The 52,766-nt window shown below is 75.5% G+C and carries 51 protein-coding genes and 1 tRNA gene (1 of these 52 only partly in view); 25 read left to right on the top strand and 27 right to left on the bottom strand.

Annotated elements, in window-relative coordinates:
* A protein-coding gene (locus tag E9565_RS04735) for a multidrug effflux MFS transporter (protein WP_236834217.1) crosses the window boundary here: on the top strand, positions 1-125 show its end. Its footprint begins 1,129 nt before the window's first position; 125 of the gene's 1,254 nt are visible here — the last part of the coding sequence; the start codon falls outside the window, past its left edge; its stop codon occupies positions 123-125.
* Between the two features lie 34 nt (positions 126-159).
* On the opposite strand, the gene E9565_RS04740 is transcribed toward E9565_RS04735, so the two are convergent.
* From E9565_RS04740 to E9565_RS04760, 5 genes are all read right to left on the bottom strand, one after another.
* Positions 160-1,005, bottom strand: coding sequence for an ABC transporter permease subunit (locus E9565_RS04740; protein ID WP_236834218.1), 846 nt, complete (start codon positions 1,003-1,005; stop codon positions 160-162).
* Positions 1,002-1,973 (bottom strand): ABC transporter ATP-binding protein, encoded by a 972-nt coding sequence (locus tag E9565_RS04745; RefSeq protein ID WP_236825235.1) that lies wholly within the window; start codon positions 1,971-1,973, stop codon positions 1,002-1,004. Before E9565_RS04745 ends, E9565_RS04740 begins: the two co-directional genes overlap by 4 nt.
* Positions 1,974-1,992: 19 nt before the next feature.
* A complete protein-coding gene (locus E9565_RS04750; protein WP_236834219.1) occupies positions 1,993-3,075 on the bottom strand; it encodes a hypothetical protein in 1,083 nt (360 codons plus the stop codon).
* A complete protein-coding gene (locus E9565_RS04755) occupies positions 3,059-3,580 on the bottom strand; it encodes a sigma-70 family RNA polymerase sigma factor (protein WP_236834220.1) in 522 nt (173 codons plus the stop codon). Before E9565_RS04755 ends, E9565_RS04750 begins: the two co-directional genes overlap by 17 nt.
* A 143-nt stretch (positions 3,581-3,723) precedes the next feature.
* A complete protein-coding gene (locus E9565_RS04760; protein ID WP_236825232.1) occupies positions 3,724-4,236 on the bottom strand; it encodes a flavin reductase family protein in 513 nt (170 codons plus the stop codon).
* A gap of 35 nt (positions 4,237-4,271) precedes the next feature.
* Here E9565_RS04760 and E9565_RS04765 point away from each other — a divergent pair, with 35 nt between their 5' ends.
* Positions 4,272-5,771 (top strand): NAD(P)/FAD-dependent oxidoreductase, encoded by a 1,500-nt coding sequence (locus tag E9565_RS04765; protein WP_236834221.1) that lies wholly within the window; start codon positions 4,272-4,274, stop codon positions 5,769-5,771.
* A gap of 53 nt (positions 5,772-5,824) precedes the next feature.
* Positions 5,825-6,631, top strand: coding sequence for an SGNH/GDSL hydrolase family protein (locus E9565_RS04770; RefSeq protein WP_236825230.1), 807 nt, complete (start codon positions 5,825-5,827; stop codon positions 6,629-6,631).
* Positions 6,632-6,759: 128 nt separating this feature from the next.
* Here E9565_RS04770 and E9565_RS04775 read toward each other — a convergent pair whose 3' ends face one another.
* Positions 6,760-8,694: a bifunctional diguanylate cyclase/phosphodiesterase gene (locus tag E9565_RS04775; RefSeq protein WP_236825229.1), complete on the bottom strand. Its 1,935-nt coding sequence runs from the start codon at positions 8,692-8,694 to the stop codon at positions 6,760-6,762.
* A gap of 197 nt (positions 8,695-8,891) precedes the next feature.
* Here E9565_RS04775 and E9565_RS04780 point away from each other — a divergent pair, with 197 nt between their 5' ends.
* Both E9565_RS04780 and E9565_RS04785 read left to right on the top strand, forming a co-directional pair.
* The gene (locus E9565_RS04780) at positions 8,892-9,932 is read left to right on the top strand and encodes an LLM class flavin-dependent oxidoreductase (protein ID WP_236834222.1); all 1,041 of its coding nucleotides are present in this window, start codon (positions 8,892-8,894) and stop codon (positions 9,930-9,932) included.
* Positions 9,933-10,037: 105 nt separating this feature from the next.
* Positions 10,038-10,349, top strand: a complete 312-nt coding sequence (locus tag E9565_RS04785; RefSeq protein ID WP_236825227.1) for a hypothetical protein — start codon at positions 10,038-10,040, stop codon at positions 10,347-10,349.
* Here the strand turns inward: E9565_RS04785 and nadC are convergent.
* Genes nadC through nadA form a run of 3 tightly spaced genes read right to left on the bottom strand, consistent with a single transcriptional unit; the run spans position 10,338 to position 13,932 of the window.
* Positions 10,338-11,234, bottom strand: a complete 897-nt coding sequence (gene nadC, locus E9565_RS04790; protein WP_236825226.1) for a carboxylating nicotinate-nucleotide diphosphorylase — start codon at positions 11,232-11,234, stop codon at positions 10,338-10,340. The genes E9565_RS04785 and nadC overlap by 12 nt on opposite strands.
* On the bottom strand, positions 11,231-12,922 hold the full coding sequence (locus tag E9565_RS04795) for an L-aspartate oxidase (RefSeq protein WP_236834223.1): 1,692 nt from the start codon (positions 12,920-12,922) through the stop codon (positions 11,231-11,233). Before E9565_RS04795 ends, nadC begins: the two co-directional genes overlap by 4 nt.
* Positions 12,919-13,932 carry a quinolinate synthase NadA gene (gene nadA / locus E9565_RS04800; protein ID WP_236825224.1) on the bottom strand — a complete coding sequence of 338 codons (1,014 nt, stop codon included), beginning with the start codon at positions 13,930-13,932 and terminating at the stop codon, positions 12,919-12,921. The genes E9565_RS04795 and nadA overlap by 4 nt, the downstream gene beginning before the upstream one ends.
* A gap of 72 nt (positions 13,933-14,004) precedes the next feature.
* Between nadA and E9565_RS04805 the strand changes: the two genes are divergently transcribed.
* Positions 14,005-14,709: an NUDIX domain-containing protein gene (locus E9565_RS04805; protein WP_308113065.1), complete on the top strand. Its 705-nt coding sequence runs from the start codon at positions 14,005-14,007 to the stop codon at positions 14,707-14,709.
* A gap of 206 nt (positions 14,710-14,915) precedes the next feature.
* On the opposite strand, the gene E9565_RS04810 is transcribed toward E9565_RS04805, so the two are convergent.
* From E9565_RS04810 to E9565_RS04825, 4 genes are all read right to left on the bottom strand, one after another.
* Complete coding sequence (locus E9565_RS04810) at positions 14,916-15,587, bottom strand: DinB family protein (protein ID WP_236834224.1); 672 nt, start codon at positions 15,585-15,587, stop codon at positions 14,916-14,918.
* A 106-nt stretch (positions 15,588-15,693) separates the two neighbouring features.
* Positions 15,694-15,894, bottom strand: coding sequence for a hypothetical protein (locus E9565_RS04815; protein ID WP_236825222.1), 201 nt, complete (start codon positions 15,892-15,894; stop codon positions 15,694-15,696).
* Positions 15,895-15,959: 65 nt separating this feature from the next.
* Positions 15,960-16,235 (bottom strand): hypothetical protein, encoded by a 276-nt coding sequence (locus E9565_RS04820; RefSeq protein ID WP_236825221.1) that lies wholly within the window; start codon positions 16,233-16,235, stop codon positions 15,960-15,962.
* Positions 16,236-16,303: 68 nt separating this feature from the next.
* Positions 16,304-16,376: transfer RNA gene (locus E9565_RS04825), tRNA-Arg, on the bottom strand.
* Between the two features lie 188 nt (positions 16,377-16,564).
* Here E9565_RS04825 and E9565_RS04830 point away from each other — a divergent pair.
* Together E9565_RS04830 and ettA are read left to right on the top strand one after the other, a co-directional pair.
* Positions 16,565-17,083, top strand: coding sequence for a single-stranded DNA-binding protein (locus E9565_RS04830; RefSeq protein ID WP_236834225.1), 519 nt, complete (start codon positions 16,565-16,567; stop codon positions 17,081-17,083).
* A gap of 100 nt (positions 17,084-17,183) precedes the next feature.
* Positions 17,184-18,854, top strand: a complete 1,671-nt coding sequence (gene ettA / locus E9565_RS04835; protein WP_236825219.1) for an energy-dependent translational throttle protein EttA — start codon at positions 17,184-17,186, stop codon at positions 18,852-18,854.
* 147 nt (positions 18,855-19,001) lie between these two features.
* On the opposite strand, the gene E9565_RS04840 is transcribed toward ettA, so the two are convergent.
* The gene (locus E9565_RS04840) at positions 19,002-19,433 is read right to left on the bottom strand and encodes a protein-tyrosine phosphatase family protein (RefSeq protein ID WP_236825218.1); all 432 of its coding nucleotides are present in this window, start codon (positions 19,431-19,433) and stop codon (positions 19,002-19,004) included.
* An 81-nt stretch (positions 19,434-19,514) separates the two neighbouring features.
* Between E9565_RS04840 and E9565_RS04845 the strand changes: the two genes are divergently transcribed.
* Both E9565_RS04845 and E9565_RS04850 read left to right on the top strand, forming a co-directional pair.
* The gene (locus E9565_RS04845; RefSeq protein ID WP_236825217.1) at positions 19,515-19,928 is read left to right on the top strand and encodes a thioesterase family protein; all 414 of its coding nucleotides are present in this window, start codon (positions 19,515-19,517) and stop codon (positions 19,926-19,928) included.
* Positions 19,929-20,196: 268 nt separating this feature from the next.
* Positions 20,197-21,330 (top strand): bifunctional 2-polyprenyl-6-hydroxyphenol methylase/3-demethylubiquinol 3-O-methyltransferase UbiG, encoded by a 1,134-nt coding sequence (locus E9565_RS04850; protein ID WP_236834226.1) that lies wholly within the window; start codon positions 20,197-20,199, stop codon positions 21,328-21,330.
* An 86-nt stretch (positions 21,331-21,416) separates the two neighbouring features.
* Here E9565_RS04850 and E9565_RS04855 read toward each other — a convergent pair whose 3' ends face one another.
* From E9565_RS04855 to E9565_RS04875, 5 genes are all read right to left on the bottom strand, one after another.
* Complete coding sequence (locus E9565_RS04855; RefSeq protein WP_236825215.1) at positions 21,417-22,013, bottom strand: biotin transporter BioY; 597 nt, start codon at positions 22,011-22,013, stop codon at positions 21,417-21,419.
* Between the two features lie 119 nt (positions 22,014-22,132).
* On the bottom strand, positions 22,133-23,719 hold the full coding sequence (locus E9565_RS04860) for a glycoside hydrolase family 13 protein (RefSeq protein WP_236825214.1): 1,587 nt from the start codon (positions 23,717-23,719) through the stop codon (positions 22,133-22,135).
* 127 nt (positions 23,720-23,846) lie between these two features.
* The gene (locus tag E9565_RS04865; protein ID WP_236834227.1) at positions 23,847-24,245 is read right to left on the bottom strand and encodes a globin; all 399 of its coding nucleotides are present in this window, start codon (positions 24,243-24,245) and stop codon (positions 23,847-23,849) included.
* Positions 24,242-25,552: an MFS transporter gene (locus tag E9565_RS04870; protein WP_236834228.1), complete on the bottom strand. Its 1,311-nt coding sequence runs from the start codon at positions 25,550-25,552 to the stop codon at positions 24,242-24,244. Before E9565_RS04870 ends, E9565_RS04865 begins: the two co-directional genes overlap by 4 nt.
* Positions 25,553-25,705: 153 nt before the next feature.
* On the bottom strand, positions 25,706-27,775 hold the full coding sequence (locus E9565_RS04875) for a prolyl oligopeptidase family protein (protein WP_236834229.1): 2,070 nt from the start codon (positions 27,773-27,775) through the stop codon (positions 25,706-25,708).
* 220 nt (positions 27,776-27,995) lie between these two features.
* Here E9565_RS04875 and E9565_RS04880 point away from each other — a divergent pair, with 220 nt between their 5' ends.
* From E9565_RS04880 to E9565_RS04895, 4 genes are all read left to right on the top strand, one after another.
* Positions 27,996-28,523 carry an HNH endonuclease gene (locus E9565_RS04880; protein ID WP_236825210.1) on the top strand — a complete coding sequence of 176 codons (528 nt, stop codon included), beginning with the start codon at positions 27,996-27,998 and terminating at the stop codon, positions 28,521-28,523.
* Between the two features lie 61 nt (positions 28,524-28,584).
* The gene (locus E9565_RS04885; protein ID WP_236825209.1) at positions 28,585-30,018 is read left to right on the top strand and encodes an amidase; all 1,434 of its coding nucleotides are present in this window, start codon (positions 28,585-28,587) and stop codon (positions 30,016-30,018) included.
* Between the two features lie 30 nt (positions 30,019-30,048).
* Positions 30,049-30,450, top strand: a complete 402-nt coding sequence (locus tag E9565_RS04890) for a hypothetical protein (protein ID WP_236825208.1) — start codon at positions 30,049-30,051, stop codon at positions 30,448-30,450.
* Between the two features lie 54 nt (positions 30,451-30,504).
* Positions 30,505-30,969, top strand: coding sequence for a DUF5130 family protein (locus E9565_RS04895; RefSeq protein ID WP_236825207.1), 465 nt, complete (start codon positions 30,505-30,507; stop codon positions 30,967-30,969).
* A gap of 65 nt (positions 30,970-31,034) precedes the next feature.
* Here E9565_RS04895 and pepN read toward each other — a convergent pair whose 3' ends face one another.
* Complete coding sequence (pepN, locus tag E9565_RS04900; RefSeq protein ID WP_236834230.1) at positions 31,035-33,584, bottom strand: aminopeptidase N; 2,550 nt, start codon at positions 33,582-33,584, stop codon at positions 31,035-31,037.
* Positions 33,585-33,716: 132 nt separating this feature from the next.
* Here pepN and E9565_RS04905 point away from each other — a divergent pair, with 132 nt between their 5' ends.
* Both E9565_RS04905 and E9565_RS04910 read left to right on the top strand, forming a co-directional pair.
* Entirely contained in the window at positions 33,717-34,382 is a 666-nt protein-coding gene (locus E9565_RS04905) for a DsbA family protein (RefSeq protein ID WP_236834231.1), read from the top strand.
* A 126-nt stretch (positions 34,383-34,508) separates the two neighbouring features.
* Positions 34,509-35,270, top strand: coding sequence for an SDR family oxidoreductase (locus E9565_RS04910; RefSeq protein ID WP_236834232.1), 762 nt, complete (start codon positions 34,509-34,511; stop codon positions 35,268-35,270).
* Here E9565_RS04910 and E9565_RS04915 read toward each other — a convergent pair.
* Complete coding sequence (locus E9565_RS04915; protein ID WP_236825203.1) at positions 35,257-36,027, bottom strand: MBL fold metallo-hydrolase; 771 nt, start codon at positions 36,025-36,027, stop codon at positions 35,257-35,259. The genes E9565_RS04910 and E9565_RS04915 overlap by 14 nt on opposite strands.
* Positions 36,024-36,170 carry a hypothetical protein gene (locus E9565_RS04920; protein ID WP_236825202.1) on the bottom strand — a complete coding sequence of 49 codons (147 nt, stop codon included), beginning with the start codon at positions 36,168-36,170 and terminating at the stop codon, positions 36,024-36,026. Before E9565_RS04920 ends, E9565_RS04915 begins: the two co-directional genes overlap by 4 nt.
* A 26-nt stretch (positions 36,171-36,196) precedes the next feature.
* Between E9565_RS04920 and E9565_RS04925 the strand changes: the two genes are divergently transcribed.
* From E9565_RS04925 to argG, 3 genes are read left to right on the top strand one after another with little or no spacing between them, the layout of a single operon-like run.
* Entirely contained in the window at positions 36,197-36,688 is a 492-nt protein-coding gene (locus E9565_RS04925; RefSeq protein ID WP_236825201.1) for a ribose-5-phosphate isomerase, read from the top strand.
* The gene (locus tag E9565_RS04930) at positions 36,685-37,263 is read left to right on the top strand and encodes a hypothetical protein (protein WP_236825200.1); all 579 of its coding nucleotides are present in this window, start codon (positions 36,685-36,687) and stop codon (positions 37,261-37,263) included. The genes E9565_RS04925 and E9565_RS04930 overlap by 4 nt, the downstream gene beginning before the upstream one ends.
* Before the next feature lie 54 nt (positions 37,264-37,317).
* Complete coding sequence (argG, locus tag E9565_RS04935) at positions 37,318-38,769, top strand: argininosuccinate synthase (RefSeq protein WP_236825199.1); 1,452 nt, start codon at positions 37,318-37,320, stop codon at positions 38,767-38,769.
* An 84-nt stretch (positions 38,770-38,853) separates the two neighbouring features.
* Here argG and E9565_RS04940 read toward each other — a convergent pair whose 3' ends face one another.
* The 3 genes from E9565_RS04940 to E9565_RS04950 form a co-directional block, all read right to left on the bottom strand.
* Complete coding sequence (locus E9565_RS04940; protein ID WP_236834233.1) at positions 38,854-40,095, bottom strand: GNAT family N-acetyltransferase; 1,242 nt, start codon at positions 40,093-40,095, stop codon at positions 38,854-38,856.
* Positions 40,096-40,161: 66 nt separating this feature from the next.
* On the bottom strand, positions 40,162-40,806 hold the full coding sequence (locus E9565_RS04945) for a response regulator transcription factor (RefSeq protein WP_236825197.1): 645 nt from the start codon (positions 40,804-40,806) through the stop codon (positions 40,162-40,164).
* Complete coding sequence (locus tag E9565_RS04950; RefSeq protein ID WP_236834234.1) at positions 40,797-42,104, bottom strand: sensor domain-containing protein; 1,308 nt, start codon at positions 42,102-42,104, stop codon at positions 40,797-40,799. The genes E9565_RS04945 and E9565_RS04950 overlap by 10 nt, the downstream gene beginning before the upstream one ends.
* 232 nt (positions 42,105-42,336) lie before the next feature.
* Between E9565_RS04950 and E9565_RS04955 the strand changes: the two genes are divergently transcribed.
* The 4 genes from E9565_RS04955 (at position 42,337) to E9565_RS04970 (ending at position 47,426) form a co-directional block, all read left to right on the top strand.
* On the top strand, positions 42,337-43,986 hold the full coding sequence (locus E9565_RS04955) for a hypothetical protein (protein ID WP_236834235.1): 1,650 nt from the start codon (positions 42,337-42,339) through the stop codon (positions 43,984-43,986).
* A gap of 109 nt (positions 43,987-44,095) precedes the next feature.
* The gene (locus tag E9565_RS04960) at positions 44,096-45,862 is read left to right on the top strand and encodes a bifunctional UDP-sugar hydrolase/5'-nucleotidase (protein WP_236834236.1); all 1,767 of its coding nucleotides are present in this window, start codon (positions 44,096-44,098) and stop codon (positions 45,860-45,862) included.
* Between the two features lie 133 nt (positions 45,863-45,995).
* Positions 45,996-46,979, top strand: a complete 984-nt coding sequence (locus tag E9565_RS04965) for a sigma-70 family RNA polymerase sigma factor (RefSeq protein ID WP_236834237.1) — start codon at positions 45,996-45,998, stop codon at positions 46,977-46,979.
* 81 nt (positions 46,980-47,060) lie between these two features.
* Positions 47,061-47,426: a hypothetical protein gene (locus E9565_RS04970; protein WP_236834238.1), complete on the top strand. Its 366-nt coding sequence runs from the start codon at positions 47,061-47,063 to the stop codon at positions 47,424-47,426.
* A gap of 236 nt (positions 47,427-47,662) precedes the next feature.
* Here E9565_RS04970 and E9565_RS04975 read toward each other — a convergent pair whose 3' ends face one another.
* Positions 47,663-49,210, bottom strand: coding sequence for an MFS transporter (locus E9565_RS04975; RefSeq protein ID WP_236825191.1), 1,548 nt, complete (start codon positions 49,208-49,210; stop codon positions 47,663-47,665).
* Between the two features lie 177 nt (positions 49,211-49,387).
* On the opposite strand from E9565_RS04975, the gene E9565_RS04980 reads away from it, so the two are divergent.
* Positions 49,388-49,711 (top strand): cation:proton antiporter, encoded by a 324-nt coding sequence (locus tag E9565_RS04980; protein ID WP_374201722.1) that lies wholly within the window; start codon positions 49,388-49,390, stop codon positions 49,709-49,711.
* 111 nt (positions 49,712-49,822) lie between these two features.
* Positions 49,823-51,964, top strand: coding sequence for an RNA polymerase recycling motor ATPase HelR (gene helR / locus E9565_RS04985; RefSeq protein ID WP_236834240.1), 2,142 nt, complete (start codon positions 49,823-49,825; stop codon positions 51,962-51,964).
* 65 nt (positions 51,965-52,029) lie between these two features.
* On the opposite strand, the gene E9565_RS04990 is transcribed toward helR, so the two are convergent.
* On the bottom strand, positions 52,030-52,766 hold a 737-nt coding region (locus E9565_RS04990; RefSeq protein ID WP_236834241.1), incomplete at its 5' end, for a DUF4349 domain-containing protein.

Here is a 52,766-nt window from a genome sequence, read left to right on the forward strand (position 1 = left end):
CGATGGCCTGCGCCGCGGCGTGCGCGCTGCTCATCGAGCTGCTGCTCGCCCGGACCGGGGTCCGCCGCGGGGCAGAGCGGACCGGGGAGCGGCTCCGAGCGGTGGCCCCGGACGGTGTCGCCTGACCGGTCTCGTCGAGCGAGCGACCGGGAACCGCGGTCACACGTCCCGGCGCTGGAAGGAGAGCGCGGTCAGGCCGAGGACGACGGCGACCCACAGCACGGCCCAGGCCAGGTACACCGGGCTCAGCGGGGCGTCGGCGAGGAAGGGGAAACCGCCCTCCGGGCCCATCTGGATCGGCGCGACCGGGTCCTGGAACGCGTTCATGGCGCCGCGCCACAGCCCGTCGGTGGGCAGCAGCACCCGCGACACGCTGCCCACCCGCTCGACGCCATCGTTGCCCAGCGCCCCGCCGATGCCGCCGACCACGCCGGCGACCCAGGTGGCGCCGAACAGGCCGACCGCGACGATCCCCGACGCCATCGGCGAGATGACGCTGGACAGCAGCAGGGCCAGCGTGAGGAGCACGACGGTCTCCGCGCCCAGCAGCGCCAGGCCCGCGGCCGGCGACGGCGGCCAGTAACCCACCACCCCGCGGACGACGAGCAGCTGCGCCAGCCCGGCCAGCACCACGTAACCGCACCCGAAGGTGAGCAGGCCGAGCCACTTGCCGAGCAGCACCGACGACCGGCGCACCGGCCGGGCGAGCACCGCCAGCGCCTGGCCCGACTCGACCTCGCCGGCGAGGGTGGGCCCCGCGAGGAAGGCGGTGCCGATCGCCGCGATCAGGCTGAAGCCGAACATGATCAGGTTGGTCAGCAGGGACGCCACCAGGCGCGCCTCGCCGCTGGTCAGCGTGCCGAGCTCGGTGTCCAGGCCGATGAGCCGGGAGAAGCCCCACCCGCTGAGGGCGAGCAGCACCACGGTCAGCGCCAGCAGCGCCCACACGACCTTGCGCCGGGCGGCCTCCCGCAGGGTCAGCCCCGCGATCGTCACGACGATCACGGCGCGGCCTCCTCGTGGCGCAGCACGGCGAGCAGCCGCTCCTCCAAGCTGATCCGCACGGGCTCCACGGCGTGCACGCGCACCCCCAGGCCGACCAGGTCGCGCACCAGGTCCGGCACGGTGACGCCGTCGTCCTCGGCGGCCAGCGCGACGGTGAACCAGTCGCCGCTGCGGGTGAGCGTGCCGGTCGCGCGCAGCCGCTCGTCGGCCCGCGGGCCCACGTCGCCCAGCCGCAGCCGGACCTCGTGCTGGCCGAGCAGCTCGGTGAGCGTGCCCGAGGCCGCCACCCGACCCCGGTCGAGGATGACCACCCGGTCGCAGACCCGCTCGACCTCGCCGATCAGGTGCGAGTTCAGCAGGACGGCGACGCCCCTGGAGCGCAGCGAGAGCACGATGTCGCGGACGTCCACCCGGCCCAGCGGGTCCAGCGCGCTGGTCGGCTCGTCGAGGACCACCAGCTCGGGCCGGGCGACCAGCGCGACGGCGAGCCCGAGCCGCTGCTGCATGCCCTTGGAGAACCCGCCGACCCGGTCACCGGTCCGCTCGGAGAGGCCCACCAGCGCCAGGCACTCCCGGCGCTCCGCGGCGGGCACGTCGGCCCGGGCGAGCTTCACGTGCAGGTCGAGCACCTCGGCGGCGGTCAGCCACGGCTGGTAGCGGAACAGCTCGGGCAGGTACCCGACGGCGCCCCGCGAGCGCGGGTCCGTCGACGGCCGGCCGAGCAGCAGCACCTCGCCGGCGTCGGGGCGCACGAGGCCGAGCAGCATCTTGATGACGCTGGTCTTCCCGGCGCCGTTGGGTCCGAGCAGGCCGACGACCTCGCCCCGGCCGACGCTGAAGGAGACGTCGTCGACGGCGGTCCGGCGTCCGTACCGCTTGCGCAGCCCGGAGCACCAGACCGCCGGTGACGGCGGCAGGTCGTCGAGCGCACCGCCCGACGTCCCCGCCGCCGTCGACCCGGTTGCCATGCCCCGGACCGTAGCGGCGTCAGCCGAGCCCACGGGCGACCGACAGCAGCTCGTCGGCGCTGAGCGAGCCGGCGACCCCGGTCATCACGCCGTCCTCGACCCAGACCACGCCGGCGAAGAGCCCGTTGCGGGAGGTGAGCACGGTCGCCTCCGACCCGTCGACGTCGGCCGTGGAGCTGGTGACCAGCTCCGCGGGAACCGGCAGCGGCAGGGTCGCGGCGTCGGTGGAGAGGTCGCGCAGCTGGCCGGCGAGGCCGTCGGGGATGCCGGGCAGCGACAGGAGGTGGTCGCGCACCGTCTCGAACGGCACGCCCGAGGAGAAGACCTGCGGCGCCCCCACCCGGGCGACGACGAGGGTCGGCACGCCGGTGGGCTGCGACCACACCGCGGCCACCCCCGGTCCGGCCTCGAACCGGAGGGTGCTGCCGTCGATCCCCGGCGGCGGGGGCGGCAGGACCTCGCCCTCGGCCGCGGCGGCCTGCGCGGCCTTGTCCGCGGAGAAGGTGAAGGTGGCGTCCACGACGCCGGCGACCTGGTAGGCCGGCTCGCCGGTCACGCCCTCGGGCAGCTCCGCGACCTCGGGAACCGCCAGCCCGGTGCGCTCCTCGGCGGTGGCGGCATCGGGCACCTGCTCGGGGTCGGGTTGCCGGGTGATCTCCACGTCGCCGTAGGCCGAGAGGTCGGGCACCTGCACCAGGTCGGTCGCGGTGACCTCGACCGGGTCGACCCGCTCGGTCTGGAAGATCGGCAACCAGTCGTTGGCGGCCGCGACCCCGGCGCCGGTCAGCAGCACGACCGCGCCGAGCGCGGCGACCGCGGGCCGGCGGGCGGCGGCGCCCCAGCGGCTGCGCGTGGCAGCGCGCGCCGGGCGGGCGGCGGGGACGGCCGAGGCCCCGGCGGCGGAGAACCGGGCCCAGGCCGCGTCGGTGTCGACGGCACCCGACCGGCCGAGCGCCGCGCCGACGAGCTGCGCATCGGCGCGGACGTCGTCGAGCGCGCGCAGGCAGGCGGGGCAGCCGGCGACGTGGCCGCGGTCGGCGTCGGAGACCCCGGCCGGCTCGTCGACCAGGCGGCGCAGGACGCCCTCATCCGTGTGACGCATGACGGTTCAGCTCCTCGCGAAGTGCGGATTCGGCGCGGCGGACGGTGGTGCCGACGCTGCCGGGGGACAGATCGAGCGCGGTCGCGACCTCGGCGTAGCTCATGCCGCTGTGGCGCAGCACCAGGGCGGTCGCCTGCTTGCGGGGCAGCCGGGCCAGCGCGGCCCGGACGCGGCTGCGGTCCTCGAGGGTGAGCACGGTGTCGGCCACGTCGGGGGTGACGGCGTCGACCGTGGCGGCCACCGCCTCCTCCCGGGAGGTGCGGCGGCGGCCCGAGCGGATCAGGTTGAGCGCGGTGTGCGCCGCGGCGACGGAGAGCCAGCCGCCGGCCTCGGCCGCGGGCACCGACGAGCGGCCGAAGGACAGGAACACCTCCTGGGCGACGTCCTCGGCCTGGTCGCGGGAGCCGAGCACCCGCGCGGCCACGCCGACGACCCGCGGGTACTCCCGCCGGAAGACCTCCTCGAGGTCGGGCCGCACCGCACCGCGGGTCGCTGCTGCCGGCACGCCGCCCGTCCCTCCGACCCGGCGCACCGCACCGGGGAATGTCAGGACGGCCGCCGGTGCCGGCCGTCCGTGCCGTACGAGGTCCATGCCGGTGTAGCACCGCCGCGCCCGCGGATGTGACACGCGGCCCGCGGGGAGACCGGTCAGCCGCGGCCGGCGGGCGCGCCCGACTCGTCGACGAACCGGCCGCGCAGCCGCAGCAGCGGCCGGGCGGCGGGGTCCAGCACCGGCACGTCGTCCACCGCCAGCAGCGCGAGCACGTGGTCGCCGGCCTCGACGAGCCGCTCCAGCCGGCAGTCCAGCGCGGCGAGCCCGCCGGAGAGCACGATCGCCCCGCTGCCAGGGGCTCGGGTCCACGGCACCTGCTCCAGCAGGTGGCGGGCGCTGGGGCGCCCCGCGGAGGCGAACCGCGAGGCGATGATCGCGTGCTCGGCGGCCAGGACGGTCAGCGCGCCCGAGCCCACCGTCTCCAGCACCTCGGCCGGGTAGCCGTCGGCGGAGAGGCCGACGGCGACCAGCGGCGGAGCGGCGGAGACGCTCATCACCGAGCTGACCGTCGTCCCGACGTCGTCGATGTCGTCCCGGACGGTGAGCAGGCAGACGCCGGCGGCGAGCTGGGCCAGGGCGGTGGTGAAGGCGGCGGGGTCGACCGGCATGGCGGCCAGTCGACCACACCCCCACGATGGAGCACGTGAGCGGACAGGGGCGTGAGCAGCGCAGCGAGGGACGAGCGAGGAGCGGAGCGCCCCGCGGTGGCGAGCCGGGAGATCCGACAGAAGCCGAGCGCACGTACGACGTCGTGGTCCTGGGCGCCGGCTCCACCGGCGAGAACGTCGCCGACGTCGTCGTGCGGGGCGGGCTGTCGGCGGTGCTGGTGGAGCCCGAGCTCGTGGGCGGCGAGTGCTCCTACTGGGCGTGCATGCCGAGCAAGACGCTGCTGCGGGGCACCGAGGTGCTCGCCGAGGCCCGCGCCGTCGACGGGGCCGCGCAGGCGGTCACCGGGGAGCAGGACGTGGCGGCCACCCTCGCCCGCCGTGACTCGTTCACGTCGCACTGGGACGACTCCGGCCAGGTCGAGTGGGTGCACGGTGCCGGCATCGACCTGCTCCGGGGCACCGGCCGGCTCGACGGCGAGCGCGCCGTCGTCGTCACCGCCGACGACGGCACGACCACCCGGCTGACCGCCCGGCACGCCGTCGCCGTGTGCACGGGTTCGCAGGCGGCCCTGCCGCCGGTGGAGGGGCTGGCCGACGTCGACCCGTGGGGGCCCCGCGAGGCCACCAGCGCCAAGGAGGCACCGGGCCGCCTGCTGGTGCTGGGCGGCGGCTACGTCGGCTGCGAGATGGCGACGGCCTGGCAGGCGCTGGGCTCGCAGGTGACGCTGCTGCAGCGCGGGGACCGGCTGCTGCCGGGGCTGGAGCCGCAGGCGGGGGACGCCGTCGCGGCATCGCTGCGGGAGGCGGGCGTGGCCGTGCGGCTGGACACCGAGGTGACCGCCGCCCGCCGCGACGGCACCGAGGTGGTCCTGACGACGGCGGACGGCGAGGTGCGCGGGGACGAGGTGCTGGTCGCGACCGGCCGCGCGGCGCGGACGGGGGAGATCGGCGCGGAGACCGTGGGCCTCGAACCGGGGGAGTACCTCTCCGTCGACGCCTCGCTGCGGGTCCGGGGCTCCTCGTGGCTGTACGGGGTGGGTGACGTCAACGGGCGCCGCCAGCTCACCCACATGGGGAAGTACGAGGCCCGCCAGGCCGGCGCGGCGATCGTGGCGCGGGCCCGCGGGGAGGAGGTCGACACCTCGGCGTGGTCGCCGTTCGTCGCGACCGCCGACGACGTCGCGACGCCGTCGGTGGTGTTCACCTCGCCGCAGGTCGCCAGCGTCGGGCGGACCGCCGCGGAGGCTGCGGAGGCCGGGCTGCCGCACCGCGTCGTGGAGTACCCGCTCGGGAACGTGTCCGGCGCCGCGATCTTCGCCGACGGGTACACCGGGACGGCGGTCGCGGTCGTGGACACCGAGCGCGAGGTGCTGCTGGGCGTGACCTTCGTCGGGCCCGCGGTCGCCGAGCTGCTGCACGCGGCGACGATCGCGGTCGTCGGCGAGGTGCCGATCGCGCGGCTGTGGCACGCCGTCCCGGCCTACCCGACGATGAGCGAGATCTGGCTGCGGCTGCTGGAGACCTACCGCGGCTGACCGCGGCCCGACCCCCGCGACGGCGCAGCGGGCGGTCGTGCTGGAGTGGCCCCGTGCAGTTCGACCGCTCGTCGCGTTCCCCCTGGCGCCGCTACATCGCCCTCGGCGACTCGTTCACCGAGGGGCTCAGCGACCCCCACCCCGAACGCCCGGGTGAGTACCGCGGCTGGGCCGACCGGCTGGCCGAGCACCTCGCGGCCGCGGCACCCGGCGCGGACGTCGAGTACGCGAACCTGGCGATCCGCGGCCGGCTGCTGGCGCAGGTGCTCGACGAGCAGGTGCCGGTGGCCCTGGCGGCGCAGCCCGACCTGGTCAGCCTGGTCGCCGGCGGCAACGACCTGATGCGCCCGGGCGCCGACCCCGACGCGTTGGCCGCGCAGCTGGAGTCCGCCGTCGTCCGGTTCCGCGCCGCGGGCGCCGACGTCCTCCTGGCCACCACCGCGGACACCCGGAACACGCCCATCCTGCGCCGGCTGCGCGGCCGGATCGCCGTCTTCGACGCCAACCTGTGGTCGATCGCGGCGCGGCACGGCGCCGCCGTCCTGGACCAGTGGGGCGCGGCCTGGATCCAGGACTTCCGCCTGTGGGACACCGACCGCATCCACCTCACCGACGAGGGCCACCGCCGGATGGCGCTGGCCGCCGCCGCGGCGCTGGGGCTGCCCGGTGCCGACGGCGAGGACTGGCGCACTCCGCTGCCGCCGCAGCCGCCCCGAGAGCTGCGGGCGGCGCTGGCCGAGGAGGCCGCCTGGGTGCGCGGCTTCGTGGCGCCGTGGATCGGCCGGCGGCTGCGCGGCCGCTCCTCCGGCGACGGCCGCGCCGCCAAGCGCCCCGTGCCCCTCGCCCTGCCTCGCACGTGACGCGCTGGAACGGCCCCCTCCAGGGACCCGGCCCGAGCGTGCGAGCGGTGGGGAGGTGACGTGCTGGAACGGCTCGGTCCGGAGGCTCGCCACGAGCCTGCGAGTGGGGAGCGGGACCGGGTCCTTCCTCAGTCGTCGTCGGGGTCGGCGAGCTCGTCGAAGAGCGAGCCGGCACCGAACCGGCCGGTGTCGACCAGGTCGTGCCCGGCGGGGGACGACGGCGGCCGCTGGCGGGGGAGCGCCGGTGCTGGCCCGGGGTGCTCGGGCAGCAGCTCGCCGGCGACGTCCTCGGCCGGGGTCTCGGTGACCTCGCCGATGAGCACCTCGGCCGGGCTGGGCAGGGGCGCGGGGCGGCCGAAGGCGTAGCCCTGCGCCATGGCGCACCCGTGGTCGAGCAGCCACGCGGCCTGGTCGAGGTCCTCGATGCCCTCGGCGATGACCTGCAGGCCCATGCCGCGGCCGAGCTGGAGCAGGCCGTGCACGAGAGCCGCGGTCGAGGGCTGCGTGACGACGTCGGCGACGAACGACCGGTCGATCTTGACGGTGTGGATCGGCAGCCGGTGCAGCGCGGTGATCGCCGAGTAGCCGGTGCCGAAGTCGTCCAGCGCCAGCGTCACGCCCTGATCGGTGACGACGGCGACCGAGTGCAGGGTGGCCTCGGCGGCGAAGAGGGCCGTCGACTCGGTGATCTCCAGCTCCAGCCGCTGCGGCGGCAGCCCCGACTCCTCCAGGGCCGCGGCGACGAGCTCGCTGAAGCCGTCCTCGGCCAGGTGGCGGGCCGAGATGTTGACGTGCACCCGCAGGTCGTCGGCCCAGGTGGCGGCGTCGAGGCAGGCGCGCCGCAGCACCCAGGCGCCCAGCTTGGAGGTGAGCCGGTTGTTCTCCGCGACGTCGAGGAAGGCGCCGGGCGGCAGCAGCCCGCGGGTGGGGTGCTGCCAGCGGAGCAGCGCCTCGTAGCCGAGCAGCGTCTCGTCGGCCAGGTGCACGATCGGCTGGTAGAACAGCCGCAGCTCGTCGTTGTCGAGCGCGTGGCGCAGCTCGGTCTCCAGCTGCAGGGCGTCCACGTCGCTGCGCGACAGCGCCCCCTCGTGCACCTCGATGCGGGCGCGCTGGCCGTCGGCCTTGGCCCTGGTGAGCGCGCTCTGCGCCTGGCGCAGCAGGTCGTCGGGGGTCATGTCGGCGCCGAGGGTGAGCCCGACGCTCGCCGACAGGGTGACCTCGCGGTCGTTCACCACGAACGGCTCGTCGAGCACGCTGAGCAGGCGGTCGGCCAGCGCGCGCAGCCCGTCGAGGTCCTCGACGTCCTCGGCGACCACCAGGAACTCGTCGGCGCCCAGGCGCACCGCGGTGTCCTCGACGCGGGTGCTCCACCGGAGCCGGTCGGCGAACTGGCTGAGCAGCAGGTCACCGGCCTCGTGGCCGAGCGCGTCGTTGACCGCCTGGAAGCGGTCGATGTTGAGGTGCACGAGGCCGACCTGCAGGCCGCGGCGGCGGGAGAGCGCGACGGCGTGCCGGAGCCGGTCGGTGAGGGCGCGGCGGTTGGGCAGTCCGGTGAGCGGGTCCATGAAGGCCCGGCGGACGGCGTCCTCCTCCGCCCGGCGGCGGTCGGTGACGTCGACCAGCGAGAGGACGACGAACTGCGGCGTCCCGTTGTTCTGCCGCACCACCTCGTGGGACTGCACCACCCACAGCTCGGTGCCGTCCGAGCGGCGCAGCCGGCGCTCGCCGTCGAGCAGCAGGTTCGGGTCCAGGTCCGGCTCGCCGGGCGCCGGCCTCAGCCCGAGGTCGCCCACCGGCGGGTCGTCGGGGTGCGCCAGCAGGTCGACGTGCCGGCCCGCGAGGCTCTCGGCGGTGCGGCCGGTGAGGGCGCACATCCGCGGGTTGGCGACCAGCACGTGACCGTCGAGGTCGACGAGGGCCTTGGCGATCGGTGCGCCGAGGAACAGGGCCTGGAACAGCTGGCCCCGGTCGGCGAGCAGCGTGTCGATCGCCCGCAAGCGCTGCCCGGCGCCGCCGCCGGGCGTGCCCGGGGAACGGGGCATCTCGGGTGCGGGGAGGCTCACCGGGACAGCGTCACGCATCGCAGGCGAGAAGTGACGGAACCCGTTCACGGAGAGTCGTGGTCGACCAGTCACACTGCGTCGCAGGTCGTCACACCCGCCCCACGGGTCGCGCCCGCGTGGTGGACCTGCCATGCGCGGCGGGAATCCCGGCCGCCGTCGACGCGCTCCAGCAGCAGACATCGACGAAAGGACCTGTCGTGGAGAAGCGGATCGGCTTCCTGTCCTTCGGCCACTGGCAGCCCATCCCCGGCTCGCTGGTGCGCACCGGACGGGACGCCCTCGTGCAGAGCGTGGAGCTGGCGGAGGCCGCCGAGGAGATGGGCCTCGACGGCGCCTTCGTGCGGGTGCACCACTTCGCCCGGCAGCTGTCCTCCCCGTTCCCGCTGCTGGCCGCGATGGCGGCGCGCACCCGGCGGATCGAGCTGGGCACCGGCGTCATCGACATGCGCTACGAGAACCCCCTGTACATGGCGGAGGAGGCCGCCGCGACCGACCTGCTCGCCGGCGGCCGGCTGCAGCTGGGGGTGAGCCGGGGCTCCCCGGAGACGGCGCTGCGCGGCTCGGAGGCCTTCGGCTACGTACCCGGCGAGGGCAGCACCGACGCCGACCTGGCGCGGCAGAAGACCGCCCTGTTCACGGCCGCGATCGCCGGGCAGCCGGTGGTGGACGCCGATCCGCGGATGACCGGCGGCGCGAGCGGCAGGCTGGCGGTCCAGCCGCAGTCGCCGGGGCTGGCCGACCGGATCTGGTGGGGGTCGGGCACCCGGGCGACGGCGGAGTGGACGGCCCGGCAGGGGCTGAACCTGATGAGCTCGACGCTGCTGGTCGAGGACACCGGTGTGCCCTTCGACGAGCTGCAGGCCGAGCAGATCGCCCGGTACCGCGCCGCCTGGGCCGACGCCGGGTGGGAGCGCGAGCCGCGGGTGTCGGTGAGCCGCAGCGTGCTGCCGATCACCACCGACCAGGACCGGCAGTACTTCGGCGGCGGCCGGGACGGCGAGGACCAGGTCGGCATCCTCGAGGGGGTGCGGGCCCGGTTCGGGAAGAGCTACACCGGTGAGCCGGACGCGCTGGCCGAGGCGCTGGCCAAGGACGCCGCCGTCCGCGAGGCCGACAGCCTGCTGCTCACGGTGCCCAACATGCTGGGCGTCGAGTACAACGCAAGGCTGCTGCGGACGGTCGTCGAGCAGGTCGCGCCGGCGATCGGCTGGGTGCACCCGGACCGCCGCGCGGCCTGACCCCGCCCTCACCCAGGCCTCGTCGGGAACCTGCGCTCACCCACCCGGTGGAGGTATGGCGGGCATGCGGCGCCCGAGCCGCTGGTCGCACGTCAGGCTCTGCGGGTGCCGCCCGCCGATGACGAGTCCCGCTGGGCCGAGGCGCAGTCGCTGCTGGAGCGCGCGCCCACCCCGTCGGCCGAGGAGCGGTTGCGCCACTGGCGCCGTGTCCGGGTGGCGTCCGTGCTGGCTCTCGGCGCGGCTGCGGCGGTGCTGTTCGCGGGGCAGTGGGTCGTCTCGCCCACTGCATGGCGGCTGGCCCTGGTCGCCGTGCTGTCGGTGGTTCTCGGTATCGCCGCTCTGCACCTGCAGCGCGACGTTGCCCGCGTGCGCGCGTTCCTCGGCCGGCACCCCGCCGGCGACGGCTCAGCCGCGTAGGTCGAAGCCGAGATCGAGCACGGGTGCGCTGTGCGTGAGCGCCCCGACGGCCAGGTAGTCGACGCCGGTCGCCGCGACCTCGGCCGCCCGCTCCAGCGACAGCCCGCCGCTGGCCTCCAGCCGCACGCCCGTGCCCCGCACCAGCTCCACGGCGGTGCGGGTGTCCGCGAGCGGGAAGTTGTCGAGCAGCACCAGCTCCACGCCCGCCGCGATCGCCTCGCGCACCTGGTCGAGGGTGTCGCACTCGACCTCCAGCGGCACGTCCGGCGCCGCCGCCCGCACCGCCTCCACCGCGGCGGTGATGCCGCCGGCCGCGGCCACGTGGTTGTCCTTCACCAGCGCCGCGTCGCCGAGCGCCAGGCGGTGGTTGGCCCCGCCGCCGCAGCGGACGGCGTACTTCTCCAGCACCCGCAGGCCCGGGATCGTCTTGCGGGTGTCGCGGATCGCCGCGCCGGTGCCCGCGACGGCGTCGACCCACCTCCGGGTCACCGTGGCGACGCCGGAGAGGTGGCCGACCAGGTTCAGCGCGGTGCGCTCCGCCGTCAGCAGCGCCCGGGTGGGCCCCTCGACGGTGAGCACCGGCGCGTTCGTGCGCGCGGCCATGCCGTCGGCTGCGTGCAGGGCGACGTCGACGTCGTCCCCGCCCACCAGGCCGAACACGGCCGCGGCCACCGGGACGCCGGCCAGCACGCCCGGCGACCGGGGCACCACGTCGCCGGTGGCGCGGGCGCCGGCCGGGACGGTGGCGGCGGTGGTGACGTCGGGGCCGAGCGCGAGGTCCTCGTCGAGGGCCCGGCGGATCACCTCCTCGACGACCGCGGGGTCCAGGCCGCCGTCGCGGAGGACGTCGGCCAGCTCCGGCCGCAGCGGGTACCACTCGGTCATGCCGCTCCCTGGGTCTGGTCCGCCGCGGTCAGCGGCACGGTCCGGGTGTGCAGGTGCCCGGTGCCGTCGATGCGGTGGGCCAGCCGCACCTGCCACTCGGGGCGGCTGCCCGGCGCGTCGGCCCGCCGGTGGCAGCCCCGGCTCTCCGGACGGGCGAGCGCGGCGGTGGCCAGGACGGTCGCGACGGTGTGCACCGCCGTCGCCTCGACCGCGGCCAGGTCGAGCTCGCCGGTCCGGGGAGTCGCGGCGAGCACTCCGGCCAGCTCGGCGAGGCCGGCGGCGGTGCGCAGCACGCCGGCGTGCCGGCTGGTGGCCACGCCGATCGCCGCGCGCGCCGCGGGGTCGGCCGCCGTCGTGCCGGCGGTGCGGGGCGCGACCGGCCCGTCCGGCGGAGCCTCGGGGAGCGCGGCGTCGAGCAGCGCGGCGCAGCGCCGGGCGGCGACCAGCCCCTCGGTGATCGAGTTGGACGCCAGCCGGTTGGCCCCGTGCACACCGGTGCAGGCGACCTCCCCGACGGCGAGGAGCCCGGACACGCCCGTGCGCCCGTCGAGGTCGGCGAGCACCCCGCCGCAGGTGTAGTGCGCGCCCGGTGCCACCGGCACCGGCTCCGCGGCCAGGTCGAAACCGGCCTCCCGGCAGGCGCGGAGGATGCCGGGGAAGCGCCGCTCCAGGAAACCGGCCCCGAGGTGCATGGCGTCCAGGAGGACGTGGTCCTCGCCGGTGGCGGCCAGGTGCGCGGCGACGGTCGCCGAGACGACGTCGCGGGGGGCGAGATCGGCCATCGGGTGGGCCCCGGCCATGACGCGCCGCCCGGCGCGGTCGACCAGCACCGCCCCCTCGCCGCGCACGGCCTCGGAGATGAGCACCTGCTGCCCGGCGGCGCCCGGTCCCCGCCACAGCACGGTGGGGTGGAACTGCACCATCTCCACGTCGGCGACCTCGGCACCCGCGCGCAGCGCCAGCGCCAGCCCGTCGCCGGTCGTGCCGGCGGGGCTGGTCGCCGCGGCGTAGGCCTGCCCGTACCCGCCGGTGGCCAGGACGACGGCGTGCGCGCGCAGGTCCCCGGCGCCGGTCAGCGCCCCGCCGTCGGTCACCCGGGCGACGCGCAGGCCGGCCACGCTCCCGTCGGCGGCGTGCAGCGCGTCCAGCGCGACGGTGCCCTCCAGCACCTCGACGCCCGCCGCGGCCAGCGCCCCGACCAGCGTGCGGGTGACCTCGGCGCCGCTGGCGTCACCGCCGGCGTGCACGATCCGGTCCCGGCTGTGCCCGCCCTCGCGGGTGAGCGCGGGCCGGCCGTCGCCGCCCAGGTCGAGCCGCGCGCCGAGGTCCTGCAGCAGCGCGATCGCGGCCGGCGCCTCCGCGACCAGCGTGGCCACGGCGGCCGGGTCGCAGAGCCCGGCGCCCGCGGTGAGGGTGTCCTGCCGGTGCAGCGCGGCGTCGTCGTCGGCACCCAGGACGGCGGCCAGGCCGCCCTGCGCCCAGCGCGTGCTGCCGGCCCCGAGCGCGCCCTTGGTGACGACGACGACCCGGCGTCCCGCGGCGGCGAGCGCGAGTGCGGTCATCAACCCGGCCGCGCCGCTGCCCACCACGACGACGTCGCTGGTGCGCCGCCAGGTCGCCTCGGGAAGTGGCAGCGCGGGGACGACAGCGGGGGCCACCGGCGCGGTGCGGCGCGGCCCCACGGTCACTCGCCGACCAGCGAGGGGGTGCCGAGGGCGATCATCGCCTCGACGGCCGAGCGGGCGCGGGCGGCGACCTCCGGGTCGACGGTGACCTCGTCGCGGCCCTCGCGCAGCGCCCGCAGCAGCTTCTCCGGCGTCGACATCTTCATGTACGGGCACTCGGCGCGCGGGTTCACCGCCTCGAACGCCGCGGCCGGGTTGGCCTGGCGGAGCTGGTGCAGCATGCCGATCTCGGTGGCGACGAGCACGCGCTTCGCCGTCGTCCGCCTGGCCTGGTCGAGCATCGCGCCGGTGGAGAGCACGTGGACGCGGTCCGAGGGCAGGTCCCCCTGGCCGACCATCCACAGCGCGCTGGTCGCGCAGCCGCACTCGGGGTGCACGAGCACCTCGGCGTCCGGCGCGTCCTCGATGCTCTGCCGCAGGTCGGTGGGGGAGATGCCGGCGTGCACGTGGCACTCACCCATCCAGATGCGCATGTTCCGCCGTCCGGTGACCCGCTGGACGTGGGCGCCGAGGAACTGGTCGGGGAGGAAGAGCACCTCGCGGTCGGCCGGGATGGACTCGACCACCTCGACGGCGTTGGAGGAGGTGCAGCAGATGTCGGTCTCGGCCTTCACCTCGGCGGTGGTGTTGACGTAGGAGACGACGGCGGCGCCGGGGTGCTCGGCCTTCCACGCGCGCAGCTGGTCGGCGGTGATCGTGTCGGCCAGCGAGCAGCCGGCGGCGGCGTCCGGCACGAGCACCGTCTTCCCGGGGCTCAGGATCTTCGCCGTCTCGGCCATGAAGTGGACGCCGGCGAAGACGATCGTGCTCGCGGTGCTGGCCGCGGCGATGCGGGACAACGCCAGCGAGTCGCCGACGTGGTCGGCGACGTCCTGGATCTGCGCGGCCTGGTAGTTGTGCGCCAGGACGACGGCATCGCGCTCGGCGGCCAGGCGGCGGACCTCGTCGCGCCAGTCCTGCCACTGCTCCGGGGTCCACTGGGCGGCGGTGGGGGCGGGGAGCGTTGCGGTCACCGGGGACCTCCGGAGGAGTGGGTTTTGGACTTTCAGGCGAAAACCTCTGCCGGCAAATCTAGCATGGGATCCGTGACGTCCGTGTGGTCCTCGCCCGAGCGGCCGGCCTTCCCGCACCAGGCGCTCGCCGTGGTGCTGCAGGTCCGGGGTGCGCGCCTGCACGTGATGCTCTGGCGGCGCGGCAAGGAGCCGTTCGCCGGCGCCTGGGCGCTGCCGGGCGGGCCGCTGCTGCCCGACGAGACCCTCGGCGCCTCGGTCGGCCGGCAGCTCGCGGCCAAGGTGGAGGTCGCCCAGCTCGCTCACCTGGAGCAGCTGGAGACCCGCAGCGACCCGCACCGCGACCCGCGCAGCCGCACCGTGGCCACCGCCTACCTGGGGTTGCTCCCAGGCGACCTCGACCCGGTGCTGCCCGGGGACACCGCCTGGCACCCGGTCGACGCGCTGCCGGAGACGGCCTTCGACCACGGCTCGATCGTCGGATCGGGGCTGGAGCGGCTGCGGGCGAAGCTCTCCTACACCAACGTCGCCTTCGCGCTGGCCCCCCCGACGTTCTCCATCGCCGAGCTGCGGGAGGTCTACGTCGCCGCGCTCGGCTACGAGGTCACCGCCACCAACCTGCAGCGGGTGCTGCTGCGGCGCGGCGTGCTGGAGCCGACGGGGGAGCAGGCGGCGTCGGGGCGCACCGGCGGGCGGCCCGCCGCGCTCTACCGCTTCGCGACGACGACCCTCGAGGTCACCGATCCGTTCGCCGTGCTCAAGCCCCCGTCGGCACGCTGAGGTCACCGCGACAGGAGCCGGCGGAGCCCGTGATCACGATCGGGTGAACGTCCGGCCAGCCGGTTTGGTGCGGGTGGGGGCGTGCCTATCTCCCGTGCCGAACGCACCTCGCGGGAACCGAACGGAGACGCACGTGCTCATCCTTGGCCTCATCCTGCTCTTGCTCGGCCTCGTCCTCGACATCTCCATCCTCTGGACGATCGGGGTCATCCTCCTCGTCGTCGGAGCCGTCCTCTACATCCTCGGCGCCACCGGGCGTGCCGTCGGAGGGCGGAAACACTGGTTCTGACGCCCGTGGCGCAGGCTCTCCCGGGCTCTGCACCTGCGACGCGGTGCAACGGCGGGCCCCCGGCTGCTCCGAGCAGCCGGGGGCCCGCCGTCGCTTCGCGGAGCAGGTCGGCGTGGCCGTTGTGCCGGGCGTACTCCTCCACCAGGTGGAGCAGGATCCACCGCAGCGAGAAGGTGCCGTCACGGCCCCACGGCCGGTCCTCGGTGTCCAGCGGCAGCCGCCGGGTGACCTCGTCGACCGCGTCGGCGACCGCACGCCAGGTGGACCAGGCCCTGGCCACGTCCTCCGCGGTGACGGTCCCGGGGTCGACGCGGAACTGCTCGTCGCGGTCGCGGACCACCTCGGGCCACAGGTCGTGGGGGAGGCCGCCGAAGCCGACGAGCCAGCCGGTCTCCACCGCCGCGAGGTGGCGCACGACGCCCAGCAGCGTGAGCTCGGAGGTCGGGACCGCCCGGGTGGCCAGCTGCCGGGGCGTCAGCTCCGCGCACTTCCACTCCAGCGTCTGCCGGTGGTACTCGAGGAAGGCGGTCAGCAGCCCGGCCTCGTCCCCGGTCAGCGGGGGTTCGGTGCGGTGGTCGGCAGGGGTCATCGGAACTGCTCCCACGGGTCGGGGGGCGCCGGCAGGTGCCGTCGGCGCGCATCCTGCGGCACCGGTCCGACATCCGCGGCCCCGACCGCCACCCCGGTGCGTGCGGTCACCGTCCGGCTGCGCCGGTCCGCCGCTGCTTCCGGAGGAGCCAGGCGCCCACGCCCAGGTTCGCGACGGCCAGGAGGGCGAACAGCAGCGTGACGACGCCGTCGCCGGACGTGCCCAGCCCGCCGGCCGCGAGCAGCGCCCACATCGCCCCGAGCGCGAGGTACAGCGTCGGGCTGGGGCGTCTGGCGGGCCGGCTCACCTGCCCTTCGTAGGTCACGCCCCCGGCCGAGGGCAAGCGCCCCCGACCGGTCGGGGCCCACTGGCTCATGCGGGGAGGGGCCCCAGGCCGAACGGGTGGATGTGGCTGCGGGGGTGGCCGGTGCAGCCGCAGACGGCCGCCTCCCCCTCGTGGTCGCGGTAGTCGCAGCAGGGCACCAGCTCGGCCGTGGTGGCGGAGGGCATCGGCGTCCGGTCCGTCAGGCGGACGAGCACGTACCCGACGACGGCCACGGCGCCCAGGACTGTGACGGCGACGACCACCGTCTCGACGATCTCGATGGCGACGGCGACGACGACCAGGACCGCGAGCAGCCTCCACATGGGAGCGATCATCGCCCGGCGCGCACGGAGGACGACCGGTCATCGCCCGGCCGGGGGACACCGGCGAGCGCGCCCGGCAGGACTCGAACCTGCGGCCAAGTGCTTAGAAGGCACCTGCTCTATCCGCTGAGCTACGGGCGCTCGGACGCTGATCATCGCACCGCCCGGCGAGGTGGTGGCGGCGGCCGGTCCCCGCGTCGTCCACAGGGGAGAGGGGCGTCCACAGTTCCCGCGACGCGCTCCCGGCAGGGAGGCGCTGCGGCCAGGGTCGACGGCACACCGGCATCCCGCCGGTCGCGCCGACCGGCGCAGCACCCACGAGGAGCACCGTGAACGACACCTACATCACCGTCGTCGGCAACGTCGCCGACGACCCCCGCCGCAAGGTCACGGAGAAGGGCGCGGTCACCAACTTCCGCATGGCGTCCACCGCCCGCCGCTACGACTCCGGTAGCGGGGAGTACGTCGACTCCGGCACCTTCTGGATCGACGTGGAGTGCTGGAACGGCCTGAGCAGCAACGTCGCCGGGTCGGTCAGCAAGGGCGACCCGGTGATCGTCCAGGGCACCCTGACCACCCACGAGTGGGAGTCGGACAACGGGACCCGCCGGAAGCCGCAGCTGCGGGCCACCGCCGTCGGCCCGAACCTCGCCAAGGGCATGGCGGTGTTCAAGCGGGACCGGTCCGGCCGCGTCCCCGGTGTCCCGGCCGGCCAGGACCCCGCCGCGGGGCTCGAGGGCCGCGCGGGGACCGAGGTTCCCGACGCCGGGTGGGACTACCACGGGGACGGTGCGACGTTGTCACCCCTGGACGGCCCCGATCTGCCGCAGGAGCCCGCGCACGCCTAGTTGCCTGGGCTGGGAGGATCGGAGGCGAGAACGTACGGGGTGGGGCCGCGACCCGCGGCCCCGCCCCCGCTCGCGAGACGACGGAAGGCCCGAGAAGCCAGTGGCTCAGTACATCTACACGATGGTCCGCGCGCGCAAGGCGCACGGCGACAAGGTGATCCTCGACGACGTCACCCTGTCGTTCCTGCCCGGCGCGAAGATCGGCGTCGTCGGCCCCAACGGCGCCGGCAAGTCGACCGTGCTGCAGATCATGGCCGGTCTGCAGCAGCCCTCCAACGGTGACGCGACGCTCGCCCCCGAGGCGACGGTCGGCATCCTCCTGCAGGAGCCGCCGCTCAACGAGGAGCTCGACGTCCGCGGCAACGTCGAGGAGGCGGTGAAGCCCCTGCGCGACGCGCTGACCCGCTTCGAGGAGGTCAGCGCGGCGATGGGCGAGCCCGACGCCGACTTCGACGCGCTGCTGGCCGAGCAGGGCGAGCTCATGGAGGTCATCGAGAACGCCGACGGCTGGGAGCTCGACGCCCGCATCGAGCAGGCCATGGACGCGCTGCGCTGCCCGCCCGGCGACGCCGACGTCACCGTGCTCTCCGGTGGTGAGCGGCGCCGCGTCGCGCTGTGCCGGCTGCTGCTGGAGGCGCCCGACCTGCTGCTGCTCGACGAGCCCACCAACCACCTGGACGCCGAGAGCGTCGCGTGGCTGGAGCAGCACCTGGAGAAGTACGCCGGCACCGTCGTCGCGGTGACCCACGACCGGTACTTCCTGGACAACGTGGCCCAGTGGATCCTCGAGCTCGACCGCGGCCGGGCCTACCCCTACGAGGGCAACTACTCCACCTACCTCGAGACGAAGGCAGCCCGCCTCCAGGTCGAGGGCGCCAAGGACGCCAAGCGCCAGAAGCGCCTCAAGGAGGAGCTGGAGTGGGTCCGCTCCGGCGCCAAGGCCCGCCAGGCCAAGAGCAAGGCCCGCCTCGCCCGCTACGAGGAGATGGCCGCCGAGGCCGAGAAGTTCCGCAAGCTGGACTTCGAGGAGATCCAGATCCCGCCGGGCCCGCGCCTGGGCAGCGTCGTCGTCGAGACGAAGAACCTCACCAAGGGCTTCGGCGACCGCGTGCTCATCGACGACCTGTCGTTCACGCTGCCGCGCAACGGCATCGTCGGCGTGGTCGGCCCCAACGGGGTCGGCAAGACCACCCTGTTCAAGATGCTGGTCGGCGAGGAGAAGCCGGACGACGGCGAGATCAAGGTCGGCGAGACCGTGCAGCTGTCCTACGTCGAGCAGAACCGCAGCGGCATCGACCCGAAGAAGACGCTGTGGGAGGTCGTCTCCGACGGTCTGGACCACATCAAGGTCGGCAACGTCGAGATGCCGTCGCGGGCCTACGTCGCGGCGTTCGGGTTCAAGGGCCCGGACCAGCAGAAGCCGGCCGGCGTGCTCTCCGGTGGTGAGCGCAACCGGCTGAACCTGGCGCTGACCCTCAAGCAGGGCGGCAACCTGCTCCTGCTCGACGAGCCCACGAACGACCTCGACACCGAGACGCTCACCAGCCTCGAGGGCGCGCTGCTGGAGTTCCCCGGCTGCGCGGTCGTCGTCAGCCACGACCGGTGGTTCCTCGACCGGGTGGCGACGCACATCCTCGCCTACGAGGGCGACTCCAAGTGGTTCTGGTTCGAGGGCAACTTCGCCGACTACGAGAAGAACAAGGTGGAGCGGCTCGGCCCGGACGCGGCCCGGCCGCACCGCGCCACCTACCGCAAGCTCACCCGCGACTGAAACGAAGGACCCTCTCGCGCCCAGCACTCGCGAGCTCGTGCCGGGGCCCTGCGAGGGGGCCGGTTCCGAGACGTCACCTGGGCCGGTGAGGGACGTCGGCACGGCCGGTCCGGGCGTCCGCCCGGGCCGGCCGTCGGCGTCCTGCGCTCAGCTCCCGGCGAAGCCGGCGACGAACCGGGCCTGGCCGCGGGTCTCGATCGCGTGCGGCCGGTAGTGGCTCCGCACGTAGGCGACCGCTCGGGCCGGCGGCAGGCCGTCGAGAACGGCCAGGCAGGCCAGCGCCGTCCCGGTGCGCCCCGTGCCACCGGCGCAGGCCACCTCGACCCGCTCGGAGCCGGCCCGCTCCAGCACCTCGCGCAGCGCCGCACGGAGGTCGGCCGGGCTGGAGGGCAGCCGGAAGTCCGGCCAGCGCACCCACCGCGCCTCCCAGGGCACCGGGCACGGTGCACGGCCGAGCAGGTAGACGCCGAACTGCGGGTCCGGGCCGTCGGGCGCGGGCCGGCGCAGCCCGCGTCCGCGCACCCGGCGGCCCGACGGCAGCTCCAGCACACCCGGTTCGGTCCCGGCCCAGGCCTCCACACCGGCACCGTAGGCCGCTCGCCCGCCGTCCGGAACGGGTACCGCGCGGGTGCGCTTCCACCATGCGGCAGGGTGGGCGCCGTGAGGCACACCGTGCAGGTCCCCATGCGCTGGTCGGACATGGACGCCTACCAGCACATCAACAACGTCGCCTTCCTCGGCTACTTCGAGATGGCCCGCGTGAACCTGTTCTTCGAGCAGCCCACGCACGACGAGCGGACCGGCCTCCGACGCGGGCTCGTCGTCGCCTCCCACGAGATCGCCTACAAGCGGTCGGTGGTCTACGACCGGGAGCCGCTGGAGGTGCAGGTGTGGGTCTCCGGCGTCCGGGCCGCCGCGTTCACCTGCCACTACGAGCTGTTCGACCACGGGCAGCTCGCCGTCACCGGCAGCACGCTGCTCGTGCCGTTCGACTTCGCCCTGAACCGGCCCCGCCGGCTCACCGCAGAGGAGAAGGAGTTCCTCGCCCGCTGGGCCGACGAGCCGGCCGGCTGAGCCACCGGGGGGTGCGGCCCGCAGTCGCTCTCTGCCCCGCCGGGGTGGGCAGAGCGCGATCGTCCGCGCGTCGGGTGGTGCAGCGGCCGACCCGCCCGGTCAGCGGTCTCGAGGGCGACGGCCGGAAAGCGGTTCCCCGATGGCCGCGGCGGGAGCAGGGTGTGCCCTGCGGGGGCGGTCGGTCCGGAGCCCGGGCCCGGCCGGCACGGGCTCCCCGTCCCCGGCCGGGGACGACGGACGCCGCCACCCCAGCGGAAGGACCCCCGCCATGACCTCCACGGGACCGGCCACCCAGCCGCCCGCGCCCGGGACGCCCCTCGAACCGGGCACGGACACCGCCGCCCTCGTCGACCGGCTCTTCGCCGCGGTCCTGGGCACCCTCGACGTCCAGACCGTCTACCTCGGCGACCGGCTCGGCTACTACCGGGCGCTGGCCGACGGCGGGCCGCAGACATCGGCCGAGCTGGCCGCCCGGTGCGGGACGGCCGAGCGGTACACCCGCGAGTGGCTCGAGCAGCAGGCGGTGACCGGGTTCCTCACGGCGGCGGACCCCCCGTCCGATCCGGGGGACCCACGGCAGCGCCGCTTCGCCCTGCCCGATGCTGCCGTCGAGCCCTTCACCGACCAGCTCAGCCCGAACCACCTCCTCCCGCTGGCCCGGTTCCTGGTGGGGGTCGGCAAGCACGTGGACGCGCTGGCCGAGGCGCACCGCACCGGCGGCGGGGTGAGCTGGGCGGACCTGGGCGACGACGTCCGCCAGGCCCAGGCGGCGGCGAACCGGCCGCTCTTCCTCGGTGCACTCGGACGGGACCACCTGCCCTCGCTGCCCGAGGTCGATCGCGTCCTGCGCGCTGGGGGCCGGGTGGCCGACGTCGGGTGCGGCGAGGGCTGGTCGGCCATCGGCATCGCCCTGGCCTACCCGGCGGCGACCGTGGACGGCTACGACGTCGACCTCCCCTCCGTCGAGGCCGCGCGCCGGAACGCCGCCGAGGCCGGGGTGGGAGAGCGGGTGCGCTTCGAGGTCGCCGACGCCGCCACGGTCGGCCGGGACGGGACCTACGACCTCGTCACCGCGTTCGAGTGCATCCACGACCTGCCGCGGCCGGTCGACGTCCTCGCCGCGATGCGCCGGCTGGCCGGCGAGGACGGTCACGTGCTGGTCATGGACGAACGGGTGGCCGAGACCTTCGGTGCCCCTGGAGACGACGTCGAGCGGCTCATGTACGGCTACAGCGTGATGTGCTGCCTGGCCGACGGGCTCTCGTCCCGGCCCTCGGTCGGCACCGGCACGGTGATGCGGCCCGCCGTCCTGCGCGGGTACGCCCGCGAAGCCGGGTTCACCGACGTGGAGGTGCTCCCGATCGCCGACGACTTCTTCCGCTTCTACCGCCTCGTCGGCTGAGCCGGCAGCCGGGGTGGGCCGGAGCCGGACGTGCACGGCCCCCCGGACGCCGAGGCGTCCGGACGGCCGTGGGGAGGGGCGGGGGTTCAGCCGCGACGCGCGAACCGCCACGCCGTGCCGAGCACCGCTGCGGCGACCGCGGCCTTCACGATGCCGCCCAGGATGAACGGGTAGAAGCCGGCGTCGAGCGCCTGCGCGGCCGACAGGTCGGCGCTCAGGGCCAGCCACGGAACGCCCACCGCGAAGATCACGGCCTGGCCGGCGATGAACAGCGGGACCGACTTCAGCGGGTTGCGGTCCGCGCCGTGGCGGGCCGCCAGCCCGATCAGGTAGGCCGCGGGGATGAAGCCGACGACGTAACCGCCGGTGGCGCCGAAGACCACCTCGACGCCGCCGCTGGCCTCCGAGTAGAAGGGCAGCCCGACGAGCGCGGCGGCGATGTAGAGGACCTGCACCGCGGTGCCCCGCACCGGACCCAGGGCCGCGGCGGTCAGGACGACCGCGAGCGTCTGGCCCGTGATGGGCACCGGCGACCCTGGGACCGGGACCGACACCTGCGCGAGCAGCGCGGTGAACAGCACGCCGAGGCCGACGAGCAGCGCGTTGCGGGCGCGGACGGCCGGGACGAGGTCGGCGAGCACGAGCGGGCGCGACGGCAGCGCGGGCATCGAAGCGGTGGCCACGAATCCTCCTGGAGCGGCGGGTCGGCGCCGACCTGCCCGGTCGGACGCCGCGGATCACGGGTGAGTGTGCACTACGCCGCGAGGCCGCCGACCGGGCGGTCGGCGGCCTCGCGCGGACCTCAGGCCTGCAGCCACACCGTCGCGTCGTCGGGCAGCTTCCCGTCGTCCACCGGGGCGCTGCTCAGCAGCACGCGGCCCTCGGGCAGCGGGACGGGCGCCCCGGACAGGTTCAGGAAGCAGGTCAGCCCGCCGGAGCGGCGGAAGGAGATGCAACGGTCGGGTGACTGCAACCACTGCAGGTCCTCGCCCCGGAACAGCTCGGAGGAGGCCCGCAGGGTGAGGGCAGCTCGGTACAGCGACAGCATCGAACCGTCGTCGGCGGCCTGTGCCTCGGCGGTGAGCGGGCCCCAACCCCCGGGCATGGGCAGCCAGGTCTCCGCACCCGACGAGAAGCCGTACGAGGGCTCGTCGCCCGACCAGGGCACCGGGATGCGGCAGGCGTCCCGCCCGCGCTCGGCGCCGCCCGAGCGGAACCAGATCGGGTCCTGCAGCACCTCGTCGGGCAGGTCGACGTCGGGCATGCCGAGCTCGTCGCCGTTGTAGAGGTAGGCCGCCCCGGGCAGCGCGAGCTGCAGCAGCGCTGCCGCGCGGGCGCGCCGGGTGCCGAGCTCGCCGTCGCCGTAGCGGGTCACGTGCCGCGGGCGGTCGTGGTTGGACAGCACCCAGCAGGCCGGCGCCGGGGTGCCCTCGACCGCCGCGAGGGAGTGGGTGATCGCGTCCCGCAGACCCTCGGGCGTCCAGTCGGCGGTGAGCAGCTTGAAGTTGAAGGCGAGCTGGAGCTCGTCCTCCCGGAGGTACTGGGCGAGCCGGTCGTCGTCGGAGACCCACACCTCGCCGACCGCCATCGTGCCGGGGTACTGGTCGAGCACCGCCCGGATCCGGCGGTGCACCACGTGCACGCCGTCCTGGTCGAACCGGTGGTCCCCGGGGCCGTGGTCGTCGAGCAGCCCGGTGTCGTCCATCGGCACCATGTCCGGCAGCCCGTCGGGCTTGGCCATGCCGTGCGCGACGTCGATGCGGAAGCCGTCCACCCCGCGGTCGAGCCAGAACCGCATCGTCTCCTCGAGGTCGGCGACGACCTCGGGGTTGCCGAAGTTCAGGTCCGGCTGCTCGGGGGCGAAGATGTGCAGGTACCACTGCCCGTCGGGCACCCGGGTCCAGGCCGGGCCGCCGAACACCGACGGCCAGTTGTTCGGCGGCTCGCTGCCGTCCGGGCCGCGCCCGTCGCGGAACAGGTAGCGGGCCCGCTCCGGCGAGCCCGGGCCGGCGGTCAGCGCCGCCTGGAACCACTCGTGGTCGTGCGAGCTGTGGTTGGGCACCAGGTCCACGGTCACCCGGATGCCGAGCGCGTGCGCCTCGGCCAGCATCGCGTCGAACTGCGCGAGGTCACCGAAGACGGGCTCGACGTCGCGCGGGTCGGCGACGTCGTAGCCGTGGTCGGCCATGGGGGAGGGGTAGAACGGCGTGATCCACAGGGCGTCGACACCGAGATCGCGCAGGTACGGCAGCCGCGACCGGATGCCGGCCAGGTCGCCGACGCCGTCGCCGTTCCCGTCGGCGAAGCTGCGGATGTAGACCTGGTAGAAGACCGCGTCACGCCACCAGTCGGCGCCGGACGTGCGGAAGGGGGGCGGCTGGAGGCTCACCGGGCTCCTCTGGATCGGTACGTGCGGGCGTGGGCGCCCGGGCCCCCGGGAGGGGAGCGCGGCGCGGGGTGGGGCCGGTTCGTGCATCGTCGCTCCGAGGGCCGGCGCCGAGCCTACGGCGGCTTCCTCAGCGGTTCTGCATGCTCCGGGCCGCCATCTCCAGGTAACCCCACAGCGTGGCGTGCTGCTCCGGCGTCAGGCCGAGCGAGTCCACGGCGTCGCGCATGTGGGTGAGCCAGGCGTCGCGCTCGACGGGGCCGATGGCGAACGGTGCGTGCCGCATCCGCAGCCGCGGGTGGCCGCGCTGCTCGGAGTAGGTGGTCGGCCCGCCCCAGTACTGCTCGAGGAAGCCGCGCAGGCGCGTCTCGGCGCCCTCCCAGTCGTCCTGGGGGTACATCGGCTGCAGCACGGGGTCGGTGCGGACGGCGGCGTAGAAGCGCTGCACCAGCCGGCGGAAGGTCTCCTCGCCGCCGATCTCGTCGTAGAAGGTCCGCGCCGACGGCAGGGACCGCCTCGACTCGCTCATGCCCCGGGTGCCTCCTCGGCCTCGACCACGGCGTCCGCCCGGTTGCGCGTCCGCCGATACGCCCTCAGCGCCGGCGCGACCGCGATCATTCCGATGGCCCCCGAGAGGGCGACCACCACGGCGGGGGGCAGGCCCTCCGCGGCCAGCCCGGCGGCGAGCGCGCCCAGCCCCTGGACCCCGGCCAGCCCGCTCGCCGCGACGCCGAAGGCGCGCCCGCGGTAGGCGCTGGGGACGGCCTGCACGAAGGCGACGTTGAGCGGGATCGACCAGGCCGCGCCGAGGCCGGAGACGAACAGCATGCCGACCAGCACCCAGAACGGCACCGTGCCCGGCCCGGCCACCGCCGCGACGACGCCGCCGACGAGCACCGGCGCCAGCGAGACCAGCACCAGCGGGACGACCAGCCGCTCCCGCCGCGCCGGGGCGACGAGGCGGGCGATCACCAGCCCGCCGATCGTGACGCCCAGCGGGTTGGCCGCCAGCAGGACGCCGACCGCCGTCGCCCCCTGCCCCAGCGAGTCGACCAGCGGGGCGGCGATCCCCTCGGAGGCGTAGACGAACCCGGTCGTCACCCACAGGACCCCGACGATGGCCAGCAGCCGCGGGCTGTACCGGATGAACCGCAGGCCCTCGGCGGCGTCCCGCCACAGCGACCCCGGGCTGCCGCCCCCCTCGGCAACCGGTGCCGGCCGGGGCTGCAGCCGCGCCCACAGCCAGACGGCGGAGACGACGAAGGTCGCCGAGTCGACGAGCAGGGCCGCGGACGGGTTGAGGACGGCGACGAGTGCGCCACCGGCCAGGAACCCGCCCACCTGCGCCAGTTGCAGGGTGATCCCCGTGAGCGACGTCGCGACGGCGTAGCGGTCCCCGTCGAGCACGTCGGCCATGAGCGCCGACCGGGCGGACTCGAACGGTGGTGCGCACAACCCCACGACGAAGAGCAGGGCGAGCAGGACCGGCAGCGGCATGCCGGGGATCGCCATGAGCGCCACCAGGACGGCGCGGGCGGCGTCGGTGGCGATCAGCACCCGGTGGCGGGGCAGCCGGTCGGCGAACGCCGACAGCAGCGGCCCGCCGAGCAGCCACGGCAGGTGGCTGATGGCGAAGGTCAGCGCCGCGAGCAGCGGTGAGGCGGTGCGGTCGTAGACCAGGACGGTCAGCGCCACCCGGGCCAGCTCGTCGCCGGCCGCGGAGAGCAGGTAGGTGCCGAACAGCGGCCGGAACTCGCCGACGGCGAAGACCTCGCGGAAGGTGGCCTGCCGGACGGTGGCGCCCTCGGCCGGGCCGTCGGGCGTGGCGGCGGTCACCGGTGGCACGTCCCGGCGCGGGAGGCGACGCCTGCCGCGGCCACGGCGGCGGGCGCGGGCGGTGGTCCGGTCATTACCGGAATCATCTCAAGCGCAACCCGCTGCGTCCGCACCGCGGACTGCGCGTGTCCATCCCGTTACCCGCCGCACCGGTCAGTCGGTCAGGCCCGTGTGCGCCGCCAGGAACGCCAGCTGGTCGGCGGCGAGCCCCACGGTGCGGCTGACCGCCCGGGCGCCGTGCCCGACCGAGGTCTCGCGCCGGAGCACCACCGGCGCCGCCGCCGAGGTCGCGTGCTGCAGCGCGGCGGCGAGCTTCCGGCCGTGCAACGGGTCGACGCGGGTGTCGGACTCGAACGTCGTGACCAGCACCGCCGGGTACGCCGTCCCCTCGCGCACCGCGTGGTACGGCGAGTAAGCCAGCAGCCACCCCAGCTCCACCGGGTCCTCGGCGGTGCCGTACTCGTCGTTCCAGGTGCGGCCCAGGCCGAAGCGCTCGTAGCGCACCATGTCCAGCAGCGGTGCGCTGCAGACGACGGCGGCCGCGAGGGCGGGACGCTGCGTCAGCGTGGCACCGACCAGCAGGCCGCCGTTCGACCCGCCCATGACCGCGAGCTGCCCGTGCGTCGTCCAGCCCTGCTCGACCAGGTGCTCCCCGGCGGCGGCGAAGTCGTCGAACACGTTCTGCTTGCGCTCGCGCATGCCGGCGCGGTGCCACTCCTCGCCGTGCTCGGACCCGCCGCGCAGGTTGGCCACCACCCACACGCCGCCGGCCTCCACCCACGCCAGGGCCTGCGCCGTGTAGGCGGGGGTGAGCGAGACGTTGAAGCCGCCGTAGCCGTAGAGCACGGTCGGTCTCGGGCGGTCCGGGGTGCCCGTTCGCGAGAGGACGAACAGGTGCACCGGCGTGCCGTCCTGCGACCGCGCGTGCGTCTCGACGACGGTCAGCTCCGGCACCTCCGCGGCGACGTCCGCGGACTCCCACGGCGCCGGCGCCTCCGGTGCCGCCGCGTCCCAGCGCAGCACCGAGGGCGGCGTCGCGTAGTCGGTGTAGCCCACCCAGGCGGCGGTACCGCCCTCGGGCGGGGCGCTGACCCCGGAGATGCTGCCGGGGCCGGGGGGTACGACCTCGGTGATCCGGCCGCCGCCGTCCCCCGCCCAGAGGGAGAGCCGGTCGGTGGCGTCCACGGCGTGCACCGCGAGCACCTGCAGTGCGCCGTCCGGTGCGTCCACCAGCGCCACGTCGGAGAGCACGGCGCCCTCCTGCTCCGGGACGACGTCGGTCCACGCCTCGGGCGCCCAGGTGGCGGGGTCCTCGGGGTCGGCCACCGCGAGCCGCCAGCGCGGGGCGCCGCGATCGCTCATCAGCCAGAGCCGGCCGTCGCGCGCCACCCACGCCGCGGTCTGGGCGTCGACGCCGCGCTGCAGCTCCCGCAGGGCGCCGTCGCCGGAGAGGTCGGCCAGCCAGACGTCGTCGCGCGGGGCGGTGCCGGCGGACGCCGAGACGACCAGCCACCGGCCGTCGGCGCTGGTGCGCACGCCGTAGTAGTTGGTGGGGTCCAGCCCCTCACCGTGGACGAGGACGTCGTCGTCCGCCGGACCGCCGACCCGGTGGCGCCAGACGCGGCGGTGGAAATGCTCCTCGCCCGCGGGCACCTGCTCGGGGGCGAGCCGGCGGACGTAGAACAGCTCCTCGCCGCCGGGCAGCCAGCCGACGGGGGAGTAGCGGCACCGGGCGACCGGCCCGTCGAGCAGCTCGCCGGTCGCCACGTCGAGGACGTAGAGCTCCGACTCCTCGTCGCCGCCCGTGCTCACCTGGTAGGCCAGCCGGTCGCCCTCCCACGACGGCGACCACGCGTCGAGCGTCGTCGTCCCCTCCGGGTCGAGCGCCATCGGGTCGACGAGCACGCGGACCGATCCGTCCGCCTCGCGCACCCGGAGCACCGCGTGCTCCTGGCCCGGGTCGCGGCGGGTGGAGAAGGCCCGGCCGCCGCGCCACACGGGCACGCCGACGGCGCCCGCCCGGACCAGCTCGCCGAGCCGCGCGGCGAACCGATCGCGGGCCGGCAGCGCGCCCAGCACCTCGGCCGCCAGGCGGTCCTGGGCCTCCGACCACTCCCGCGTGCGCGGGTCGGCGGGGTCCTCCAGCCAGCGGTACGGGTCGGCGACGCGGTGGCCGTGGAGCTCCTCGACCAGGTCCAGCCGGGGGGCTTCCGGGTAGCGCATGACCGGCACGCTAGTCGCCGCGGCGGGGCCGGCCGGGGGACGGCGGGGATTTCCGGTGCGCCGACCGGGGGTTCTCGGGTCAGAATGGGGGTGCCCGCGGGTCGTGCAGCACCCGGCGGTCCGGGGCCTCCGGAGGTGATCCGTGCCGCGTTCCGCGCCCGGGTCGACGCCGGCGGGTCACCCAGGCTCGCGGCGCGACCCTGTCCCGCCGCTCGTCCCCGTGCCCTCGCCCACGACCACGGGCGCCACCCTCCTGCTCAACGCCACCTACGAACCGCTGTGCGTGGTGTCCAGCCGGCGGGCGATCGTGCTCGTCCTCGCCGAGAAGGCGGAGTCGGTCGACGTCACCGCCGACGTCTGCCACGCCGAGACGGTGAGCCTGCCCGTGCCCGTCGTCGTGCGGCTCACCCGCTACGTCCGCGTGCCCTACCCGGCGTCGGTGCCGCTGTCCCGCCGGGCGGTGTTCACCCGCGACGGGCAGACCTGCGTGTACTGCGGCGGGTCGGCCACGAGCATCGACCATGTGGTGCCGCGCAGCCGCGGCGGCACCCACACCTGGGACAACGTGGTGGCGGCCTGCCGCCGGTGCAACCACACGAAGGCCGACCGCTCGCTGGCCGAGCTCGGCTGGAAGCTGCCCCGCCCGCCCAGCACGCCCAGCGGTGCGGCCTGGAGGCTGCTCGGGCACCGCACCGTCGACCCCCGTTGGCGCGAGTGGCTGGGGGTGCCGGAGAGCGTCAGCGCCTGACGGCCCCGGGCCCCCACCACGCCGGCGCGCGCGGGCGGTCCAGGGGGCTAGCGTGCCTGCCGTGACCGCGCTGCACGACCTGACCGCCCTCGAGCAGGCCGCCGCCGTCCGGGCGAAGGAGGTGAGCCCCACCGAGCTCGTGGCGCACGCGCTGGCGCGCATCGACGCGCACGACGCCGGTCTCGGGGCCTTCATCACCGTCACCCCCGAGCGGGCGCTGGCCCAGGCCGCCCGGGCCGAGGCGCGGGTCCGGGAGGGTGGTGAGCTGCCCCCGCTGCTCGGCGTCCCCACCGCGATCAAGGACCTCAACAACACCGCCGGCGTGCGGACGACGTTCGGCTCGGCCGCGCTCGCCGACTTCGTGCCGGCCGTCGACGACGCCGTCGTGACCCGGCTCGCCGACGCGGGGACGATCAGCGTGGGCAAGACGAACACGCCCGAGTTCGGCTTCCCCTGCTACACCGACAACGACCTCGCCGGCCCGGCCCGCTGCCCGTGGGACACCTCGCTGCTCGCCGGCGGCTCCAGCGGGGGAGCGGCCGTCGCCGTCGCCGCCGGGTTCGTGCCGTTCGCGCAGGGCAGCGACGGCGGGGGCTCGGTCCGCATCCCGGCCAGCATCAACGGCCTGTTCGGCATCAAGCCGACCCGCGGCCGGATCAGCAACGCCCCGTACGGCAGCGAGGTGACCGGCCTGGGCACCAGCGGCCCGCTGGCCCGGACCGTGCGGGACGCCGCGGCGATGCTGGACGCGATGGCCGGCGCGGAGATCGGCGACCCGTTCTGGGCGCCGCCGCTGCCGCCGGGGGAGAGCTTCCTCGGGTGGGCCGACCGGGAGCCCGGCCGGCTGCGCATCGGGCGCTACACGGAGTCGGCCATGCCCGGGGTGGAGCTGGAGCCCGAGGTGGCCGAGGCCTTCGAGGACGCCGGGCGGCTGCTCGAGGGCCTCGGGCACGTCGTCGAGGACGTGCCGACCGGGCTGCTCGACCCCGCGGTGCTGCCCTCCTTCGAGGCGGTCTGGGCGCTGGGTGCCACGACGCTCCCGGTGCCGCCCGGGAGCGAGCCGCTGCTGAAGCCGCTGACCCGCTGGATGCAGCAGCGGGGCCTGGCGCTGTCGGCGCGGGACGCGATGCAGGCGATGTTCGCCCTGCGCGTCTTCTCCCGGCAGTTCCTCCGCGCGACGGCCGGCTACGACGTCCTGCTCGCGCCGGTGCTCACCATGACCCCCCGGCCGCTCGGCTGGTTCGGCGAGGACGGCGAGGGCGGGGCGGACTTCGAGCGGCAGAAGCGCTACGCCGCCTTCACGGCGCTGTTCAACGTCACCGGGCAGCCCGCGGTCAGCGTCCCGCTGCACTGGAGCGCCGGGGGGCTGCCGATCGGCACCATGCTCGTGGGCCGGCCCGCCGACGAGGCGACCCTCGTCTCGCTCTCGGCCCAGCTGGAGGCCGCGCGGCCGTGGGCGCACCGCCGCCCCGCCGTCTGGACCGACAGCCGATGAGGACGACGGTGTCCCGGTAAGTTGTCGGGCGTGACCGTCGCCGAGACCCTCCTCGTCTACGCCGGCATCCCGCTGGCCATCGTCCTCGTGCTGGCGCTGCTGACGCTGCGGCCCGGCGCCGACCGGCGCCCCCGCTACAAGCCCGGCCAGCCGTGGAAGCACGCCCCGGTCTGGTACGAGCCGCACCCGGCGACCGTCGGTGGCCACGGCCCGGCGCCCAGCCACGGCCCGGCGGCCGTCCCGGGCAGCGGCACCGCCGCGCTGGGCTCGTCGGTCTACCCGGAGCAGCCGGGGGAGCGCGCCCTGGACGCGAACGCCGGCGCCGGCCCCCAGGTGGCGATCGGTGCGCAGGACGCGCACCGCGGTGGCGCGACGGCCGCCCGTCTCCCGCAGGCCGCGGGCCCGCTGGGCGGCGCCCGTGGGACCTGGTGACGGGGCCCCGGTGACCGCTTCCCCTGTTCCGACGACCATCCCCGGAGGCCGGCGATGACCCGCGCGCCCGAGCTCAACACCCCCCGCACCGGCACCGACGTCGGCGACACGCTCCACCCGCGCACGGCGGAGCCCAAGCTCGACGAGGTCTTCAGCTACCGGGAGCTGGCCCGCCTCGACGAGGCGCTGACCATGTCCTCCCGCGAGACGGGGCTGCGCTTCACGCTGTACGTGGGCGAGCTGGACACCCCGACCCGCGCCGCCGCCGAGCAGCTGCACGCGCGCTCGGGGGACCACCCGACCGACGCCGTGCTGATCGCCGTGTCGCCCGGCCAGCGGGTGGTGGAGGTGGTCACCGGTGCCGGGGCCGCGCGCCGGCTCCCCGACCGCGCCTGCGCCCTCGCGGTGCTCTCCATGACCAGCGCGTTCGCCAACGGCGACCTGGTCGGTGGCATCGTGAACGGCCTGCGCCAGCTGTCGGACCAGGCGGGGCACCCCGCGGGGCTGCGCACCCACTGATCGACGACGGGAGAGGCGCCGCACCCTGACGGGTGCGGCGCCTCTCCCGTGCTGCGGTGGAGGAGCTACTCCGCGGCGGCGTCCCGCTCCCGGGCACGCAGCGCGCGGGCGATGCCGTCGCGGCCCTCGAACACCAGCCGGCGCAGCGCCGGCGGCTGCTCGGCGTCGGAGAGCCAGGCGTCGGCGGCGGCGATGGTGCGCGGCTCCACCACCGGCGGGAAGAGGTACTGCACCGCGTTCTTCGCGATCTCGCCGGGGCGGCGGTCCCACAGCGGGCGGATGTCGGCGAAGTAGCGGTCCACGTACCCGGCGGTGAGCTCGCGCTGGGCCGGGTGCCAGAACCCCTGCAGGATCGCCTCGTGCACGGCGTTCGGGATCGACTCGTCGGTGAAGGCCTGCCGCCAGGTCTGCTCCTTCGACTCCGCCGTCGGCCGCAGCGCCCGCGCCGTGGCCGCCCGCCGGATGCCGGTGGCGGTGGCGTCGCGCTCGGCCTCCGCGTCGATCTCGGCGTTCCCAGCCGCGCCGATCGCGACGAGCCCGTGCAGGAACGCCCACCGCGCGTCGGCGTCGACCTCGAGCCCCTCGGGGGTGCGTGAGCCGTCGAGCAGCCCGCGCAGCGCCGCCGCGTGCTCCTCGGTGCGGGCCGCGCTGGCCAGCGTGCGGGACCACAGCAGCTGCTGGTCGCTCCCGGCCGGCGCGGCCTCGAGCGCCGCCAGCGCGTGGTCGGCCAGCAGCGCCCAGCCGGTCGGCGCCCAGGCCGGGTCGGCGAAGGAGGAGAGCGCGCTCTGCACCCGGGCCAGCAGCGACTGGATGACGCTGCTCTCGGTCTCGGCGCCGATCCCGGCCAGCACCAGCTGGACCCACTCGCGGGCGGGCAGCTCGGCGTCGCGGGTCATGTCCCAGGCCGCCGACCAGCACAGCGCGCGGGGCAGCGGGTCGGGGATGTCGCCGATGCGGGCGCGCAGGGTGGCCAGCGACTTCTCGTCGAGCCGGATCTTGGCGTAGGTGAGGTCGTCGTCGTTCACCAGCACCAGGTCGGCGGCGGGGTGGCCGACGAGCTCGGGCACCTCGGTGCGCGCGCCGGCCACGTCGAGCTCCACCCGGTGGTTGCGGGTCAGCCCGTCGGGGCCCTCGCTGTACAGGCCCACGGCCAGCCGGTGGTTGCGCAGCACCGGGTGCTCGGCGACCGCCGTCTGCTCGATGGCGAAGCTCGTGTAGCGGCCGTCGTCGCTGAGCTCGAACACCGGCCGCAGGGTGTTGACCTGGCTGGTGCGCAGCCACTGGTCGGCCCACTCCGAGAGGTCGCGTCCGGAGCTCTCCGACAGCGGGCCCAGCAGGTCGGCCAGGGTGGTGTTGCCGTACTCGTGCCGGCGGAAGTAGCGCCGGACCCCGGCGAGGAACTCGTCCCGCCCGACGTAGGCCACCAGCTGCTTGAGCACCGAGGCGCCCTTGGCGTAGGTGATGCCGTCGAAGTTGACCTCGACCGCGGCGACGTCGGGGATGTCGGCGGCGATCGGGTGGGTCGAGGGGAGCTGGTCCTGCGCGTAGGCCCAGGCCTTCTCGGTGTTGGCGAACGTCGTCCACGCGGTCGTGTACTCGGTCGCCTCGGCCTGGCACAGCGTGCTGATGTAGGTCGCGAAGGACTCGTTGAGCCACAGGTCGTCCCACCAGCGCATGGTCACCAGGTCGCCGAACCACATGTGCCCGAGCTCGTGCAGGATCGTCTCGGCGCGGCGCTCGTAGCGGGCCCGGCTCACCTTGGACCGGAAGACGTAGTCCTCCAGGAAGGTGACCGCACCGGCGTTCTCCATCGCGCCGGCGTTGAACTCGGGCACGAAGAGCTGGTCGTACTTGTCGAACGGGTACGGGTAGTCGAACACCCGGTGGTAGAAGTCGAAGCCCTGCTTGGTCACCCGGAACAGCTCGTCCGGGTCGAGGTACCGGGCCAGCGACGCCCGGCAGTACAGCCCGAGCGGGATGCCCTCGTGCAGGTCGGTGACCTTGGCGTACGGGCCGGCGATCAGCGCGACCAGGTAGGTGGAGATGCGCTTGGTGGGCGCGAAGTGCACCAGCTGCGACCCGCCCTCACCGGCCTCGATGGTGCGGTCGCCGGTGTTGGAGACGACCTGCCAGTCGAAGGGCGCCGTCACGTGCACCGTGAAGGTGGCCTTGAGGTCGGGCTGGTCGAAGCAGGTGAACATGCGCTTGGCGTCGGCCGGCTCGAACTGGGTGTAGAGGTAGACCTGCCCGTCCTCGGGGTCCAGGAAGCGGTGCAGCCCCTCGCCGGTGTTGGAGTAGCGGCAGTCCGCCGTCACCACCAGCGTGTTGTGCTCGGCGAGGCCGGGCAGCGGCAGGCCGCCCTCCTCGGTGTAGGAGCTGACGTCGAGCTCGGTGCCGTTCAGCGTCGCCGAGTGCACCGTCTCGGCGACCAGGTCGATGAAGGTGCCCTCGCCGGGGCGGCGGCAGGTGAACTCGACGGTCGTCGTCGACCGGAAGGTCCGCTCGCCGGGGTGCCCCGCGCCGTCGGTGACGTCGAGGGAGATGTCGTAGCTCCGGACGGCCAGGAGCTCGGCGCGGGCGGCGGCGTCGGTGCGGGTCAGGTTGGGTACGGCCACCCCGGCAGTTTGTCAGGCGGTGCCGACGGCCCGCCGCCGTCCACCGGGAACAACCCCCCGGCCCGGCGACTTGGCTCATCGCAGACGGCCCGGGCACTCGGCGACCCGGGCACCCCAGAGCGAGGAGCAAGGATGACCGAGGCAGTGCAGAGCGCCCCGACGAGGGCCCGCGTCGACTTCTGGTTCGACCCGCTGTGCCCGTGGGCCTGGCTCACCAGCCGCTGGGTGCTCGAGGCGGCCAAGGTCCGCGAGATCGACCTGCACTGGCACGTCATGTCTCTGGCGGTGCTCAACCGCGGCCGCGACCTCCCGGAGGCCTACCAGGAGATGATGGCCATGGCCTGGGGCCCGGTGCGGGTCGCGATCGCGGCCGCGCAGCAGCACGGCGACGAGGTGCTCGGTGACCTCTACACCGCGATGGGCACCCTGCGGCACCACGAGGGCGTCGAGCTCGAGGACCTCATCGCCCCCGCCCTGGAACGGGTCGGGCTGCCGGCGTCGCTGGCCGAGGCCGCCGGCTCGACCGAGTACGACATCGCGCTGGAGAAGAGCCACCACGAGGGCATGGACCCGGTCGGGGAGGACGTCGGGACGCCGGTCATGCACATCGACGGCGTGGCGTTCTTCGGCCCGGTCATCAGCAAGGTGCCCACCGGGGAGGACGCCGGCAGGGCCTTCGACGGCGCCGTGCTGCTGGCGAACCTGCCCGACTTCTGGGAGCTCAAGCGCACCCGTACCTCGGACCCGGACATGAGCTCGGTCCCGGCCGGCGCCCTGGAGCTCACCCGCCGGCGGTGACGCCCCGGGCGTCTCGTGCACAGAGCGCCGCGGGTGGGTGCACGAAGCGCCGCGGCGCTATGTGTACAAAGCGCCGCGGCGCTGTGTGCACGAAGCGCCGCGGGTGGGGTGCGGCATCCTGTCGGGATGCCGCACCCCACCCGCCAGCGCATCTTCATCTCCGGCGCCAGCTCCGGCCTCGGCGAGGGCATGGCCCGCCGGTTCGCCGCGATGGGCCGCGACCTCGCCCTTTGCGCCCGCCGGACCGACCGGCTCGAGGCGCTGCGGGCCGAGCTGCGGGCGGCCCACCCCGGCATCCGGGTCGAGGTCGCCGCGATGGACGTCGACGACCCGGGGTCGGTGGCGACCGCCTTCGCCGACCTCGCCGAGCGGCTCGGCGGCTTCGACCGCGTGGTCGTGAACGCCGGCATCGGCGCGGGGACGTCCGTGGGCGCCGGCGGGGCGGCCGGCAACCGCGCCGTGCTGCACACCAACGTGCTCGGGTCGCACGCGCAGTGCGAGGCGGCGATGGAGCTGTTCCGCCGCCAGGGGATGGGGCACCTGGTGCTGATCTCCTCGGTCGCCTCCGTGCGCGGCATGCCCGGCAGCCGGACCGCCTACGGGGCGAGCAAGGCGGCGCTGAACGCGCTGGCCGAGGGCATCCGCTCGGACGTGTACGGCTCGGGCATCGTCGTCTCGACGATCCTGCCCGGCTACATCGCGACCGACATCAACGTCGGCCGCCGGGGCCCGCTGACCGTCGGCCTGGACAAGGGCGTCGAGGCGCTCGTCGAGGTGGTCGAGCGGGAGCCGGTGTGCGGTTACGTGCCCGAGTGGCCGTGGCGGCCGGTCGCGGCGCTGCTGCGCGTGCTGCCCCTGTCGGTCGTCCGGCGGGTCACCGGCTCGTGAGCGGCCGCCCGGCAGCGACCGCCATCGTCCCGGCCGGGTAGGGCCCCGGCCCGCCCTGGCGCAGCGCGGTCAGGACGGCGAGCAGCTCCTCCCGCTGGGCACCGACGAACGCCGCGTCGACCACCGCGCCGTGGCCGGGCACCACCGGGCCGCGGGCGAGCGCGTGCAGCCGGCCGAGGGTGGCCGGCCAGTCCGCCGGCCAGGAGTCCCCGAAGTCCGGCGGTGCCCCCTGCTCGACCAGGTCGCCGGCGAAGAGCACGGTCGCGTCGCCGGCGACCTCCACCTCGACCACCAGGTCGTGGTCGGTGTGCCCCCGGCCGAGGTGCCGCAGGACCACCTCGCGGCCGCCGACGTCGAGCACGGCGACGTCGTCGACGAGGTGGTCCGGCGGGTCGATCGGGGCCGCCCGCAGGAGGGTGGCCTCCTCGCCGGCCAGCGTGTCGGCGACGGCGGCCCGCTGCGCCTCGCCGTCGGCGCGCAGGGCCGCCGCGCAGCCCCGCGAGCCCCAGACCGGCGCCGGGCGGAACGCCGCGTTGCCGAAGCAGTGGTCGTAGTGGGCGTGGGTGTTGACCACCGTCCACGGGTGCGGCGTGACCGCGCGGACGGCCGCCACCAGGTCGGCCGCCTCACCGAGGTGCGAGCGGGTGTCGACGACCAGGCAGGCGCCGTCGCCGAGCACGAGGCCGCAGTTGAGGTCCAGCGAGCGGTGCCGGCGCACCAGGACGCCGTCGGCCACCTCCTGCCAGCCGGTGCTCACCAGCAGACCCGCATCGGTCGGCCGCCGGAGTGCAGGCGGCCGTCGCCGACGCGCTCCCCGCGGCCCTCGAGCAGCCGCCGCGCCGACCACGCCGCGGCGCAGGCGTGCAGCCCGCGCCGACCGCCGACTCGGGAAACAGCCACGGTCGCAGCCTGACAGACTGCCGGTCATGCGCGTCTTCATCGGCACCGACCACGCGGGCCTGGAGTTCAAGGAGCACCTCAAGCGGGCGCTTGCCGAGGCCGGCCACGAGCCGGTCGACTGCGGCGCTTTCGAGTACGACGCCCAGGACGACTACCCGCCGTTCTGCTTCGAGGTGGGGGAGCGGACCGTCGCCGAGCCGGGCACCCTCGGCGTCGTCATCGGGGGCTCGGGCAACGGCGAGCAGATGGCCGCGAACAAGGTGCCCGGTGTCCGCGCCGCGCTGGTCTGGAACACCGCGACCGCGCGGCTGGCCCGCGAGCACAACGACGCGAACGTGGTCGCCGTCGGCGCCCGCCAGCACAGCGACGAGGAGGCCACGGCCCTCGTGCTGGAGTTCCTCGGGACGCCGTTCAGCGGCGACGAGCGGCACGTCCGGCGGATCGGCCTGATCAGCGACTACGAGCGCGACCGGCACCGCCCCGCGGGTGGGCTGCCCACCCGGTCCCAGCACCCGTGAGCGGTCTCGGCGGCGGCGCGGTCCGCACGGCGCTCGCCGTCGTCGGGGACCTGCTCGACCGGGTGCCGGACGGGTCGGCCCCGGTGCCGGTCATGGGGCGGCCGGTCACCGGCGTGGTCCACCACGTGGCCGCTGCCCTGGCCTGGTACTCCCACGACCTCGCCGCCGGCGCCGGCGAGGTCAGCGCCGCCGACCTCGTGGCGCGGCCGGACGCCGGCCTGGGGACGACGTCCCGGAGCCTCGCCGCCTGGGGTGAGGTGCTGGCGCGCACGCTGGACGGCGCGGCGCCGGGGGAGCGCGGGTGGCACTCCCACGGCGTCGCGGACCCGACCGGGTTCGCCGCGATCGCCTGCGCCGAGCTGCTGGTCCACGGCGCCGACGTCGCGGGCGCGGTCGGCCTGGACTGGCAGCCGCCGGCCGAGGTCGCCGGGGCGGTGCGGGACCGGCTGTTCCCGGACGTCCCCGCGGGCGACGACCCGCTGGCCGACCTGCTCTGGGCGACCGGGCGGCTGGCCCTGCCCGGTCGGCCCCGGCGCGGGGAGTGGCGATACGCGATGCGACCACCGGCCGGCTGACGGCCTCGGCCGGGGCGGTGTGAATGACCATGCATGGTCGTGCATACTTGTGCCGTGTCCAAGGTGCTCACCTCCCTGCCCGTCGGCGAACGCGTCGGCATCGCCTTCTCCGGTGGTCTCGACACCTCCGTAGCGGTCGCGTGGATGCGCGACAAGGGTGCGGTGCCCTGCACCTACACGGCTGACATCGGCCAGTACGACGAGCCGGACATCGCCTCGGTGCCGGGCCGGGCCACGGCCTACGGCGCGGAGATCGCCCGGCTGGTCGACGGCAAGGCCGCCCTGGTGGAGGAAGGGCTGGCCGCACTGACCTGCGGGGCGTTCCACATCCGTTCCGGGGGTCGCAGCTACTTCAACACCACGCCGCTGGGGCGCGCGGTCACCGGCACCCTGCTGGTGCGGGCGATGCTCGAGGACGACGTCCAGATCTGGGGCGACGGCTCGACCTTCAAGGGCAACGACATCGAGCGGTTCTACCGGTACGGGCTGCTGGCCAACCCGGGCCTGCGGGTCTACAAGCCGTGGCTGGACGCCGACTTCGTCACCGAGCTCGGCGGCCGCACGGAGATGTCGGAGTGGCTGGTCGCGCACGGCCTGCCCTACCGGGACAGCGCCGAGAAGGCCTACTCCACCGACGCCAACATCTGGGGCGCGACGCACGAGGCCAAGACGCTCGAGCACCTGGACACCGGCATCGAGACCGTCGAGCCGATCATGGGCGTGCGGTTCTGGGACCCGGCGGTCGAGATCGCACCCGAGGACGTGACCATCGGCTTCGCCCAGGGGCGGCCGGTGACGATCAACGGCGAGGAGTTCGGCTCCGCCGTCGACCTGGTGCTGGCGGCCAACGCCATCGGCGGGCGGCACGGCCTGGGCATGTCCGACCAGATCGAGAACCGGATCATCGAGGCCAAGAGCCGCGGCATCTACGAGGCGCCCGGCATGGCGCTGCTGCACATCGCCTACGAGCGGCTGGTCAACGCCATCCACAACGAGGACACCCTGGCGACCTACCACTCCGAGGGGCGGCGGCTGGGCCGGCTCATGTACGAGGGGCGCTGGCTGGACCCCCAGGCGCTGATGCTGCGGGAGTCGCTGCAGCGCTGGGTCGGCATGGCCGTCACCGGCGAGGTCACGCTGCGGCTGCGGCGCGGCGAGGACTACTCGGTGCTCGACACCGCCGGCCCGGCGTTCAGCTACCACCCGGACAAGCTGTCGATGGAGCGCACGCAGGACTCGGCGTTCGGTCCGGTGGACCGCATCGGCCAGCTGACCATGCGGAACCTCGACATCGCCGACTCCCGGGCCAAGCTCGAGCAGTACGCCCGGCTCGGGATGGTCGGTGGCGCGCCGTCGCACGCGGCCATCGGTGCGGCCCAGGCCGCGGCGACCGGGCTGATCGACGTCACCGAGGAGGGCGGCGCCGAGGCGATCGCCTCCCGCGGCCAGGTCCCGGCCGACGAGGAGCTGCTGGACCGCGCGGCGATGGAGGCCGGCACCGACTGACGGCCGGGCAGCGGCCCCGGGTCGGACATCTCGCGCGTCGGGATGTCCGGCCGGGGGGCATCGTGGCGCGTTCGTCGGCGCTCCTCAGAAGCTGTCGGGGCACCAGGGCGTCACCGGCCAGCTGAACGCCGTCGACGCCAGCGTCACCGCCCCGGGGCTCACCTCGGTCACCCGCCCGGCGGCCTGCAACGCGGCCAGCGGGACGCCGCCCAGGTAGGCCGCCGACAGCTCCTCGATGCCCAGCACGATGTCGGGATCGCGGTCGGTGCGCGCGCAGTAGCCACCGGCCGGGTGCCCGGAGAGGCGCCAGCGCCCCTCGTTCCACGGGCAGAACGGGTCGCGCACCTCCAGCACGAGGTCGATCGGGGCCGGGTAGCGGCGGGCGGCCAGGGCGCGGTCGACGTCGACCAGCCGCACCCACAGCCCGTCGACCGGCGTGCTGTGGAGGGCCCGCGCGTCGGTGACCAGCCAGCGCAGCGGGTCCTCCGGCGATGCGGCCGGGTACTTGAGCGTGCGCACCAGGTCGACCGACAGCAGCACCTGCCACAGCGCGGCGTAGGCGGGGGTGCCGGTCGCCCGCACCTCCTGGACGACCACGGTGCCCTCCGGCTCGCCGGTGTCGCTCCACGCGCCCTTCACCCGGAAGGTGGCGTAGCCGGTGACCGTGCCGTCGGCCTCCCGGTGGAGCAGGTACCGCCGGGCCGAGGCGCCCTCCCGGCCGGAGGGGTCGTCGCGCATCTGCCGGTCCCACCAGCGGTCGTCGCGGACCATGTTGCCGGGCACCCACCGGTGCACCGCCCCGTGCACCGCCACGGCGGCCGGGCGGAACTCCTCCGCGGAGACCTGCTCGACCCGGCCGGTGCCCAGGTCGGCGTCGGGCCGCAGCCGCAACCGCTCCGTCCGGCCGGAGAACCGGGCCTCCCGGGTCGCCGGCGCGTAGCCGAACCGGCCGTAGATCGGGTACTCGGCGGCCCAGAGCCCCGCCACCGGCTCGCGCTGCTGCTCGTGCAGCTCCGTCAGCTGGCGGCGCATGATCGCGGTGAGCACGCCGCGCCGGCGGTGGGTCGGGGCGACGGTGACCCACGTGACGCCGGCGCAGGGCACCAGCGCGCCGGGGACGGCGAGGATGCGGCTGTAGATGCCGGCGGTGGCGACCACGCGGTCGCCCTCCCACATCGACAGCGACCGGTCCAGCTCCGCCACCGACGACGGCCGCTCGGCGAAGGACGCCGGCGCCTCCTCCGCGAACGCGTCGTGCATGGCGTGGGCGAAGGCCGGCCACTCGTCGAGGGTCACCGGGCGCAGGCGGGCGTCGACATCGGTCACGCCGACGTGTCTACCGGTCGGGTCCGACGCTCCGCCAACGAGTTCGGCGCCGGGCCGGGGCACCGGTCATCCGCGCAGGTACGCCAGCGTCGCCAGCACCCGGCGGTGCTGGTCCTCGTCCTGGCCGAGCCCGAGCTTGGCGAAGATGTGCTGGGTGTGCTTCTCCACCGCTCCCGGCGTGACCACCAGCGCCCGGGCGATCGCGGTGTTCGAGCGGCCCTCGGCGATCAGCCCGAGCACCTCGCGTTCCCGCGGGGTGAGCCGGCGCACCGGGTCGTCGGCCCGGCGGCGCGCGAACAGCTGGGCCACCACCTGGGGGTCGAGGACCGTGCCGCCGCCCCGGACGTCCTCCAGCGCGGTGAGGAACGTGTCGACGTCGGCGACCCGGTCCTTGAGCAGGTAGCCCACGCCGCCGGCGCCGTCGGCCAGCAGCTCGTCGGCGTAGGCGACCTCCACGTACTGGGAGAGCACCAGGACGGCGGTGCCCGGCGCCGCGGCCCGCGCCGCGACCGCGGCCCGCAGGCCCTCGTCGGTGTGCGTCGGGGGCATGCGGACGTCGACGACGGCGACGTCGGGCCGGTGCTCGGTGACCGCCCGGACCAGGGAGGGCCCGTCGGCGACCGCGGCCACCACCTCGGCGTCGGCCTCCTCGAGCAGCCGGACCAGCCCCTCGCGCAGCAGCACCGAGTCCTCGGCGAGCACTACGCGCACGGCAGGTCCCCGGTCAGCCGGGTCGGCCCGCCGCGGGGGCTGTCGACGACGAGCACGCCGTCGACGGCCTGCAGCCGGTCGGCCAGCCCTGCGAGGCCGTGGCCGGGCGCCGTGACCGCGCCGCCGGCGCCGTCGTCCTCGACCACCACCCGCAGCCGGGTGCCGGTGCAGGTGACCTGCACCCGGCACGTCGTCGCGCCGCTGTGCTTGGCCACGTTCGCCAGCGCCTCGCTGACCACGAAGTAGGCGGTGTTCTCGGTGACCGGGGCCAGCCGCTCGGTGGGCAGGTCGACGGCGAGGTCGACCGGCACGGCGGAGCGGGCGGCGAGGGCGGCCAGCGCGGCGGCGAGCCCTCGGTCGGCCAGCACCGGCGGGGCGATGCCGCGCGACAGCGCGCGCAGCTCCTCCAGCGTCTCGCGGGCGAGCCCGGCGGCCTCGCCCAGGGTCTCCCGCGCGGCGTCGGGGTCGCGGTCGAGCTGCCGCTGGGCGCGGGCGAGGTCCATGCCCAGGCGCACCAGCCGCTGCTGCGGTCCGTCGTGGATGTCGCGCTCCAGCCGGCGCAGCGCCACCGCCTCGGCGGCGACCGCCGCGTCCCGGCCACCGGCCAGCCGGCCGATCTCGGCCTGCGTCGCCGCCCGGGAGGTGAGCAGCAGCCGGCCGAACCCCGCCTGCAGCAGCGCCACCGCGCGGACGGCGAACGGCAGCAGCAGGGCGAACACCAGGCCGATCAGCGCGTACAGCGCGATCCGCCGGAAGGCGGTGCTCTCGAAGCCGAGCACCTCGAGCAGGTCGGTGTTGCCCGGGTCGCGGGAGGCGTCGGGCAGCGCCCAGTCCCACGTCCAGTAGGTGAGGCCGCCGAGGGCGACCGCCCAGAACGTGACCGTCACCGTGAACGACAGGATGACGAACGGCAGCCGGAGCACGGCGTGCAGCGCGTCCAGCCAGCTCTGCGGGTCGCGCAGCGGCGTGACCAGGCGGCGGACCGGGCGCCCCTCGGCCCGGCGGTACACGGGCCGGGGCACGGCCTCGCCGAGCACCGCGGGCAGCCACGCCCGCTCGGCGGTAGCGAAACCCCGGGCGGCCAGCAGGGTGGCGGCCAGCACCGCCACCCCGACCCAGACGACCAGCAGGCCGGCGCCGGCCGCCAGCCCGGGAACGACGACGACGAACGCGGCCACCCCGGCGGGGAACCCGGCCAGCGCGTAGCCGGTGTCCACCCCGAGCTGGCGCAGCCGGTTCGGCCGGGGAGAAGGGAGCGGTCCGCCCGCGGTGGCGAGCACGAGGGTGTCCGCGGTCATGGCCCCGAGCCTGCTGCGGGCCAGCTCCCGGACCCATCCCGCTGGCTGGCCGGTTCGTGGTCGGGCCGTCCCGACTGCGGTGCTGCGGTCATCTCGGTGCGGGATGGTCCACCGCCGCCGGAGCCGTGTCCAGCGACCCGGCCGCGGCGGCACCCCGGCTACTGTCGGGTGCTGTCACGCCGGCGTCGACGTGCCGTCCGCTCGTCGGCCCCCCGAACGACGGAGGACCCTCGTGCGCTCTCGCACCATCCCGCTCGCGCTCAGCGCGGCGCTGCTCGCCGGCTGCACCTCCTCCGGCGACGAGGAGCCCGCGGAGGCGCCCGTCGCGGAGGCCGTCACGGCGGCTCCCGAGGAGCGGCTGACGGTCGTCGCCGACGAGGACCCGGTGGGGACGGCGGTGAGCACCAGCCGCGCGCTGTTCGGCTCCTCCGACGTCGCGGTGCTGGCGGACGAGGGCGACCGCGCCGGGATGCTGATGGGCGCGTCGGCGGCCGTGGCGATGGGCGTCCCGCTGCTGGTCACCACCGGGGCGGAGACGCCGGAGCCGGTGACCGGGGAGCTGGACCGGCTGGGCACCGGGGCGGTGCTCGCCGTCGGCGACGCCGCGCTGACCGGCTCCGACGTGGACGTCGTGGCGGTCGCGGCCGACGCCGGTGCGGTGGCGGCGGCGACCGGGCTCGACCTGGCCGACGGCGAGCCGGTACCGGCCGACGGCGACGCCGCGGCCGTCGCGGCCCTCGACCCCGAGGAGCCGGCAGCGCTGCGGGCGGAGGGCGGCAGCGGTGCTGCCGCGGACCCGACGGAGGAGGGCGCGGGCGGGGAACTGCCGGCGACCACCCGCCCGGAGCCGCTGGAGGACACCGTCGTGCTGGCCTCCGGCGAGCCCGGCTCGCTGGCCGGCATCGCGACGGCCCGCGCCGCCGGCGCGCGGGTGCTGCTCACCGGCGGCACCACCGACCCGCGCACCTCCGCCGACGTCGTCAGCGCGCTCGGCGAGGAGGACCCCGGCTCGGTCGTCGCCCTCGGCGCGGGCTTCGCCGCCGAGGACGGCCTGGACTGGAAGGTCGAGACCGCCGCCACCGGGGTGCAGCTGCCCGGCGGTGGGCAGACCCTGTTCCCGGGCAAGCTGCTGGTCGCCCTCTACGGCCACCCCGGCACCGCCGCGCTCGGCCTGATGGGCGAGCAGCCGGTGGAGGCGGCCGTCGAGCGGGCCCGGGCCCACGCGGCGCCCTACGAGCCACTGGTCGAGGAGACGGTCGTGCCCGCGTTCGAGATCATCGCGACGATCGCCTCGGCCTCGGCCGGGCCCGACGGCGACTACTCCGCGGAGGCCGACCCCGAGTTCCTGCGGCCGTGGGTGGAGGCGGCCGGGGAGGCCGGCATGTACGTCGTCCTCGACCTGCAGCCGGGGCGGACCGACTTCGTCACCCAGGCCGAGCTGTACCGCTCGCTGCTGGAGCTGCCGCACGTCGGCCTGGCGCTGGACCCCGAGTGGCGGCTGGAGCCGGACCAGGTGCACCTGCGCCAGATCGGGTCGGTGGACGTGGAGGAGGTCAACCGCGTGGTCACCTGGCTGGCCGACCTCACCCGCGAGAACCAGCTGCCGCAGAAGCTGCTGGTGCTGCACCAGTTCCGCCTGGACATGATCCCGGGCCGCGACCGCGTCGACCTGGGCCGCGACGAGCTGGCCGTGATGGTGCACGCCGACGGCCAGGGCGGGCAGGGTGCCAAGCAGGGCACCTGGAACGCGCTGCGCCAGGGCGCTCCCGAGGGCCTGTGGTGGGGCTGGAAGAACTTCTACGACGAGGACATCCCGATGCTCACGCCGGATCAGACGATCAGCGACGTGGAGCCCGATCCCCAGCTGATCAGCTACCAGTAGCGCTCCGGTCACCCGCCGTCCGCCCGGCTGTCGGTGCCCGTCCCTACTCTCCCTCCCGGATCCCCTGCGCACCGTCACGGGGACCGATCGATCGAGAGGAACCAACCGGATGAGACGGCGGACCACGCTGTCCGTGGCGGCCGCGGCGGCGGCGCTCACCCTGGCGCCCCTGAGCCCGGCCGCGGCCGCGCCGCAGGCGTCGGACGACCTGACGCTCACCATGCTGGCCACCACCGACCTGCACGGGCGTGTGCAGAACTGGGACTACTTCGCCGACCGCACCTACTCGGAGAACGCGGGGTTCGAGACCGGCCTGGCGAAGGTGGCCACGGTCGTCGACTCGGTCCGCGCGGAGCGGGGGGAGGAGAGCGTCCTCGTGGTCGACAACGGCGACTTCCTCCAGGGGACGCCGCTGACGTACTACTACGCCAAGCAGGAGCCGGTCACCGAGACCCGCGTCGAGCACCCGATGGCGGCGGCGTACGACGCGATCGGCTACGACGCGCAGGTCGTCGGCAACCACGAGTTCAACTACGGGCTGGACCTGCTGCGGGCGTACGAGAAGGACGTCGACCACCCGGTGCTCGGCGCGAACGTGCTCCGCGACGGCACCCCGCGGCCGTACCTGGAGCCGTACACGATAGAGACGATGCGCGTCCCCGGCCACCGGCCGGTCAAGGTCGGCATCATCGGCCTGACCACCCCGGGCTCGGCGATCTGGGACAAGGGCAACGTCGAGGGCCGGGTCACCTTCCAGGACATGGTCGAGGCGGCGGAGAAGTGGGTGCCGGTCGTCGACCGCAAGGCCGATGTCGTCGTCGTCCTCTCGCACGCCGGGGTCGGCGGGACCTCCTCCTACGGTCCCGAGGTGCCCACGGAGAACCCGTCGGACGTCATCGCCCGCACCGTGCCCGGCATCGACGCGATGGTGGTCGGCCACACCCACCGGAACGCCGCCTCGCAGGTCGTCACCAACGAGGTCACCGGTGAGGAGGTGCTGCTCACCCAGCCGTACCGCTGGGGCGCCACCGTCTCCCAGGTCGACATCGACCTGCAGCGGGTCCGCGGGCGGTGGGACGTCGTCGGCACCTCCGCCACGGCGCTGAGCACCGCGGGTGTCGCGGAGTCGGAGAAGGTCGTGGACGCCACGGAGGAGGCGCACGCGACCACCGTCGAGTACGTCAACCAGGTGGTGGCGACATCGGCGGAGGAGCTCTCGGCGGTCACCAGCCGGTACGAGGACACCGCGATCCTGGACTTCATCCAGGACGTGCAGACCGACACCGTGGCCACCGCCCTGGAGGGCACGGACCGGGCCGACCTGCCGGTGCTCTCCATCGCGGCGCCGTTCAGCCGGGAGGCGGTGTTCCCGGCCGGGAACGTCACGATCCGCGACATCGCCGGGCTCTACATCTACGACAACACGCTCGAGGCCGTGGAGCTGACCGGTGCCCAGCTGAGGGACTACCTGGAGTTCTCCGCCGGGTACTTCACCCAGGTGCCGGCCACCGGGGACGTCGACCCCGGGTCGATCACCAACGCCGGCGGCCGGCCCGACTACAACTACGACATCCTGTCGGGCGTCAGCTACGAGATCGACGTGGCGGAGCCGGCCGGCTCGCGGATCGTCGGGCTCTCCTACGAGGGGGCCCCGGTGGCCGACGGCGACCGGTTCGTCGTGGCCGTGAACAACTACCGCCGCAGCGGCGGGGGCAACTTCCCGCACATCTCCACCGCGCCGGTGGTCTACAACGAGCAACTGGAGATCCGCCAGCTGCTCATCGAGCGGGCCCAGGAGGTCGGTGTGATCGACCCGGCGGACTTCTTCGTCGAGAACTGGCAGCTGGTGCGCGACGGGGTGCCGCTGCTCCCGTGACGGGCTGAGACCGACCCGCCCGGACGGGCGTGAGGGGCCGGGAGCCCCCGGAGCCACCGCGCTCCGGGGGCTCCCGATCTGTCGGTGGCCTGTGGTGTGCTGACCGCCACATCGATCGCGAGGGGTGACTCCTGTGACCAGTGCCGTCATCGGCCCGGCGGAACAGCTCGACCCGCGGCTGCTCGAGCACCGCCGCGAGCTCACCGGCTACTGCTACCGCATGCTCGGCTCGGTGTTCGACGCCGAGGACGCGGTGCAGGAGACCCTCGTCCGCGCCTGGCGCGGGCTGTCGGACTTCGAGGGTCGGTCGGCGCTGCGGTCGTGGCTCTACCGCATCGCCACGAACGTCTGCCTCGACCAGCTCGCCGGCCGGCAGCGCCGCGCCCTGCCGATGGACCTCGCCGGCTCCCCGTACCCGCCGGTCCCTGCGTCGCTGAGCGGGCGCAGGCCGGCGACGGCGTGGATCGAACCGGTCCTCGACCGCCAGGTCCTGCCCGAGGACGGCGACCCGGCCGACCAGGCGGTGGCCAAGGAGTCGGTGCGGCTGGCGTTCGTCGCCGCCCTCCAGCACCTCCCGCCGAAGCAGCGGGCGGTGCTCATCCTGCGAGAGGTGCTGCGCTGGAAGGCCGACGAGGTCGCCGAGCTGCTCGACACCACCGTCGCCTCGGTCAACAGCGCCCTGCAGCGCGCCCGGGCCACGCTCGCCGACGCGGGCGGCCGTCCGGCGCCGCGCACCCTCGACGACGACGCCCGCGCCCTGCTGGCCCGCTACCTGGACGCCTTCGAGCGGTACGACATCGACGCGTTCGTGCAGCTGCTGCACGAGGACGCCACGCAGCACATGCCGCCGTTCGAGATGTGGCTGCGCGGGCGTGAGGACATCGGCGCCTGGATGGTGACCGAGCCGGCCAGCGCCTGCCGGGGGTCCCGGCTGATCGAGACCTCGGCCAACGGGACGCCGGCCTTCGCCCAGTACCGGCCGGCCGAGGGGGGTGGTCACGTGCCGTGGGGGCTGCACGTGCTGGAGATCGAGGACGGCCGGATCGCCCACATCTCCAGCTTCCTGAACCTCGATTGCGAGCTGTTCGCCGCCCTGGGGCTGCCGACGGAGCTGTGAGGCCACGGCTCCGCGGCGCACCGGGACGGGCCCGGTCCGCCCCGGCTTGACCGGGTCGGCGCCTCGCGCCGGCCTGTGCGGATGGCGGCACGGGTGATGCCCGTGCACGGGCGGTGGGCGTGGGACGCGCGCGGCGAGGGCCGGGGGGTCCGGGTGTCGAGGCACGTCGAGGCGGGGCTGCTCAACCTCGGCCTCTGGCGCGGGGAGACGTGCGTCGGCACGGCGCGGCCGGTGCCCGAGGACGTCCCGCACCTGGTCACCGCGCTGACCGACGGGCTCGGCGCGCTGGCCGCCCGCCCGCGGGTGCTCGGCCCGGACGCGGCCCGGGTGGCGGAGCTGGAGGGCCGGCCGGCGCGGCTGGAGCAGCGGCGCGCACCGCTGTGGCGGCGGGCGGCCGACGCCGCCGGCGGCTGGGCGGTCCGGAAGGCGGCGCGCCGGCCGCGGTAGAGATCGCTGGTCCGGACGCGGGCCCGGGGCCCGGGCCGCTCACCCCGCAGCTGCCCGGCCCGAGGCCCGCGATCCCTCCGCTGCTGGATCACGCGCGGCCGCCGGTCGTGCGGGCGTTCCCGCGGGAACGTCGTCGGTCCCGCCTCGGCCGGTCCGCTGCCTCCCACGTGCCGCGCTCCGCGGCGCGACCCTGCTGTCGGGGGTCCTCGGCCACCGGCCGACCTCGGCGGGCCCGGTCACGACGAGGTGGAGCGGCCCCCGGGAGCCGGGGCGTCCTCCCGCGGCAGCACGGCAGGGCCGGCGACCGGGCACTGCGGGTACTCCTCGATGTGGACCCGCCCGGGGCCGGACGGCTGCACCGGCGTCTCCGCAGCGGCGTCCCCGAGCGGGCGGCGCACGTAGAGGAGCGCCAGCAGCGCCCCGGCGACGAGGAGCCCGGCGAGGATCAGCATGGCCGCGCGGAAACCGTCGGCGAACGCCTCGGGATCGGTGTAGTCGGTGCCACCGATCCCCGCGGCGACCGGGACGACCGCGACCGCGAGCAGCCCGGCCGCCCGGGCGACGGCGTTGTTGACCCCCGAGGCGACACCGGCGTAGCGGTCGGGCGCGGAATCCAGCACGGTGGCCGTGAGCGGGGCGACCAGCAGCGTGAGCCCGGCGCCGAAGAGCAGCGCCCCGGGCAGCACGTCGAGCAGGTAGGAGGCGTCCGGGCCGATCCGCAGCATGAGCAGCACGCCACCGGCGGCGACCAGCGGCCCGGCGGTGAGCAGCGGGCGCGGCCCGATCCGCTGGGCCAGCGCCCCCACGCGCGCCGAGAACAGCAGCATCAGCACGGTGACCGGCAGCAGCGCCGTGCCGGCGAGCAGCGGGCTGAAGCCGGGGACCACCTGCAGGTGCAGGACGAGCAGCACGAACAGCGCGCCGAGCGCGGCGTAGACGAAGAGGGTGACGGCGTTCGCGGCGGTGAACTGCCGCTCCGCGAACAGCGACGGCGGCACCAGGGGGTGCCGCGACCGGCGCTCGACCGCCACGAACGCCGCCAGGCCCACGATCCCCGCCGCGCCCCACAGCCAGGTCGCCGCAGCCACGCCGCCCTCGCCGGCGGCGGTGAGCGCGTAGGTCAGCGCGCCGAGCCCCAGGGCGACCAGCGCCGTCCCGGCCCAGTCCAGCCGCGGCGCAGCGGCCGGGTCGCGCGACTCGGGCACGTGGCGGACGGCGACGAGGACGACCAGGGCCGCCAGCGGCAGGTTGATCAGGAAGACCGCCCGCCAGCTCCACTCCACCAGCCAGCCACCGACGAACGGCCCGACGGCGGCCGCGACCCCGGAGAGCCCGGACCAGGCACCGACCGCCGCGGCACGGTCGGGGCCGGAGAAGGACGCCGAGATGATCGCGAGGCTGCCGGGGGTCAGCAGCGCCCCGCCGATGCCCTGCAGCGCGCGGGCGGCCACCAGCGTCTCGATGTTCGGGGCCAGCCCGCACAGCAGCGACGCCAGGGCGAACCAGCAGACCCCGACGACGAAGATCCGCCGCCGCCCGTAGCGGTCGCTGAGCGAGCCACCCAGCAGGATGAGCGCGGCGAGCGTGAGCGTGTAGGCGTTGACCGTCCACTGCAGTCCCGCGAAGTCGGCGCCGAGGTCGGACCCGATCCGCTCCAGGGCGACGTTGACGACCGTGGCGTCCAGCATCGCGACGCCCGAGCCGAGCACCGTCGCGAGCAGCACCCAGCGCCCCCGGGCGGTGCCCATCCGCAGGCCCGCCCCGACCGGAGGTGGTGCGGTCATGTGCGTCATCCTCCTCGGACGGCTGCCGCCAGCATCGGTGCGGCGCCCGCTGCTGTGCAACGCCCGCGGCGACCCGGGATTCCGCGGGTGCCCGGCGGGCTCGGGAACCGCCGTCGTCGGCGGGCGACATGTCGCCATGTCGCCCTCGGCAGACGTCGTCATCGGGGCCGGCGAGGTGTGGTGCCGATCGGCGGGTTCCTGGTGGCCGGCGTCCTGATCGGCCCCGCCCAGCTCGGCGTCGTCGACAGCAGCGGGGCGGTGCAGGCCACCGCCGACATCGGCGTCATCCTGCTGCTGTTCACCATCGGGATCGAGTTCTCGCTGGAGCGGCTGGCGCGGGTGTGGACGTGGATCGCCGTCGCCGGTGGCCTGCAGCTGGTGCTCGCGAGCGGCACCGGCCTCGGCCTGACCCTCGCCCTGGGCGGGCAGTGGCGCGACGGCCTGTTCACCGGCTTCCGGCCGGGCAGCAGTGATGTGCCTTCGTCCCACTCGAACGTATAGCGCGCCCCGGGGCTTGCGGCAAGACCCCGGGGGGCTCGGACACTCGTCCGCCGGGGCCGGCTGACCGTGCGCGGACGGGCGCGGCGGCCGCCCCGGATCGGAGCCGCTGCCGTGACCGTGCACACCCGTGCCTTCGACCTCCCCGACCGCCTCGCCGCCAAGGCCGATCCCGCGCTGATCGCAGCCGACGAGCGGCACTTCACCCGGATCGCCGTGAGCCTCGACCGGTCGATCACCGAGCTCACCGAACGGCTGGCCGCCGAGCGAGCCGCCCGCGGCGGCACCGGCCGGGCGGCGCTGGACCGCGACCTGGAGGTGCACCGGCTGGCCACCCGGCTGCGCACCCTGCGGCGGTTCGGCCTGGACCTCTGCCTGGGCCGGGTCGTCCCGGCCGACGGCGGCGAGCCCGTCTACGTGGGGCGGCTCGGGCTCACCGACGGCGCCGGCCGCCGGCTGCTCGTCGACTGGCGGTCCCCGGCGGCGGAGCCGTTCTTCGCTGCCACCCATGCCGCACCGATGGGGCTGGCCAGCCGTCGCCGCTACCGCTGGACCCGCGGCCGGATCACCGACTACTGGGACGAGGTCTTCACCGCCGACGGCCTGGAGGGGCACGCCGCCCTCGACGACCAGTCGGCCTTCCTGGCGAGCCTCGGCGGGAGCCGGTCGGCCCGGATGCAGGACGTGCTCGGCACCATCCAGGCCGACCAGGACGCGATCATCCGAGCCGGCTCCCGCGGCGCCCTCGTCGTCGACGGCGGCCCGGGCACGGGCAAGACCGTCGTCGCCCTGCACCGCGCGGCCTACCTCCTCCACTCCGACCCGCGCCTGGGGCACCGCGGGGGCGGGGTGCTGTTCGTGGGCCCGCACGAGCCCTACCTAGCCTACGTCGCCGACGTCCTGCCCGGCCTGGGTGAGGAGGGGGTGCGCACCTGCACGCTGCGCGACCTGGTGCCCGAGGGGGCCGGCGCCCTCGACGAGGCCGACCCGGAGGTGGCGCGGCTGAAGTCGTCGGTGGGGATGGTGGCGGCGATCGAGGCGGCCGTCCGGTTCTACGAGGAGCCGCCGGCCCGCGGGACGACGGTCACGACGCCGTGGGACGACGTCCGGCTGACCGTCGAGAACTGGGCCGAGGCCTTCGAGGCGGTGGAGCCCGGCACCCCGCACAACGAGGCGCGCGAGCAGGTGCGGGAGTCGCTGGTGGACGTCGTGGTCGACGCGCACGACGACGTCGACCCGGACCTGGTCCGCGCCGCGGTGCGCCAGGACCGGCAGCTGCGGGCCGCGCTCGACCGGGCCTGGCCGCTGCTGGACGCGGCCGACGTCGTCGGGGACCTCTGGTCGGTGCCGGCCTACCTGCGGCGGTGCGCACCGGAGCTCGCGCCCGGCGAGGTGCGGCGGCTCCAGCGGAGCGACCCCCGGGCGTGGACGACGGCCGACCTGCCGCTGCTGGACGCGGCCCGGATGCGGCTCGGCGACGCCGGCGCGGTGCGGCGGCGGCAGCGCGAGGCCGCCGTCGTGGCCCGGGAGCGCGAGCGCATGTCGGCGGTGATCGACGAGCTGATCGCGGCCGACGACTCCGAGCTGCTGCTGATGACCAGCCTGCGCCACGGCGACCTCCGCGACGCCCTGGTCGACCAGGATGCCGTGCCCGCGGTGGAGGCCGACCCGCTGGCCGGGGCGTTCGCGCACGTCGTCGTCGACGAGGCGCAGGAGCTCACCGACGCCGAGTGGCAGGTGCTGCTGCGTCGCTGCCCGTCGCGGAGCTTCACCGTCGTCGGCGACCGGGCGCAGGCTCGGCGCGGTTTCCCCGAGCCGTGGGCGGAGCGGCTGCGCCGGATCGGGCTCACCGAGGTGCGGCAGATGTCGCTGACCGTCAACTACCGCACGCCGGCGGAGGTCATGGCCGAGGCCGAGCCGGTGATCCGCGCGGTGCTGCCGGACGCCAACGTGCCGACGTCGGTCCGCAGCACGGGGGTGCCGGTGGGGTACGGCTCCGTCGCGGAACTGGACGCGGTCGTGGACGGCTGGCTGGCGGAACACGGCGGGGGGACCGCCTGCGTCATCGGGGCGCCCGCGTTCCCGGAGCGGCCCCGGGTGCGGTCGCTGACCCCGGCGCTCGCGAAGGGGCTGGAGTTCGACCTCGTCGTCCTCGTCGACCCCGACGCGTTCGGGCCGGGCGTCGGGGGAGCGGTGGACCGCTACGTCGCGATGACCCGGGCGACGCAGCGGCTCGTCGTCCTCACGAGCCGGTGAGGGTCGAGCCGCGCCGGCCGCCGTCCAGCCGCGTGCGCACCCGGCTCGACGTCGCCCGGCGCGGGTCAGCCCTCGGTGGCCGCCGCCGGGGGCGGGGCAGCGGCCCGCCGCCGCGACCGGCGGAGCGGCACCAGCACCGCGGCGGCGACCAGCGCGGTGAGCGCCAGCCACGGCAGGACGACGCCGATCACCACGACCGTCCCGCCCGCGACGGCGACCAGGGACCGCCAGCCGGTGGCCAGCCCGTCCAGGAAGCCGTTTGGCCCGCCGGGGGGTGCGACGCCGAAGGGCTGCAGGTGCACCCGGAGCGTCGAGAGCTCCACCTGGTCGGCCAGCGCGGCCCGCCTCGACTGCAGCGACTCGAGGTCCTGCTGGCGCTGGGAGAGCGCCTGCTCGGCCTCGAGCAGGGCCTCGGTGGTGGCGGCGTCCGCCAGCAGGGCGAGCAGCCGCGCCACCGAGGCCTGCAGCGCGGAGATGCGCGCGTCGAGGTCGACGACGGTGGCGGTCACGTCGGAGCGGGACACGGACACGTCCTCGACGTCGCCGAGCTCGGCCAGGTCGGCGAGGACGCCGGTCAGCGCATCGGCGGGCACCCGCACGACGAGGTCGGCGACCGCACCCTCGACGCCGTCCGGGCCGGAGGTGGACTGCACGGTGCGCTCGTCGACGCGCCCCCCGGCGGACTCCACGAGCTCGCTGACCTGCTGGGCGCCGTCGGCCGGGTCGGCGACCGACACCGAGGTGTGGGCGGTGGCGACCACCTGCCGGTCGGCGGGGGCCTCGCCGCTGCCGGGGAGAGCGG

The organism is Blastococcus sp. KM273129 (assembly GCF_021698995.1).
Lineage (GTDB): Bacteria > Actinomycetota > Actinomycetes > Mycobacteriales > Geodermatophilaceae > Blastococcus.

Coding starts and splice junctions, on each gene's coding strand:
- E9565_RS04745 (WP_236825235.1), bottom strand. CDS start 1,973: ATGGCAACCGGGTCGACGGCGGCGGGGACGTCGGGCGGTGCGCTCGAC.
- E9565_RS04750 (WP_236834219.1), bottom strand. CDS start 3,075: ATGCGTCACACGGATGAGGGCGTCCTGCGCCGCCTGGTCGACGAGCCG.
- E9565_RS04760 (WP_236825232.1), bottom strand. CDS start 4,236: ATGCCGGTCGACCCCGCCGCCTTCACCACCGCCCTGGCCCAGCTCGCC.
- nadC (WP_236825226.1), bottom strand. CDS start 11,234: ATGACCGAGTGGTACCCGCTGCGGCCGGAGCTGGCCGACGTCCTCCGC.
- E9565_RS04810 (WP_236834224.1), bottom strand. CDS start 15,587: ATGACCCCTGCCGACCACCGCACCGAACCCCCGCTGACCGGGGACGAG.
- E9565_RS04820 (WP_236825221.1), bottom strand. CDS start 16,235: ATGTGGAGGCTGCTCGCGGTCCTGGTCGTCGTCGCCGTCGCCATCGAG.
- E9565_RS04850 (WP_236834226.1), top strand. CDS start 20,197: ATGACCTCCACGGGACCGGCCACCCAGCCGCCCGCGCCCGGGACGCCC.
- E9565_RS04865 (WP_236834227.1), bottom strand. CDS start 24,245: ATGAGCGAGTCGAGGCGGTCCCTGCCGTCGGCGCGGACCTTCTACGAC.
- E9565_RS04875 (WP_236834229.1), bottom strand. CDS start 27,775: ATGCGCTACCCGGAAGCCCCCCGGCTGGACCTGGTCGAGGAGCTCCAC.
- E9565_RS04895 (WP_236825207.1), top strand. CDS start 30,505: ATGACCCGCGCGCCCGAGCTCAACACCCCCCGCACCGGCACCGACGTC.
- E9565_RS04905 (WP_236834231.1), top strand. CDS start 33,717: ATGACCGAGGCAGTGCAGAGCGCCCCGACGAGGGCCCGCGTCGACTTC.
- E9565_RS04910 (WP_236834232.1), top strand. CDS start 34,509: ATGCCGCACCCCACCCGCCAGCGCATCTTCATCTCCGGCGCCAGCTCC.
- E9565_RS04925 (WP_236825201.1), top strand. CDS start 36,197: ATGCGCGTCTTCATCGGCACCGACCACGCGGGCCTGGAGTTCAAGGAG.
- E9565_RS04950 (WP_236834234.1), bottom strand. CDS start 42,104: ATGACCGCGGACACCCTCGTGCTCGCCACCGCGGGCGGACCGCTCCCT.
- E9565_RS04960 (WP_236834236.1), top strand. CDS start 44,096: ATGAGACGGCGGACCACGCTGTCCGTGGCGGCCGCGGCGGCGGCGCTC.
- E9565_RS04970 (WP_236834238.1), top strand. CDS start 47,061: ATGGCGGCACGGGTGATGCCCGTGCACGGGCGGTGGGCGTGGGACGCG.
- E9565_RS04975 (WP_236825191.1), bottom strand. CDS start 49,210: ATGACCGCACCACCTCCGGTCGGGGCGGGCCTGCGGATGGGCACCGCC.